57 protein-coding genes, 1 tRNA gene and 1 pseudogene (2 of these 59 only partly in view) are annotated in these 56,335 nt (G+C 69.1%); 35 read left to right on the top strand and 24 right to left on the bottom strand.

All coding sequences use genetic code 11. The features are described 5' to 3' along the window. On the bottom strand, positions 1-1,657 hold the 5' portion of the coding sequence (gene pabB / locus ABZ803_RS15605; protein WP_357037753.1) for an aminodeoxychorismate synthase component I. Its footprint begins 560 nt before the window's first position; the window shows 1,657 of its 2,217 coding nt (coding positions 1-1,657); it begins with the start codon at positions 1,655-1,657; the stop codon falls past the left edge of the window. A gap of 80 nt (positions 1,658-1,737) precedes the next feature. On the opposite strand from pabB, the gene ABZ803_RS15610 reads away from it, so the two are divergent. The 3 genes from ABZ803_RS15610 (at position 1,738) to ABZ803_RS15620 (ending at position 4,549) form a co-directional block, all read left to right on the top strand. Beyond that, positions 1,738-2,802, top strand: coding sequence for a phosphotransferase family protein (locus ABZ803_RS15610; protein ID WP_357037756.1), 1,065 nt, complete (start codon positions 1,738-1,740; stop codon positions 2,800-2,802). A 37-nt stretch (positions 2,803-2,839) separates the two neighbouring features. Beyond that, positions 2,840-3,274, top strand: coding sequence for a DinB family protein (locus ABZ803_RS15615; protein WP_357037759.1), 435 nt, complete (start codon positions 2,840-2,842; stop codon positions 3,272-3,274). Positions 3,275-3,418: 144 nt separating this feature from the next. Further along, the gene (locus ABZ803_RS15620; RefSeq protein WP_062969657.1) at positions 3,419-4,549 is read left to right on the top strand and encodes an NDMA-dependent alcohol dehydrogenase; all 1,131 of its coding nucleotides are present in this window, start codon (positions 3,419-3,421) and stop codon (positions 4,547-4,549) included. A gap of 156 nt (positions 4,550-4,705) precedes the next feature. Here ABZ803_RS15620 and ABZ803_RS15625 read toward each other — a convergent pair whose 3' ends face one another. The 4 genes from ABZ803_RS15625 to ABZ803_RS15640 all read right to left on the bottom strand — a co-directional run bounded on the left by ABZ803_RS15625 (position 4,706) and on the right by ABZ803_RS15640 (position 7,461). After that, positions 4,706-5,374, bottom strand: a complete 669-nt coding sequence (locus tag ABZ803_RS15625; RefSeq protein WP_357037762.1) for a GPP34 family phosphoprotein — start codon at positions 5,372-5,374, stop codon at positions 4,706-4,708. Then, positions 5,374-5,910, bottom strand: coding sequence for a hypothetical protein (locus ABZ803_RS15630; RefSeq protein ID WP_357037765.1), 537 nt, complete (start codon positions 5,908-5,910; stop codon positions 5,374-5,376). The genes ABZ803_RS15625 and ABZ803_RS15630 overlap by 1 nt, the downstream gene beginning before the upstream one ends. Next, positions 5,907-6,185 (bottom strand): helix-turn-helix transcriptional regulator, encoded by a 279-nt coding sequence (locus tag ABZ803_RS15635; RefSeq protein WP_357037768.1) that lies wholly within the window; start codon positions 6,183-6,185, stop codon positions 5,907-5,909. The genes ABZ803_RS15630 and ABZ803_RS15635 overlap by 4 nt, the downstream gene beginning before the upstream one ends. 82 nt (positions 6,186-6,267) lie before the next feature. Next, the gene (locus ABZ803_RS15640) at positions 6,268-7,461 is read right to left on the bottom strand and encodes a serine hydrolase domain-containing protein (protein WP_357037771.1); all 1,194 of its coding nucleotides are present in this window, start codon (positions 7,459-7,461) and stop codon (positions 6,268-6,270) included. A 42-nt stretch (positions 7,462-7,503) separates the two neighbouring features. On the opposite strand from ABZ803_RS15640, the gene ABZ803_RS15645 reads away from it, so the two are divergent. The 3 genes from ABZ803_RS15645 (at position 7,504) to ABZ803_RS15655 (ending at position 9,288) form a co-directional block, all read left to right on the top strand. Further along, positions 7,504-8,337 carry a serine hydrolase domain-containing protein gene (locus ABZ803_RS15645; RefSeq protein ID WP_357037774.1) on the top strand — a complete coding sequence of 278 codons (834 nt, stop codon included), beginning with the start codon at positions 7,504-7,506 and terminating at the stop codon, positions 8,335-8,337. Between the two features lie 95 nt (positions 8,338-8,432). Next, a complete protein-coding gene (locus ABZ803_RS15650; RefSeq protein WP_040865831.1) occupies positions 8,433-8,966 on the top strand; it encodes a DUF3145 domain-containing protein in 534 nt (177 codons plus the stop codon). Between the two features lie 97 nt (positions 8,967-9,063). Beyond that, the gene (locus tag ABZ803_RS15655) at positions 9,064-9,288 is read left to right on the top strand and encodes a hypothetical protein (RefSeq protein ID WP_357037777.1); all 225 of its coding nucleotides are present in this window, start codon (positions 9,064-9,066) and stop codon (positions 9,286-9,288) included. A gap of 47 nt (positions 9,289-9,335) precedes the next feature. Here the strand turns inward: ABZ803_RS15655 and ABZ803_RS15660 are convergent, their stop codons facing one another. Continuing rightward, positions 9,336-10,538: a helix-turn-helix transcriptional regulator gene (locus tag ABZ803_RS15660; protein WP_357037780.1), complete on the bottom strand. Its 1,203-nt coding sequence runs from the start codon at positions 10,536-10,538 to the stop codon at positions 9,336-9,338. Between the two features lie 383 nt (positions 10,539-10,921). Between ABZ803_RS15660 and ABZ803_RS15665 the strand changes: the two genes are divergently transcribed. Together ABZ803_RS15665 and ABZ803_RS15670 are read left to right on the top strand one after the other, a co-directional pair. Next, positions 10,922-11,158: a hypothetical protein gene (locus ABZ803_RS15665; RefSeq protein WP_357037783.1), complete on the top strand. Its 237-nt coding sequence runs from the start codon at positions 10,922-10,924 to the stop codon at positions 11,156-11,158. Next, positions 11,155-11,496: a hypothetical protein gene (locus ABZ803_RS15670; RefSeq protein WP_357037786.1), complete on the top strand. Its 342-nt coding sequence runs from the start codon at positions 11,155-11,157 to the stop codon at positions 11,494-11,496. Before ABZ803_RS15665 ends, ABZ803_RS15670 begins: the two co-directional genes overlap by 4 nt. A 12-nt stretch (positions 11,497-11,508) precedes the next feature. Here ABZ803_RS15670 and ABZ803_RS15675 read toward each other — a convergent pair whose 3' ends face one another. Continuing rightward, a complete protein-coding gene (locus tag ABZ803_RS15675; protein ID WP_357037789.1) occupies positions 11,509-12,351 on the bottom strand; it encodes a methyltransferase domain-containing protein in 843 nt (280 codons plus the stop codon). A 337-nt stretch (positions 12,352-12,688) separates the two neighbouring features. Between ABZ803_RS15675 and ABZ803_RS15680 the strand changes: the two genes are divergently transcribed. Further along, a complete protein-coding gene (locus ABZ803_RS15680) occupies positions 12,689-13,507 on the top strand; it encodes a methyltransferase domain-containing protein (RefSeq protein ID WP_357037792.1) in 819 nt (272 codons plus the stop codon). A 113-nt stretch (positions 13,508-13,620) separates the two neighbouring features. On the opposite strand, the gene ABZ803_RS15685 is transcribed toward ABZ803_RS15680, so the two are convergent. Further along, positions 13,621-14,343, bottom strand: a complete 723-nt coding sequence (locus tag ABZ803_RS15685) for a hypothetical protein (RefSeq protein ID WP_357037795.1) — start codon at positions 14,341-14,343, stop codon at positions 13,621-13,623. Between the two features lie 33 nt (positions 14,344-14,376). Beyond that, the gene (locus ABZ803_RS15690; RefSeq protein WP_357037798.1) at positions 14,377-14,994 is read right to left on the bottom strand and encodes a GNAT family N-acetyltransferase; all 618 of its coding nucleotides are present in this window, start codon (positions 14,992-14,994) and stop codon (positions 14,377-14,379) included. Between the two features lie 116 nt (positions 14,995-15,110). Here ABZ803_RS15690 and ABZ803_RS15695 point away from each other — a divergent pair, with 116 nt between their 5' ends. Both ABZ803_RS15695 and ABZ803_RS15700 read left to right on the top strand, forming a co-directional pair. Continuing rightward, entirely contained in the window at positions 15,111-15,587 is a 477-nt protein-coding gene (locus ABZ803_RS15695; RefSeq protein ID WP_357037801.1) for a hypothetical protein, read from the top strand. A 165-nt stretch (positions 15,588-15,752) separates the two neighbouring features. Next, positions 15,753-16,220 (top strand): hypothetical protein, encoded by a 468-nt coding sequence (locus ABZ803_RS15700; protein WP_357037804.1) that lies wholly within the window; start codon positions 15,753-15,755, stop codon positions 16,218-16,220. A 94-nt stretch (positions 16,221-16,314) separates the two neighbouring features. On the opposite strand, the gene ABZ803_RS15705 is transcribed toward ABZ803_RS15700, so the two are convergent. After that, a complete protein-coding gene (locus tag ABZ803_RS15705) occupies positions 16,315-16,842 on the bottom strand; it encodes a CAP family protein (protein WP_357037807.1) in 528 nt (175 codons plus the stop codon). A 388-nt stretch (positions 16,843-17,230) separates the two neighbouring features. Between ABZ803_RS15705 and ABZ803_RS15710 the strand changes: the two genes are divergently transcribed. Together ABZ803_RS15710 and ABZ803_RS15715 are read left to right on the top strand one after the other, a co-directional pair. Next, positions 17,231-17,692: a hypothetical protein gene (locus tag ABZ803_RS15710; protein ID WP_357037809.1), complete on the top strand. Its 462-nt coding sequence runs from the start codon at positions 17,231-17,233 to the stop codon at positions 17,690-17,692. A 24-nt stretch (positions 17,693-17,716) separates the two neighbouring features. Continuing rightward, positions 17,717-18,175 carry a hypothetical protein gene (locus tag ABZ803_RS15715; RefSeq protein ID WP_357037812.1) on the top strand — a complete coding sequence of 153 codons (459 nt, stop codon included), beginning with the start codon at positions 17,717-17,719 and terminating at the stop codon, positions 18,173-18,175. Between the two features lie 132 nt (positions 18,176-18,307). On the opposite strand, the gene ABZ803_RS15720 is transcribed toward ABZ803_RS15715, so the two are convergent. After that, positions 18,308-19,504, bottom strand: a complete 1,197-nt coding sequence (locus tag ABZ803_RS15720) for a tetratricopeptide repeat protein (RefSeq protein ID WP_357038130.1) — start codon at positions 19,502-19,504, stop codon at positions 18,308-18,310. A gap of 117 nt (positions 19,505-19,621) precedes the next feature. Between ABZ803_RS15720 and ABZ803_RS15725 the strand changes: the two genes are divergently transcribed. After that, positions 19,622-19,921 (top strand): hypothetical protein, encoded by a 300-nt coding sequence (locus tag ABZ803_RS15725; RefSeq protein WP_357037815.1) that lies wholly within the window; start codon positions 19,622-19,624, stop codon positions 19,919-19,921. A 629-nt stretch (positions 19,922-20,550) separates the two neighbouring features. On the opposite strand, the gene ABZ803_RS15730 is transcribed toward ABZ803_RS15725, so the two are convergent. The 5 genes from ABZ803_RS15730 to ABZ803_RS15750 form a co-directional block, all read right to left on the bottom strand. After that, on the bottom strand, positions 20,551-21,471 hold the full coding sequence (locus ABZ803_RS15730) for a DUF6615 family protein (RefSeq protein WP_357037818.1): 921 nt from the start codon (positions 21,469-21,471) through the stop codon (positions 20,551-20,553). Positions 21,472-21,594: 123 nt separating this feature from the next. Then, positions 21,595-21,666, bottom strand: a tRNA-Val gene (locus tag ABZ803_RS15735). A gap of 17 nt (positions 21,667-21,683) precedes the next feature. Further along, a complete protein-coding gene (locus ABZ803_RS15740; protein WP_040865836.1) occupies positions 21,684-22,148 on the bottom strand; it encodes a peroxiredoxin in 465 nt (154 codons plus the stop codon). 77 nt (positions 22,149-22,225) lie between these two features. Then, positions 22,226-22,648: a DUF3052 domain-containing protein gene (locus ABZ803_RS15745; RefSeq protein ID WP_357038134.1), complete on the bottom strand. Its 423-nt coding sequence runs from the start codon at positions 22,646-22,648 to the stop codon at positions 22,226-22,228. 126 nt (positions 22,649-22,774) lie between these two features. Continuing rightward, a complete protein-coding gene (locus tag ABZ803_RS15750) occupies positions 22,775-23,332 on the bottom strand; it encodes a hypothetical protein (protein ID WP_357037821.1) in 558 nt (185 codons plus the stop codon). A 336-nt stretch (positions 23,333-23,668) separates the two neighbouring features. On the opposite strand from ABZ803_RS15750, the gene aceE reads away from it, so the two are divergent. From aceE to ABZ803_RS15785, 7 genes are all read left to right on the top strand, one after another. After that, entirely contained in the window at positions 23,669-26,461 is a 2,793-nt protein-coding gene (gene aceE / locus ABZ803_RS15755) for a pyruvate dehydrogenase (acetyl-transferring), homodimeric type (protein ID WP_168434116.1), read from the top strand. An 11-nt stretch (positions 26,462-26,472) separates the two neighbouring features. Beyond that, positions 26,473-27,807 (top strand): helix-turn-helix domain-containing protein, encoded by a 1,335-nt coding sequence (locus tag ABZ803_RS15760; protein WP_357037824.1) that lies wholly within the window; start codon positions 26,473-26,475, stop codon positions 27,805-27,807. A gap of 128 nt (positions 27,808-27,935) precedes the next feature. Beyond that, the gene (locus tag ABZ803_RS15765; protein WP_357037828.1) at positions 27,936-28,850 is read left to right on the top strand and encodes an ACP S-malonyltransferase; all 915 of its coding nucleotides are present in this window, start codon (positions 27,936-27,938) and stop codon (positions 28,848-28,850) included. Between the two features lie 120 nt (positions 28,851-28,970). Continuing rightward, a complete protein-coding gene (acpM, locus tag ABZ803_RS15770; RefSeq protein ID WP_040865735.1) occupies positions 28,971-29,270 on the top strand; it encodes a meromycolate extension acyl carrier protein AcpM in 300 nt (99 codons plus the stop codon). A gap of 10 nt (positions 29,271-29,280) precedes the next feature. Further along, positions 29,281-30,531 (top strand): KasA/KasB family beta-ketoacyl-ACP synthase, encoded by a 1,251-nt coding sequence (locus ABZ803_RS15775; RefSeq protein ID WP_062969630.1) that lies wholly within the window; start codon positions 29,281-29,283, stop codon positions 30,529-30,531. A gap of 122 nt (positions 30,532-30,653) precedes the next feature. Then, a complete protein-coding gene (locus ABZ803_RS15780) occupies positions 30,654-32,087 on the top strand; it encodes a carboxyl transferase domain-containing protein (RefSeq protein ID WP_357037832.1) in 1,434 nt (477 codons plus the stop codon). A 188-nt stretch (positions 32,088-32,275) separates the two neighbouring features. Beyond that, positions 32,276-32,761 (top strand): helix-turn-helix domain-containing protein, encoded by a 486-nt coding sequence (locus ABZ803_RS15785; protein ID WP_357037835.1) that lies wholly within the window; start codon positions 32,276-32,278, stop codon positions 32,759-32,761. 81 nt (positions 32,762-32,842) lie between these two features. Here the strand turns inward: ABZ803_RS15785 and ABZ803_RS15790 are convergent, their stop codons facing one another. Further along, positions 32,843-33,529, bottom strand: a complete 687-nt coding sequence (locus ABZ803_RS15790) for a nitroreductase (protein WP_357037838.1) — start codon at positions 33,527-33,529, stop codon at positions 32,843-32,845. 174 nt (positions 33,530-33,703) lie between these two features. On the opposite strand from ABZ803_RS15790, the pseudogene ABZ803_RS15795 reads away from it, so the two are divergent. After that, a pseudogene (locus ABZ803_RS15795) lies at positions 33,704-34,342 on the top strand (N-6 DNA methylase); the annotation flags it as partial. A 1,146-nt stretch (positions 34,343-35,488) separates the two neighbouring features. Here the strand turns inward: ABZ803_RS15795 and ABZ803_RS15800 are convergent. Continuing rightward, complete coding sequence (locus tag ABZ803_RS15800; protein ID WP_062969627.1) at positions 35,489-36,112, bottom strand: TetR/AcrR family transcriptional regulator; 624 nt, start codon at positions 36,110-36,112, stop codon at positions 35,489-35,491. Between the two features lie 224 nt (positions 36,113-36,336). Here ABZ803_RS15800 and ABZ803_RS15805 point away from each other — a divergent pair, with 224 nt between their 5' ends. Both ABZ803_RS15805 and ABZ803_RS15810 read left to right on the top strand, forming a co-directional pair. Beyond that, positions 36,337-37,149, top strand: coding sequence for an SDR family NAD(P)-dependent oxidoreductase (locus ABZ803_RS15805; RefSeq protein ID WP_357037842.1), 813 nt, complete (start codon positions 36,337-36,339; stop codon positions 37,147-37,149). 56 nt (positions 37,150-37,205) lie between these two features. Then, positions 37,206-38,252 (top strand): GAF domain-containing protein, encoded by a 1,047-nt coding sequence (locus ABZ803_RS15810; RefSeq protein ID WP_357037845.1) that lies wholly within the window; start codon positions 37,206-37,208, stop codon positions 38,250-38,252. Positions 38,253-38,276: 24 nt separating this feature from the next. Here the strand turns inward: ABZ803_RS15810 and ABZ803_RS15815 are convergent, their stop codons facing one another. The 3 genes from ABZ803_RS15815 to ABZ803_RS15825 all read right to left on the bottom strand — a co-directional run bounded on the left by ABZ803_RS15815 (position 38,277) and on the right by ABZ803_RS15825 (position 40,115). Beyond that, complete coding sequence (locus ABZ803_RS15815) at positions 38,277-38,462, bottom strand: hypothetical protein (protein ID WP_040865840.1); 186 nt, start codon at positions 38,460-38,462, stop codon at positions 38,277-38,279. Positions 38,463-38,628: 166 nt separating this feature from the next. Next, complete coding sequence (locus tag ABZ803_RS15820) at positions 38,629-39,144, bottom strand: gamma carbonic anhydrase family protein (protein ID WP_357037848.1); 516 nt, start codon at positions 39,142-39,144, stop codon at positions 38,629-38,631. Positions 39,145-39,146: 2 nt separating this feature from the next. Beyond that, complete coding sequence (locus ABZ803_RS15825; protein ID WP_357037851.1) at positions 39,147-40,115, bottom strand: helix-turn-helix domain-containing protein; 969 nt, start codon at positions 40,113-40,115, stop codon at positions 39,147-39,149. 71 nt (positions 40,116-40,186) lie between these two features. Between ABZ803_RS15825 and ABZ803_RS15830 the strand changes: the two genes are divergently transcribed. Both ABZ803_RS15830 and ald read left to right on the top strand, forming a co-directional pair. Continuing rightward, positions 40,187-40,954: an MBL fold metallo-hydrolase gene (locus ABZ803_RS15830; protein WP_357037854.1), complete on the top strand. Its 768-nt coding sequence runs from the start codon at positions 40,187-40,189 to the stop codon at positions 40,952-40,954. A 129-nt stretch (positions 40,955-41,083) separates the two neighbouring features. Continuing rightward, entirely contained in the window at positions 41,084-42,193 is a 1,110-nt protein-coding gene (ald, locus tag ABZ803_RS15835; protein ID WP_357037857.1) for an alanine dehydrogenase, read from the top strand. On the opposite strand, the gene sigJ is transcribed toward ald, so the two are convergent. Next, positions 42,194-43,147, bottom strand: a complete 954-nt coding sequence (sigJ, locus tag ABZ803_RS15840) for an RNA polymerase sigma factor SigJ (RefSeq protein ID WP_357037860.1) — start codon at positions 43,145-43,147, stop codon at positions 42,194-42,196. Between the two features lie 148 nt (positions 43,148-43,295). Between sigJ and ABZ803_RS15845 the strand changes: the two genes are divergently transcribed. Beyond that, positions 43,296-44,213: a cobalamin biosynthesis protein gene (locus ABZ803_RS15845; protein WP_357037863.1), complete on the top strand. Its 918-nt coding sequence runs from the start codon at positions 43,296-43,298 to the stop codon at positions 44,211-44,213. Between the two features lie 101 nt (positions 44,214-44,314). Continuing rightward, on the top strand, positions 44,315-44,713 hold the full coding sequence (locus ABZ803_RS15850; RefSeq protein ID WP_357037866.1) for a VOC family protein: 399 nt from the start codon (positions 44,315-44,317) through the stop codon (positions 44,711-44,713). Between the two features lie 57 nt (positions 44,714-44,770). Here the strand turns inward: ABZ803_RS15850 and ABZ803_RS15855 are convergent, their stop codons facing one another. Both ABZ803_RS15855 and ABZ803_RS15860 read right to left on the bottom strand, forming a co-directional pair. After that, positions 44,771-45,664 (bottom strand): SURF1 family protein, encoded by an 894-nt coding sequence (locus tag ABZ803_RS15855; RefSeq protein WP_357037869.1) that lies wholly within the window; start codon positions 45,662-45,664, stop codon positions 44,771-44,773. Next, positions 45,664-46,182, bottom strand: a complete 519-nt coding sequence (locus ABZ803_RS15860; protein WP_051175021.1) for a low molecular weight protein-tyrosine-phosphatase — start codon at positions 46,180-46,182, stop codon at positions 45,664-45,666. The genes ABZ803_RS15855 and ABZ803_RS15860 overlap by 1 nt, the downstream gene beginning before the upstream one ends. Here ABZ803_RS15860 and cobC point away from each other — a divergent pair. From cobC to ABZ803_RS15895, 7 genes are all read left to right on the top strand, one after another. Next, positions 46,176-47,267, top strand: coding sequence for an Rv2231c family pyridoxal phosphate-dependent protein CobC (gene cobC / locus ABZ803_RS15865; RefSeq protein WP_357038139.1), 1,092 nt, complete (start codon positions 46,176-46,178; stop codon positions 47,265-47,267). The two genes, ABZ803_RS15860 and cobC, sit on opposite strands and share 7 nt — an antisense overlap. A 107-nt stretch (positions 47,268-47,374) precedes the next feature. After that, positions 47,375-48,484 (top strand): Nif3-like dinuclear metal center hexameric protein, encoded by a 1,110-nt coding sequence (locus ABZ803_RS15870; RefSeq protein WP_357037873.1) that lies wholly within the window; start codon positions 47,375-47,377, stop codon positions 48,482-48,484. A 137-nt stretch (positions 48,485-48,621) separates the two neighbouring features. Further along, positions 48,622-49,266 (top strand): hypothetical protein, encoded by a 645-nt coding sequence (locus ABZ803_RS15875; RefSeq protein WP_357037876.1) that lies wholly within the window; start codon positions 48,622-48,624, stop codon positions 49,264-49,266. Between the two features lie 72 nt (positions 49,267-49,338). Next, positions 49,339-50,076 (top strand): C4-type zinc ribbon domain-containing protein, encoded by a 738-nt coding sequence (locus tag ABZ803_RS15880; protein WP_357037879.1) that lies wholly within the window; start codon positions 49,339-49,341, stop codon positions 50,074-50,076. Positions 50,077-50,107: 31 nt separating this feature from the next. Then, positions 50,108-51,295, top strand: a complete 1,188-nt coding sequence (locus tag ABZ803_RS15885) for a bifunctional RNase H/acid phosphatase (protein ID WP_357037883.1) — start codon at positions 50,108-50,110, stop codon at positions 51,293-51,295. A 306-nt stretch (positions 51,296-51,601) separates the two neighbouring features. Then, on the top strand, positions 51,602-54,073 hold the full coding sequence (locus ABZ803_RS15890; protein WP_357037885.1) for an FAD-dependent monooxygenase: 2,472 nt from the start codon (positions 51,602-51,604) through the stop codon (positions 54,071-54,073). A gap of 179 nt (positions 54,074-54,252) precedes the next feature. Then, positions 54,253-56,335 carry the beginning of an amino acid adenylation domain-containing protein gene (locus ABZ803_RS15895; RefSeq protein WP_357037888.1) on the top strand. The gene runs 5,153 nt beyond the window's last position, so 2,083 of the gene's 7,236 nt are visible here — the first part of the coding sequence; its start codon is at positions 54,253-54,255; its stop codon lies off the right edge, out of view.

Below are 56,335 nucleotides of genomic sequence, written 5' to 3' on the forward strand. Positions count from 1 at the left end.
GCTTGCTCTCCACGATGCGGCGGCGGTCGACCTTCAAGAAGCGCTCCGGCGACGAGCAGGCGATGTCGAGGTCGTCGAAGCGCAGGTAGGCGGCGTACGGGGCGGGGTTGCACCGGCGCAGCGTGCGGTAGAAATCGAGGCCGTCGGCCGCGGTGGCGGGGATCGTGGCGCTGTCGGTCAAGTTGATCTCGTAGGACTCGCCGGCGTGCAACCGCTCCTGGCAGACCGCGATGTCGGCGAGATAGCGCTCCCGGCCGCGGGTGAGCAGTGGCTCGACGGCGTCATCGTCCGGCGGCACTTCGAGCGGCGGCGGATTCGTCCAGGTCGGGAGGGTGTTCAGGGTTTCGCGGGTGTCGCGCAGCCAGTCGGCGGCGGATCGGGCGGTCTCCACGTCGTCGCTCAGCGCCAGCAGGTGCGTGCGCCCGCCGACATGGTCGACCACCACCATCCGGTCGGCGAAGATCCACTGGGCGTCCGGGGTCGTGGCGCGGTGAACCGCGTTCCCGCCGCAGTCGGCTTTCACCTCGTAACCGAGATAACCGACGTAGCCGCCGACGAAATCGAAGGGCAGATCGGGCAATTCGAGCCGGCGCGTGCGCAACTCGGCGGCCAGGAAATCGAGGATGCCGCCCGGCGCGGTGCGCCGATGCCCGTCGGAGGACTCGACGGTCACCTCGCCGTCGCCCACGCGATAGCGCAGCACCTCGGCCAGTGGACCGCTCGCGTCGCCCAGGAAGGAGAACCGGTCGGCTCCGGGCTCCACATGCTCGCTGTCCAGCCAGAACGCCGTCGGGGAGTTGCCGTACAACTGCACGAACGCGCGCTCGGTATCGATCGGCCGTTCGAGCACGGCCCGCTGCAGCCGGTAGGTCCGCGGCACGGAACGCATCGGGCCGGTGCGCCCAGCGGATGACGCGCGATCGAGTTCGACGGCCGCGGCGGGGAACTGCTCGGCCGCGAGCGGCACGGGCGAGGCCGCGTCGGGGAGGGGGAATCGTGCCGGGACCGGCTCCGCCACGCGATCGCGCGCCGGGGCGATCGACGGGTTCCCCACCGTGGAGGCACGCCTGCTTCGATGCGCGGCGGTGAGCTTCGCGAAGTTGCGCAGCAGCGCCGCGCCGAACTCGCTCGCGATCGATTCCGGATGGAACTGCACGCCCCACTGCGGGCGCGCGCGATGCCGCACGCCCATCACGACGCCGTCACCGGACAGCGCGGTGACCTCCAGATCGTCCGGCAGCGGTCGCAGCGCGCACAGCGAGTGATAGCGCACCGCGGTGAAGCCCTGCGGAATCCCGGCGAACAGGTCGCGGTCGTCGTGCTGGATGCGGTCGAGATACCCGTGCCTGGCGGCGGGCGCCTCGGTGACCACGCCGCCCGCCGCGACCACGATGCCCTGGTGGCCCAGGCACACCCCGAGCAACGGCAGGTCGCTCTCGACGATCACCGCCGTGGAGATTCCCATGTCGCGTGCCACGCCGGGCCGACCGGGTCCGGGCGAGACCACGACGTTGTCGAAGCGGCCCAGATCGAGTTCGGCGACCGTGCGCGCCTCGTCGTTGCGCACGACCGCCGGCTCGACGCCGTTCACCTCGCTGATCAGCTGGTAGAGGTTGTAGGTGAACGAGTCGTAGTTGTCGATCAACAGCGTGTGCATGGTTCTGGAAACCCTACGCCGCACCGGTCGGAGCTAACTGTTGTCGTCTGCCTTCAGTTCGGGTCGGCGGGTGGTGCACAATGTGGGGCATGTCTGTTGCGCAACCGGTCGATGTGGATCCCGCCGTTGTCGACTTCGCCGTCGTCGGAAAGTGGATGGATGAGCAGGGTCTGCCCGGGGGTGAATTCGAGGATGTGATCGCGCTCGGTGGCGGAACGCAGAACATCATGCTCCGCTTCACGCGCGGCGGCCGCACGTACGTGCTGCGCCGTGGCCCGAAGCACCTGCGCGTCAAGAGCAACGACGTGATCCGGCGCGAGGCCAGGCTGCTCGGCGCGCTGGGCGGCACCGAGGTCCGCGCGCCGAGGGTGATCGCGGCCTGCGCCGACGAGTCGGTGCTCGGCGCGGTCTTCTACCTGATGGAGCCGATCCACGGTTTCAATCCGCAGAACGAACTGCCCGAGTTGCACGCGGGCGATCCGGAAGTTCGCAGGCAGATGGGCCTGTCGGCGGTCGAAGCCATCGCGCGGCTCGGTGCGCTGGACTACCAGGCGCTCGGCTTGGCCGACTACGGCAAGCCGGAGGGCTTTCTGGAGCGCCAGGTGCCGCGCTGGCTCGGTGAGCTGGAGTCGTATTCGGCCAACGAGGGCTACCCCGGTCCGGAGATCCCCGGCGTGGCGGCGGTGGGCGAGTGGCTGGACCGCAATCGCCCCGCGCGGTGGACGCCCGGCATCCTGCACGGTGACTGCCACCTGGCGAACATGATGTTCGAGTTCGACGGCCCGCAGGTGGCGGCGATGGTCGACTGGGAGATGTCCACCATCGGCGATCCGCTGCTGGACCTGGGTTGGCAGATCGCCACCCGCCCCGAACCCGGTACCACCGGCGCGGCGCTGGTCGGCAAGCTCGGCGCGGTGGGCGGTCTGCCGACGGCCGAGGAGATGATCGCGCACTACGGGCAGTTCTCCGATCGCGACCTGAGCGCGATGCCCTGGTACACCGTGCTTGCCTGCTTCAAGCTCGGCATCGTCCTGGAGGGCACGCACGCCCGCGCCTTCGCGGGCAAGGCCCCCAAGCAGGTCGGCGACTTCCTGCACGCGATCACGCTGGAACTCTTCGAGCGGGCGCGGCGGCTGATGGAGTGACTGCGGTTTCGACGCCGCCGCGACCGCCTACGAAGCCGTGCCCGCGCTGATCCGGGAGACGGCCGTCCGTTTCGCCGCGGTGCTCGACCGCCCCGGCGTGCGCGCGCGGCCGGACGAATCGACTTGGTCGGCACTGGAATACGGCGCGCACGTGCGCGACGTGTGCCGCATGTCCGACACTCGCCTCGGCCTGATGCTGACCGACGACTCCGAGGGGGAGCCGCCGCGTTTCCCGAACTGGGATCAGGACGCGTCCGCGGTCACCGACCGCTACAACGAGCAGGATCCGGCCGTGGTGGCCGGGGAGTTGGCCGAGGCCGCCGAGCGGGCGGCGCTGGCTTTCGAATCGGTGCCACCCGAGCGGCGCGGTCTGCGCGGTGCGCGCAGTGACGGAGCGGAGTTCACGGTGGAGTCGTTCGCCCGGTACATCCTCCATGATGTCCTGCACCACGTGCACGACGTTCGTGGGTGAACGCCTCGCCGAACTGTAACGCGTTCGGCGTCGATGTCACGCTTTGCCGACGAATTTTCCGACCGGTACTAGAACGCGTTACATTTTTCTCGTACTGTGGGTGCAGTCACATGAAAGCACGTGCATGCGAGAGGGTCGACAGGAATGAAGACGAAGGGCGCGATCCTGTGGGGGATCGACCAGCCGTGGTCGGTGGAGGAGATCGAGGTCGGTGACCCGGTCGCCGGCGAGGTGCAGATCCGGATGGAAACCGCCGGTATGTGCCACTCCGACCACCACATCGTGACCGGCGCGACCCCGATGCCGTCCTTCCCCGTCATGGGCGGGCACGAGGGCGCGGGTGTGATCACCAAGCTCGGCCCGAACTGCCCGGCAGATCTCCAGGTCGGCGACCACGTGATCCTGTCGTTCATCCCCGCCTGCGGCCGCTGTCCGGCCTGCGTGGCAGGACACATGGCGCTGTGCGACCTCGGCGCAGGCCTGCTGATGGGGCAGGCGATCAGCGACGGCACCTACCGCATCCAGGCCCGCGGCGAGAACGTCATCCCGATGTGCCTGCTGGGCACCTTCGCGCCGTACATGACGGTGCACCACACCTCCGTGGTGAAGATCGATCCGAGCATTCCGTTCGAGGTGGCCTGCCTGGTCGGCTGCGGCGTCCCCACCGGTTTCGGCTCCTCCACCCACGTGGCGCAGGTGGCGCCGGGCGAGACCGTGGTGATCGCGGGCATCGGCGGCGTCGGCATGAGCGCGTTGCAGGGCGCGGTGCTGTCGGGCGCCTCGAAGGTGGTGGCGATCGACCCGAACCCGTGGAAGCGCGAGCAAGCGCAGAAGTTCGGCGCCACGCACACCTACGAGAGCATGGCCGCCGCGATCATGCCGCTGCTGGAGGCCACCGAGGGCCGGATGGCCGAGAAGGTCATCCTGACCATGGGCGAGATGCACGGCGAGTACATCGAGGAGGGCCTGATCCTCACCTCGAAGGCGGGCACCCTGGTGGTCACCTCGATGGGCCGGATGGACGAGAACGACGTCAAGCTGAACAGCTTCCTGCTCTCGATGTTGCAGAAGACGGTGAAGGGCTGCATCTTCGGCGGTGGCAACGCCCGCCAGGACGCGCCGCGCCTGCTGTCGCTGTACAAGGCCGGCCAGCTCAACCTGGACGACATGGTCACCCGCAGCTACTCCCTGGAAGAGATCAACCAGGGCTACCAGGACATGCTGGACGGCAAGAACATCCGCGGGATCATCAAGTACACCGAGGCCGACTGGTGATTCGAGCCCCGTGGACGACGGCCGCCGGGATGCGGTGTCCGTCGTCGCGGCGCGAGGTTCGGCACTGATCCCGCTCGGGAACTCGCCGGCGATCCATGCGATCAAGTCGTAGGGATCGGCTGCCGAGCGGGAATCGGCATTCCCTTGCTCGGCGACCTACGCGGAGCCCGTTGCCGCGGCACTCAACACGACGGCGGCGGTGAGCGCCGCGTCGACCGCCTGCACCGCTTCCCTGGCCGCCTTCGCTGCCCAGTCCCCGGCGGCGATCTCCTTGGCGCGCTGCCGCACCACTCGGCGGTCACGGTCGGGGAAGACCTTCGGTGCCGCGTCGGCCGCCGACAGCAGGGAGATCAAGGCGGCGGCGCGCGGCTCGACCGAGAGGTCGGGGTGTGCGAACGGCGGTGTCAGCCGGTCGCGGAGTTCCTCGCGGTATCCGCTCGGCACCCAGGCGGTCCGGGGGAAGACGCCCAAGACCCGGTGGTGTTCGACACGCACCAGACCTTCGTCCGCCAGCCGGTGCAACACCTTCGGTTGCAGCCCCTTGGACAGTTTCTCGATCGCGGCCCGGGCTTTCATCGGACCTGCCACCTCGATCCTGGCGAGCGCGTCGCCCAGTATCGGATCGGCACTCCTGTTCGCGCTCACCACGATCCGGCCCGGTTTCGCCGCGTCGCCCGGCCCGGTCAGCCGGACCGCCCCGGCGTCGATCAGGTCCAGCAGCACTGCTCCGGCGAGAACCCTCGGGGTGCGTGTGCTGTCGGTCAAGGAGTGCCCGGTGCGTTCGTCGAGAAGCAGCAGCATCAGATCTCCGGTGAGCAGGTTCATCACTCGTCCTCCGGTTCCGTGTCGGGTCGGATCCAGGCCAGGATCATCGTCGGGCTACAGCCGCCGACGAGCAGCGCGGTCAGCAGCATCAGCCCGCCCGCGTAGGCCGCTCGGACATTGTCGAGGTCGGTGAATCCGCCCACGACGACCAGCCAGACCGCTGGAATCATCGCCAGCGTCTGTGTGAGGGTGAGCCCCACCGAGCGAGCCGCGTTACGCTGCTCGAGTTCCCATTCGTCCAGGGCGCCGACGGGCGCGTCGGCCTGGCGTCCCGAGACGATCTGGAGCGAAATCCACAGCGGGAAGAACACCAGGCAGGCCGCCACCCACAGCAGGGGTCCCCGCTCCAGGCCGCACGCGATCAGCACCGCGACGACCGCCATGGCCAGGAATATCGTCGCGAGGGCCAGCACCAGCAGCCGGCGGCGGCGTCGCGTCCGCCACCGCGGCAACAGGGCGGCCCAGCGCTCGGCGAACAGCTCGAACCGTCGTGTCCGGCGAGCCTGGTAGCGCTCCAGCAGATTCGGGCGCGTCATCGAACATCCCCTTTGTCGTTTCGGTAGACCGCCGTGGACAGCGGCGCGAATTCATCCCGCGAGAACACGGCCTCGACCGGCAGCCCGAACACATCGCAGATCCGCAGCGCCAGATCGAGACTCGGATAGTGATCGCCCCGTTCCAGCGCACCCACCGTCTGCGGATTCACCTCGATCGCCTCGGCGAGCTGGGCCCGGCTCATTCTCCGCTCGGCGCGTAACACCCCGATACGGTTGTAGATGGGAAGATTTTTCCCACGTCTCACCGGACTCATACAACAAACTGTTGCATAAACCCAACAGTGCGTCAACAGAGGTTTGCGGCCGCTGGAGCTGTGCGGTCGCGAAGCTCGGTACTCAGATCCGGCAGCGCAGCAGGGCTTCGCGCAGGTTGCGGCTGCGGATGTCGTCGAGAACGGCAAGGCCCAGCCGGTTCATCGTGTAACCGAAGCCCAGGCCGGTGGCCGGGTCGGCGAAGCCGAACGAACCGCCCAGGCCCGTGGTGCCGTAGGCGCGTTTGTCGGAGCCGAAGCGGAAGCTACCGCGCGACTTGCGGAAGCCGAGGTGGTAGCGGCTCTTGGTGTGCAGCACCAAGTCCTCGGCGGGGACGTCGTCGGCGGTGCGGTCGGTGGCGAGCCGGTCCAGCAGCGCGTCGTCGATCGGGAGCACGCCGGTACGACCGGCGGCCGCGCCGTAGACCTCGGCCAGCGCGCGGGCGTTGCCCACCCCGTTGGACCCCGGCAGCTCCACTTCGAGGAACTCGCGCCGGGTCGCCCGCGCCGGAGCCCCGCAGCGCGGGTTGGTCAGCGCCGCGTAGGACAGCCCGCGTTTGGCGTAGATCTCCGCACCGATCCGCAGCGGCACATCGCGTTCGTAGCGCAGCACATCCAGCCCCTGCGTGGCCGACAATGTCGCGATGCGGTCCATGCTCTGCTCGGCGGGCAGGCCGATGAAGAAGTCCACGCCGAGCGGTGCCGCGATGTCCTCGGCGAAGATCCGGCCGAGCGTGCGGCGGTTCGGGTCGACGCGGCGCAGCAGCTCGCCCTGGTACAGGCCGAGGGTGATCGCGTGATAGCCGTGCTTGGTGCCGGGCCGCCAGGCCGGTTTCTGCGCGGCGAGAACGGGTGCGAGGCCGTCCAGGTCGGCGATCTGGGCCAGGCGCACGGTCTCGCTGAGGCCGGACAGCCCGGCCTGGTGGTCGATCAACTGGCGAACCGTGATCGCGTCCTTGCCGTGGTCGGCGAACTCCGGCCAGTACTTCGCCACCGGCTGCTCGTAGTCGAGCAGACCCTTGGTTACCGCGGTGGCGACGGTGAACGCCGCCATGCCCTTGGTCGAGGAGAACACCGGAACGATCGTGTCGCGCTCCCAGGGCAGCGTGCGCCTGCGGTCACGGAAGCCTGCCCACAGGTCCACCACGGGGCGTTCACCGGCGTAGACCGCTACGGCGGCGCCGATTTCGCCGTGGCGCTCGAAGTTGCGGCGGAAGGCGTCGGCGACCGGTTCGAAACCCGATGCGACCTCGCCGTGAACAGTGGGCTTTTCACTCATGGCGAGTCGATGGTAGCTACCAGGTTCTCGTAGGCTCGCAGGGTGCGTTCACTCGAGCAGATTCGGGAATGGCCGGTTCGGCACGCGGCGGCCGCGGTGGTCACCGCCGACGGCGGCGTCGCGAGCGAAGGCGATGTCGAGCGGGTGTTCCCGCTCGCGTCGGTGACCAAGCCGCTGGTCGCCTACGCCGTGCTCGTCGCGGTGGAGGAGGGCGCGGTCGACCTCGACCAGCCCGCCGGACCGCCCGGCGCCACGGTGCGTCATCTGCTGGCGCACGCCTCCGGACTCGCGTTCGACACCACCGACACCCAGGCGTCGCCCGGCTCCCGGCGGATCTACTCCAGCGCGGGTTTCGAAGTGCTCGCCGAATTCCTCACCGCGCAGACCGGGATCGCGTTCGACGAGTACCTGCGCGACGCCGTGTTCGAGCCGCTGGGCATGACCGCTTCGGTCCTGGCCGGCCCGGCCGGGCATGCGGGACGGTCGAGCGCGACGGATCTGGCCCGCTTCGCCGCCGAATTGCTGAACCCCCGGTTGATCTCGGCGCAGACGCACGCGCAGGCCACCTCCGTCCAGTTCCCCGGCCTGAACGGCGTGCTGCCCGGCTACGGTTCGCAGCGCCCCAACGACTGGGGACTCGGCTTCGAAATCCGCGACGGCAAGTCTCCGCACTGGACCGGTGGCACGAATTCGCCACAAACCTATGGACATTTCGGCCAATCCGGGACATTTTTATGGGTTGACCCGAAAACGGGGTTGGCGTGTCTCGCCTTGAGCGACGAGAATTTCGGCGACTGGGCGCGGGCGGCCTGGCCACCACTGAGCGACGCCGTGATCGCGGAGGCGACAGCCGGAAGCAACACGGTCGCGAAGTAACACGTGTAACTTCGGGCACTCCAGTACACTCAGGCAACGCCAGTCCGACGAATCGTTGGGGAAGACGGTCCTCGTCGAAGCTGGAGGTATTGGTGGTGCGCGCATCGAGTCAGTTCGCGGACGCGACGGCGGGTGTGGTCTACATCCACTCGTCGCCTGCCGCGCTGTGCCCGCATGTCGAGTGGGCACTCACCTCGGCCCTGGGGGCCCCGGCGAAGCTGCGCTGGACCGCCCAACCGGCCGACGGCCAACTGCGCGCCACCAGTGAGTGGATCGGTCCGGTCGGCACCGCCTCGAAGATCGCCCAATCGTTGCGCTCCTGGCCCGTTCTGCGCTTCGAGGTGACCGAGGATCCCAGCGACGGCGTGGACGGCGAACGCTACAGCTTCGTCCCCGGACTCGGTCTGTGGCACGGCTCCACGAGCGCCAACGGTGACGTCATGGTCGGCGAGATGCGCCTGCGCGCCATGCTCCAGGCCACCCGCGAACTCGGCAAGTACTCCGCCTACGACCTGGCCGCCGAAATCGACCGCGCCCTCGGCACCGCATGGGACGAGGACCTCGAAATCTACCGCTACGGAACGGAAACCGGCGCCGAGGTCACTTGGCTGCGCCGGGACGTGGGGTAGGTATCACCGCTGTAGCCACCGGAATTGGCGTCTGTCCCGGTTTCGCCGACGGGGATAGGGTCGTCACACGGTCGGGGCCGAGCACGAGGAGTCGACCATGAAGCATGCCGGTATGCGCATCATCGCCGCCGCAGCGATCACCCTGACGGCCGCGACCGCCGCCCCCGCGACGGCAACCGCCGAACCGGTCGCGGCGGCCGTGGAAGTGCCCCCGGGCGTCGTCGACGCGGTCCGAGGCGCGATCGCGAGCGTCCTGTTCTTCGGCATCGTCGGCCTGTGCGTGGTGCGCGTCCTGCCGCCCGACCAGTGTCATCTGTTCTGAGGAGAGCAAAAGCGGCACCGCTCCCGGCCGAGGACGAGAGGCTCCTTTCAGTGTGCTGCGACGCCGACGCGGTCGCACAGAGCTCGAACGTCCTCGCCCATCCCGGACGGCGGTCGTCGCCGTAGCGCGTGCAGCATGTCGCGCGCGTAGCCGTTGTATCGGATCGTCTCGGGTGCGGTGCGTTCGGATTTGTCGAGCATCGCGAGGGCGGCTACGAGTTCGTCACGCTGGTAGTGGGCACGGGCCACCTCGATGAAATGACGGCTGCGGCGTGGGACGGAAGCTATCCGGTCGGCGTCCAGCGCGTGGGCCGCACGGAGCCCTTCACCCGCTCGTCGCAGTTCGACTCCGAGTGTCGTTGCGTGGGCTTGTATCACCGGGATGGAGAACGATGTCTGGACGTGCCGGTAGGTAGGCCCGAGGCGCTGGGCGATCCGATCGGCCGATTCCCAGTACGCCCACGCTTCGCCGTAGCGGCCGCGACGAGCGTGTACATAGGCGATTTCGGCCTGTAGAGCCCCCGCGATCCCGTGCCAGTCGTCCGGCGTGCCCTCCCGGTCCAGGTACGGTTCCAGCTGCGCGATAGCCGTGCGGGCCAGAGCGATTCCTTCCTCCCACCGGCCGGAGTCCCGCAGCGCCTGAACCATCGACCACGCACCGCTCGCGATCAGGTACGGGTCGTCTGCCTCGTACCCCTCGTTCAGAGCGCGATCGGCGACGAGCCAGACGAGTTCCGGAGCAGGCTGGTACGCCACGAAGAAATCCGCGAGCTGGTACACCCCGGCCAGAACACGCCGGGCCGCCCGGCGATCATCGCGGCGAAGGCGCACGGCGTTCTGCGCGTCCCTGATCAGTCCAGGTAGTAGCGAACCGAGTTGCGTCCGGTGATCGGGGCTCGCGTGTCGCACCTGCCACGCCTGTGCCAGCCGCAAAGCCAAGTGCTCGGTGCGCGCCGAGTCATCCGCAGCCGCCAGGCGATAGTCCGTCAGCGCCGACTGCACATCGGTCAGCGCCGCATGGCGTTCTCCGGCGAATACCGCGACCGGAACCGCATGCCCATCTCCGGTCAACTCGGCGAGATCGTCCAGCTCCAGGGCGCGGGCGATCCGAAGCAACATCGGCAGGCGCGGACTCTGCAGTCGACCGTTCTCGACGGCCTTCAACCACTCGGCGGAACGGCCGACCAACCCCGCGAGAACCGGGCGCGACATACCCGCCCGCTCACGGTGCCGCCGAATCCGCGCGCCCACCGGGGCATCATCAGAGCTGTACACGGCTGTCCCCTCTCGCCGCTGGTTCGATGAATCAAGCGTAGCCGGACGATCTCGGCCGCAGAGGGGTGAATCCGATGTCCACTGGACAGTATCGGGTACGAACCGTACCCGGTGACATCTCCATAGCTACCTAGCGTGCTGCGCAGTCCACCGCCGGGTTGATGCTCTCTTGCGCCCCTGGCGGCTGGTGCCCACCGATAGGTCGAGCAGGGGAGTCAGGGATGTATGGAGAGAAGTGCTGTGGCACAGAGTCTTTGGGGCCGAACGCGCTGGGCTTCATTCGGCGCGAGGTTTCCGGTGCGGACGAGCCACGCGATGAGTGGCTGGTCCGTGAAATAGCGGCTGCGCGTGGGTATTTCGTGGTGGAGCTGATCGTCTTCGCTACGGCGGTCCGGACGACGGCTCTGCTGGCGGTCGAGCATATCCGGGTGGCGGATGCGGTCGCGGTGATCGTGCCGGGGCTGGCTCATGTCGAGCCGTTCGCTCGTGCGGTCACCGAACTATGCGACTTGATCACTCCCGAGCAGACGTATCCGCGCGGGTATCGGTGGCCGTCGCTGCTGCCCCTCGATCACCCGTACCGGAGGTTGCCGTGACCGGGTGGCAATTCTTTGCGGTCGCGATCGGTGCGGTGCTGCTCACCTTGCTGGTCGGCATGACCTTGTGGCTGTGGCCTGTTCGGTTGCCGGAGGGGCGCAGCGTGGACGAGATCACCCGGCGAGTGGAACGGGAGCGCGGAGACATGGACACGACGGTTTGGCCGATGGGTTTCCCGCATGACGCTCCGGATCACGCGATGGGCGTGGGGGAGGCGCAGATGACCATGCAGCGGCACCGCGCTTGTCGCGTGGGGGAATGCCCGCGCAAGACGGCTGCGTGGCGGGCGCTCGTGGAGGCCGGGCGTATCCGGCCGGATGCGGGGCGGCAACGGTGAGAGCCGGGCGGCTCACTCTCCTCGGTGGCCGAGCACGGCGAACATGGTGACGGAGAGGTGGTAGTCGCCTCTGGCGATGCCCGCCTCCATGGTGGCGGCCAGGTCGTCGCGTTCCTGCTCGGTGATCACGCCGTCGGCGCGGGCGCGCTCGGTCATCTGGGCGAAGAGGGGGCGGATGGTCTGCGGATCCCAGATCACCGCCTCCGATCCGATGTCGTCGATCGCGAAACCGGCGGCGGTGAGCAGGCCGCGCAGGCTTCGGCCCGACTTCGGATTCGGGGTGGTCGCGAGCAGCGACGTGGACAGGCGGGCCATCACATCGTCGTCGCCGGGATGCGCGATGGCCGTGTGCCAGTCGCTGTCGATGAGCAGCACGCGCCCGCCCGGCCGCAGGACTCGGGCGATCTCGGTGGTGGCGGCGACCGGGTCGTCCAGGTGCTGGTAGACGCGCTCGCAGCGCACCGCGTCGAAGGAATCGTCGGGGAACGGCAGATGGTAGGCGGTGCCTTCGACGAAGCGGGCCCGAGAGTCCGCCGTCTCGGCGCGCCCACGGGCGATCGCGAGCATCGCGGGATTCGGGTCGACGCCGACCGCTTCACCGCCCGGCTCGACTCGGCGGGCCAGTTCGATCACCTCGGTGCCTGTTCCGGCGCCGATATCCAGCGCGCGCTCGCCGGGTTGGACGGCCAGAACCTCGTGCGCCCACGCGCGCATGCGCCGAATACCCGGCAGCGCCGCCTGGAGATCCAGGATGCCGACCAGCACGGCCATCGGGTCGTCGGTGGTAGGGCGCGAAGCGTCGGGGATCGCGTTCACATGGAATGAGGGGATGGACGGCGCGGGCTCGCTCGGCATATCCCCGACAGTAATCCGGGCACCCCGGCAGATGGCAACACGTCCTTCGCGTCGCCCGGCGGCTGCCGTGGTCTGGACCGGGCCGGATATCTTCCAACGGCCGCACGAACTCTGCCGACAGCGACGCGACGGGCAGGAGCTGACCTGTCGCGGCAGGTGGCTCCGTTTGTCGCGACCTCTACCGGGTAACACTCGCTCGGGTCACGGTTTCGATGAGCCGCGCCGATTGGTGAGAATGCACTCGCCCACAGTCAGCGGGAGCGATCGTGGTCGGCGGGGAAGGTTCCGATGGCCATTTCGGCAGTGTTCACGAGCCCGACGACAAAGGGAGCGTCAGATGACCGAATCCGGCTCCGCTGATCTCAAGCGGCGACATCGCGCGATGTGGGCCCTGGGCGACTATTCGTCCATCGCCGCCGAAGTCATCCCCGGGCTGGGCCGTCGTCTCGTCGAGGTCTGCCGTATCGGACCTGGTCAACGGGTGCTCGACGTCGCGGCCGGGTCCGGGAACGCCGCGATCCCCGCTGCCGAGGCCGGTGCGGATGTGGTGGCGAGCGACCTCACGCCGGAACTGTTCGAGGCGGGCCGGCGCATCGCCGCCGACCGGGGCGTCGAGCTCCAGTGGCGGGAAGCCGATGCCGAGGCCTTGCCCTTCTCCGATGCCGAGTTCGACGCGGTGATCTCCTGCGTCGGTGTCATGTTCGCGCCGTTCCACCAGGCGGCCGCGGACGAACTCGTGCGCGTGGCCAAACCGGGCGGCACGATCGGGCTGATCAACTGGACGCCCTCCGGATTCATCGGGCAGATGTTCGCCACGATGAAACCGTTCGCTCCGCCGCCCCCGCCCGGCGCGCAGCCGCCCCCGCTGTGGGGCGACGAAGCGCATGTCCGGTCGCTGCTCGGCGATCGCGTCGCCGACCTGGAGCTACGCCGGGAGAACGCGGTCATCGACCGTTTCGCCGACGCCGCCGAGTTCCGCGACTTCTTCAAGACGTACTACGGACCGACAGTCGCGGTGTACAAGGCCATTGCGGGAGATCCCGACAAGATCGCGCAGTTGGACCGGGCTCTCGCGGAACTCGCGTCCCAGCACGACCTGGGCGGTGGGCGGATGGAGTGGGAGTACCTGTTGGTCACCGGACGCCGAGCGGGCTGACTGCTCCAGGGGCTATTCGTTCGGCGTCCGCGCTGAGGTCTACCCGGGCATGGGCGCGATGCGCCGACCGCAGGTGTCCGGTGAGACATTGAGCAGCGGAACCGGCGCGACCGTCATGCACCGGGACGGGCGGGGTGATGGCGCGTCGGATCGTACTGTTCGAAATAGGACTCGCCCACGGCGAACATTCCGCGTTGCGGCAGCCAGAAGTCACCGAGTTTGGCCTGCTCGGCCAGCGGTCCCGGAGGACCGATATCTATTCCGTCGATCCGGGCAGTGCTGTTTTCGACGGTCCACAGCATCCGGGGGTTGGCCCGGAACAATTGACCATTCGGCGAAGTACCGCTGAGTTGTACCCGCCCCACGCCGAGCGCCGGTCCCGCCGCCCGCGACATGAGCGACAAGACGGCAGGACGTCGCCACAGAGCGGCGGGCATCATGCGCCCGAGACCCGTCATCGCGACTGTCGCCACCGATCGTCCCAGCTGGAGATCCCACACGATCTTCTCGCCCACCCGCACTGTGAAGGTGGCGGGGCCGGTCCAATCGACCGAGATGTCTTCGGTTCGCGCGTCTTCGAGTGCTGCTCCGAAATAGCGGGCGCAGCTGGTGGCCGGGGAGACACTGCTGTGGATCACCCATTTGCCGTCGGGGTCCCGATGCCACACCGCGTCGTACCCCGCGCCGACCGAGCTGGCGGGAAAGTGCCGCAGCGCCAGGTAGTGACCGCTGGCGAACGGCATTCCCATCACTCCGTAGCCGGAGAATCGCTCCTCATCCGTACCCGAAGGGAGCGCCTTGTCGGTCGCGGCAATCGATCGCGGGCTGTCGGTCATCGCCGACCTCCTCGAGGAGTGGACTCGTGCCGACTATTTTACGTCCGCAGGAGGGAAGGCCGGTAAGACAGGGAGCCGCGAGGTGGCCGTGGTTTCCTGTCGGCCGCAGCGGTCGGGCCGCTGGTCATCGACACCGGTCTCGACCCAGTAACGCCGTGCAGGACCGAGCCGGGTGTCCACGATGCGCTCGAGGACGCCGCCTCGGCGCTCGATGGTCTTCGCCGAGGCGATGTTGTCGGCCGCGCAGACGATCAGCACTCGAGCCATGCCGAGTCTCCGCGCCTCGTCCAGCATCCGGCCCAGAGCCCAGCCGGCCAGCCCGCGCCGGCGCGCGGACGGTCGGACGCCGTAGCCGATGTGGCCGGCCCACCGCACGAAGTCGTCGAACCCGTGTCGCAGAGCGATTCCGCCGAGCACTCGGTCACCCTCGACGATCCATCGATAGGTGCACTGCGCCCGGCCCGTCTCGGCCACCGCCCGACCCGATTCGTGATCCAGCCGAGCCACCCAGGCCGCGAAACCCGCGGGCGATTTCACGTCATCGGACGGCCGCAGTCCGAAGCCGTCCTCGTGTGGGCCGGGCCCCCACTCCGCATGCGCCTCGAGCCAGGCCGTATGCAGACGTGTCGTCGGAGCGATCAACGTGGGCATATCGCGACGATACCGACCCCGCTGCCTGCGATCATGGCAATGGACGCGCCGAACGAGCCGCGAACGCGCGGCGCGCCTGACCCGTGTCGCCGCCTGCCTTTGGAAGTATTCGGTGCGTGTCGGGCTGGGTGGAAGTGCTCCTCGATCGTGGGTCGCTGAACGCCGGCGACGACGCGCTCCCGCACGGCCAACGCTGGATGTTCCCGGCCACGTCCACGATCTCCGACCTGGTGGTCTGGATCGCTTCGCACTATGTGCCGCGGCTGCCCGGCGTTCACCACTGGGAACTCTTCATCGATTCGGACGACACCCACGCTGGCTGGATCTCGGCAGGTACCGAGGGTTGGCCGCACTGGGGATGCCCGCTCGGCATCCTCTACACGCATACCCACGATGTGGGGCCCGTCGAGGAGTTGGAAGACCGGGTCGCTCTCTACTTGCCGGGGCATCGGCAGTTGGGTGGGCTCGCCCGCTCCTCGCGCCTGAAAGTGACCGCCGGGCACACCTATGGAGATCCTGCGAAGCCGATCGGGATCCGTGAAATCCACTACGGCTCGTCCTTCGAGGGTGGCAGCCCCATCAGGGTGGACTGAGACGGCGGCGGACGCACCCGCCGATCCTGCCGCGCGGCGGTCTCCGCGAGGCCGGGTGAGACAAGAAACGCCGTCACATGCCGCGGTGGCGGCCCGGGGCGGCGCGTGCCGGATATCTTGTGCGGCTGTACCGCTTCAAACCGAACCGCACCGGGAGGTCTGCGAGTGGCGAACAGGATTCAGGGCGGGGCGATCGCCGTGGTCGCGGCCGCGGTGGTCACCGGCCCGGCGGCGGCCTCCGCGGCCGCCGAGGTGATCGAGTTGACCGCGATCGAGACGAGTTCCTCGTTTTTCGACCGGGATGGCGATAAGCGACTCGGTCCAGGCGACCAGGTGACCTACGTCGACGACCTTCAGCGCGACGAGGCCGGGTTCGGCCGCGGCTCCGGAGTTTGCACGGTCGTGTCTGTCGCCGAAAACGCTTCGGCGCAGATGCGGTGCAACGGCGCGCTGTCGCTGCCCGAGGGCCGGATCACCACCAAGGGCGCTGTGACCGATCCCCGCACGCCGGGCGCGAGCGCCTACGACATCGCGATCACCGGGGGCACCGGCAAGTACACGGCGGCCCGGGGTTACATCCATGTCGAGGTCGTCGCCGCGGACCGAACCCAACTGACCCTCCACCTCACCTGACATCGACCGTGTTCCCGGCCGTGTCTGAGGGGTGCGGGAACATCCACGGGAGCAGTCACGCTATGGCGGAGGGGATCGCCGTGGACAGGACCGCTCAGCGGGGGCGTGCCACGTTCTGGGGGAACTGTCCCTCCACGTTGCCGGCTGGGTTGTAGAGACCGACGACGACAGTCCAGCCGCCCTCCGAGGCGTACCCGATACCGAGTCGAGTGCTGGCCTTCCACACCACCTGCGTGAAATGCCCGGTTGACATGCTGAACCCGGGGTTGTCGAAGTCGTAGTTCTTGATCTCGTCGTACCACATCTGCGTGCCCGTCTGGACAAAGGAGACAGCGTCCCAGCTGCCCTGTCCCCCGACGAGGTTCTCCCCGGCCCCGTTCTTGTAGGGGCAGCTGTGATCGATCGTGCGTTTTTGGGCGTAGTACTTCGCGCATTGGTCGGCCAGGTTGTTCAGGTTCTGGCTCGAGGTCATGGCCGGGGAACCGTGCTTGGCCCGGTACTGGTTGTGCAGAGTGAGCCCGGTCTGCGCGTAATCGCTCTGTCCGGCGGCGGGGCCTCCGCCGGCGACGAGCGCGGCGAGCATCACCGCGGCAACAACCGATATCAACCGACCAACACGCACGACGACCTCCCGAGGCAGAGCAGGACACAACAGAAGCGAACCACGCAAACCCTGGAACCCCCACAGGCCGTGAGGGTTTCGGGATACGGCGAGCCTACCGGGTCATGGTGAGCATGATTTCTCGTGGATGTTTCCGGACCCCGTCTACAGCCGGTCTACAACTCGGCTGTCCATCCCCTGGGCCCTTCGGCCGCAGGCACGCCTATCTTGGGGCGGCAATCGATCTCGACGGGAGTGCGCATCTGCGGTGGTATCCCGATGTGCTGGGGCGGGTTCGGGCGATGGCGGAGGGCGGATGAAAAGAATTCGCTGAACGATGGAACCGATCGGGGTGCTTCGACGTCCAACCAGATGAAGAACCGAAGATTCCATCACTGGGGGTAAGCGAATGACGAAGTACGCGAGGAACCTCGGGGCGGTCGCGGGTGGCGTGCTGGCTGTCTTGATGACCACGTGTGTGGTATTGCCCGCCGCCGACGCGGCGCCCGGGCCGGGCGACGCGAACTGCCACGTGGACGCCGTGAAGGCCATGAATCCGCACAATTCCAAGGGCACGCCGACCGATATCGTCGGGAAGGGCAGTATCAAGTGCACGGCGGAAATCGACTCGCTGTACATCGATGTCGAACTCCAGCGCAAGGAGGGTGGGAGCTGGAAGCGGGTCGACGGCGGCCACAACGAGGCCATCAAACCCAAAGCGGGCACTAAACTCGTTGCCCAAGGCGCTACCACCTGCGCGGACGGGGAGTACCGGACGGCTGCTCGCGGGGGCGGCGTGTACGGGGGAGTACCCTCGCAATCCTCGGCGTGGAAGTACTCGGACACGGTGGTGAATCCGTGCGGTAAGTAGTGTCGAAGCGAGGCAAGATTGCGAGTGGGCTGGGAGGCCGGGGTGAGCGGGACGGAATGGGAGATGTTCTGCTCGGAGGTGTTTGCCATCGCCGAGCGTTACGCCGTCCAGACGTTTTCGAATCCCGGCACCCTGGTGCTCTCCAGCGGATCCTCGTCCACGGAAGCCGAAGCGCGCGGGGTCAATCCACACATCAAACTAGTGGATATGGGCGACGCCGCGGTGCGCATCGAAACGGGCTGGTGCGTCCGCGCCATCGCCGACTACGAAATCCAATTCGAGGACAAGCCGTCCCAGGCGGCCGCGGCGGTCGAGGCGATCATTCTCGGGGGCGCCGAAGAGTATGTGATCACCGATGACGACGACCGGTGGGTGGCGTTCGGGTGGTGTATTCGGGGCAAGGATTCCCTGATGTCGCGACCCCCGCACATCACCTCGGGACGAAAGGCGGTTCGTCGGCTCCTGCCGTGGCGGTCGGCGTGACCGCGCGGACAGGAACTCGACCAAGCCAACCCAGCTGCCGTCGGTGCAGCGTGCTCAGCCGTGGAGTCGGCCGGGCCCGGTGGCGGGTCAACGCCTGACCTGCCGTTTATTCGGCACTTCAGCCGCTGCCCTTCAGACGCGGCGCTGGGTGAGGGTGGCTTCAACCTCAGCTACCCGCTGTTTCAGCCGCACCGAGCCCAGCGCGGCCGCATCGGCCCGCACGCGGTCCAACGTCCGGCGCGCGGCATCGTCTTGCCCGTTGCGGGCGTACGCCTCGGCCAGCCACGACCGGTAGAGCGCCGCCTCTCGCTGTCTGTCGGCGGGGTACCGCTCGATCACGGGCGACAACAGCGTCTCGGCCTCGGCGATGTCGCCGAGTTGCACGGCACAGCGGGCGCGCATCACGTCGATTTCGTCGCGGTCGAGCCAATATGTCCAGTCCGGCTCACGGTCCCCCGGTCGCCGACGGTCGTAGTCGTCGTCCACCGCATCGAGCGCGCGACGCGCGTTGTCGGCGTCCCCGGCCTTCGCTGACGCCCACGCGACGCGCTCACCGAGTAGCGCCCGCACGATGGGGGGCGCATCGGTGGCACCGCGCAGCGCCGTACGGGCGAGAAGGGCGGCGTCGTTCGGGGCGCCGACGTTGGCGAGTTGGTAGCTCAGCGTCGAAAGCAGTTGCCCTGCAAGTGGTCTGTCTCCGGCCTCGGTCGCTGCCGTCACACCGTCTAGGTAAACGCGTTGCGCCTGCCGGTAATGCCCGGCGTCGGCGTAGACCCACCCGCCCAGCTGTGACAGCTCGCCGACCACCCGCAACAACCGGCGCCGCGTGTTGGGTGCGTGTGAGCCTTCGCGCACCACGACCCGCGCGGCGTCCAGATCGCACCGCACGACCGGGTGCAATGTCGTCCCGCCCACCACGTCATCCAGTCGGCGCAGCTCCACCACGCGCCGCTCCATCTCGTCCGCCAGGCCCGACCCGACCCGCCTCCCAGACGCCATGTGCTCAACCGGGGGCGGGTCGCTCACCAGCCACTCATGCGCGATGCGCAACGGATCACCTGGCAGCGGCATCAATGCCTCGGGGTCGGTGCCCAGCGCCGCCGCGTACGCCTGCCGTATCGCGTCGCTGACCGGCCGTAGCCCTCGCTCGACTTGGCTCAAGTAGGCAGCGCTCCAGTGCGTTCGCCGGGCAAACTCCCGCAACCCGACGCCTCCCGAGCAGCGCGCAGCGCGGGGCCGAGCATGGGCGCAACGTTCATTCCGCACACCGTTCCCTACCGCCGCGACCGATTGCGCATTGCGAACAACTTGCAGACACCCTGCAACCACCGTAAGCGTTCCAGGCCCCAAAATGCCCGCCTACCGTCCATTTTCATGCCCCGCCGCCGGGTCGACTTCGGTCCTCGGCGGCGGGTGCACACCATCCACCGGAGTAGCAGGGGAGGCATGGCGTTGGACGCGATCGGCTGGATAGACCCGTGTTCGCCGACACCGGAATGGGACGCGGCCCAGGTGCGGCGCCTGGCGCGGCGATTGGGCTACACACTGCACTGGGCCGACACCGGTTCGCTACTGGGACTGGTCGAACAGGTCACGGCCTGCGGTACCGACGTGGTGTTGCTGCCGTCTTCGGCGCACGTCGACGCGGTGACCTTGGATCGGCTCATGGCCGTAGTCGATGTCGAATGCGCCACGCCCCGGGCATCCTTCGGCCGGTGGGCGGTCGTCGGCGGGGTGCGCCGATGAGCTGGGCTCAGATCGGCCTGGTGTTTGTGATCGCCGTCCCCTTGGCGGTGGTGGTCGCCATGATCTTCTGGCCATCCGACTACGACGACTAACTGCCTGCGGTGGTCGACGTAGATGGCCCGCCGGTCAGCGACGTTGTGTTGTCTTCCTGACCTTTCCCTGGACCTTCCTCCGCAGGCACAACCAGCCCGGAGCGGTGGTTGCTCTAGGGTGGCCGTCAGGCCACCGGCGAAGCCGACGCGATACAGGAGCGCCCTGAACAACCACCGAGCCGGGGCCACGCTATCCGGCCGAAGAAGGACTTTGCCTTGCCGTGGATCCGGCCGTTTCGGCAGTCGATCTTGGTTCCGGTAGTGGTGGTCGGAGGCGCGAGAACCCCAGCACAAAAGTAGCCAATAAGTAGCACACGCGTGTGCTACTTATTGGCGCTCTCAACCACCACCCCAACCCTCCCGTGCACTCGGCAATTCCAGGAAGCTAGGTTCGTGTTCCTTCAGACATACATCGTGTTGGGACCGGTCTGTACCACGTTGGATCCGGATTGCCTAAGGCACTAGATGCGCTCAAAGGTGGTGGGAACTACTCGGGTGAATGGGCTTCGATCGCTGGGCGCGAACACGACGCGCCACTCAATCCTGATTGCGTGCGGGGTTGTGGTCGAGAGGTGCGACCACGACCCGCTTGGCAGGTACGAATCCGAAGTCGACGAACTGACCGATGTCGGTCTGATCGGCATCGCCTGCGATGACGGCCTGTACGTAGGACGGTAACCGCTCTCGGCGCCGATCAGGGTTAGCGGCAAGCTCGGTGGCAGTGCCCGACATGAGCGTTGCTGGGGGAGTGGTGGCCGTGGCGAGATTCTGCTGGAGAAGGTCGAGCTCCGTTTTGCGGTCTTTCGACTCTCGAGCGGGCGCGATCGTGAACAACTCCGACCACGGCACTGAATGCTCCAGATATCGCGGAACGCTCGACCGAGTAGGGCCGCCAACGGAGTGGAGGCTAGCCACACGGTAGGTCGATAGGGCAGCGCAGCCCCACGCCCTCGGCCCATAGTGCGGCCCGTAGCGCGGCCAGAAATCGTTCATTTCCAGCGCCACGATGTCGAGCCTCGTGCCGCCTTGACGGGCGAACCGACTGGCTTCCCAGCCGTTGTAGAAGACGTGAAACGGGAAGAGATAGCCCGCCAGCTTGCAGCTGCTTATGAGGGTGTCATATTGGTGCCTGCCCTGGTGCCTGCCCCTCTTGGTGCCGGGGTGGTCGAGTTGCTTATAAGTAGTAGCGAAGACCCGTTTCGCCTGGATCCGCAAGCACAGCCAGCCTTCGCTGTCGGACCCAACCCACCACTCCCAGTCAGCCCCAACTGTGTGTTCTCGCTGTCGGGTGAACTTGTGAACATGCAGGTCCGGGAACGAGCGTCGCAGCTCGAGCAGGTTGCGGTCTGTGGTTGTTTCCTCGTCCAGGGAGAGCCTGTACAGGGAACTGTCTGCGTAGTCCTTCCAGGTCCGCACCGCAAGCCAGTTCATCGTGGAACGCAGATCCACAAGATTCACTTGGCCCCCCTCGGGCGGTCGATAGTCCATCTCGCAGACGTCTGCCCCATGTTTGCCCCACGCTACTAACGTGGGGCAAGTATCTATGGCGGGTCGTCTGCCATCTACCTGCAACTTCTTCGGTGGGCGCAGAGGGGATCGAACCCCCGACCGCTGGTGTGTAAAACCAGTGCTCTACCGCTGAGCTATACGCCCGGACCGTTACCGGCGGCTTATGAATCTAGCGCGGCGAGCGCTTTCTCCCAAGCCGCCTGGTCACGGGGCTCCCCGGGGCCGTTCATCTCGGCGAAGCGGATGAAGCCCTCGCGGTCGACGACGAACGTGCCGCGGTTGGGGTAGCCGGACTTCTCGTTGAAAACGCCGTAGGCCTGGGCCACCGCGCCGTGCGGCCAGAAATCCGACAGCAGCGGGAAGGTGTAGCCCTGTTCGGCGGCCCAGATCTTGTGCGTGGGCGGCGGGCCGACCGAGATCGCCACGATCTCCGCGTTGTCGTTCTGGAACTTGGGCAGCTCGTCGCGGACCTTGCACAACTCGCCCTGGCAGATCCCGGTGAAGGCGAGCGGGTAGAAGACGATCAGGACGTTCTTCTTCCCGCGGAAGTCCGAGAGGCTGACTTCCTGGTTGTTCTGGTCCTTCAGCGTGAAGTCCGGCGCGACAGTGCCAACCTCGAGCGGCATAGCGAATCCTCCATCGTGTCGGGTCTCCACCGGGCGGGCGTGCGACACCGCCCTGGTGGAAACCATAGCGCGGTGGCTCAGCGCTGCTTCGAGGGCGCCTTGGGCTGTACCAGCCTGCTACCCGTCCATGAGCCGAGGCTGATCGCCGAGGTCTGGGTCAGACCCGCGGTCGGTGCGGATTCGGCGATTTCGCTCGGCTCGACGTGGCCCGGCTGTCCGGTCTTGGGGGTGAGCACCCACACGAAACCCTCGTCGGCGAGGGGGGCGATGGCGTCCATCAAGGCATCGACCAGATCCCCGTCCCCGTCGCGCCACCACAGCAGCACGACGTCGATCACCTCGTCGGAGTCCTCGTCGACGAGCTCGCCGCCGATCGCTTCCTCTACGTCGGCTCTCAGGTCGTCGTCGACGTCCTCGTCCCAGCCCAATTCCTGGACAACCAAGCCGTGTGTAATGCCAAGCTTCTGAGCGTAGTTCTGCGCGTCCGCCGCGGCGACCACGGTGGTGTCCTCCTCAACTCCCGACAATGGATAGTTGCAAGCGAACATGGTTATGGGCTTCAGCGCAAGCCGATCCGGCGAAATAGCTACCGAATGTCGCGTTGCGATGGTGTGTCAAGGGCTTTCTCAGCGCTTCGGACACGAGTCGCGGACGGCGTTGCGCGCGTCGTTGACCCGCTTGCTGGCGTCGTTGAGCGCCGCGACGGGGGCGGTGTAGGTCATCTTGCGCGTCTCGGCGGCCAGCGCGCGTGCCGCGTTCACGTACTCGGTGAACAGACCGGCCAAGTCCACGGGCAGCGCGTCCCTGGCGGAGTTCACGCCGCTTTCCACCTTGTTGGCGGCGTCCTCCAGGGTCTGCACCGCCGAGTCGCGCTTGGCGTCGTAGTCGGGCGCGTTCGAATCGTGCGCGTCGACGAAGTCGTTGTACTTGCTTACGCCCGCTCCGGTGGTGGTGGGGAACTGCCCGCAGTTGTCGGCGATGGCCTTGCCCTGGGCCGCCGCGCGCCGGGAGGATGTCGCCGCCGCCGACGAGGACGCCGCCTCGGTCTTGTACGCCGCCAGATCGCTCGCGTTCGGACCGGCCACGCCGTCCACCCGGTTGGCGCATCCCGCGACGACCACCCCGATAGCGACCGCGCCGCTGGCGCACACCATTCCGAACCCGCGTGGGTTCAGCAGCTTCATCGTCCTCCCGCTCCTCAGGGCTGCCACGCTCTCATGCTCACCTTGCCTGTCGAACGGTACTGGATTTCCGGCTGACATGATGATTTGGGACGCGCCATCGGCAAGGATGGATGGTGCGCCCGAACCTTTCGTAAACGGGCGGTCCGCCAACCAGCGAACCCGCCCGGGGATACCGACGCCATCAGCATGTCCACCCCTGTACGAGGAGCAGATTTGACCGACCTGATCCACTCTTCCGCACCGGCGAAATCCGCCGGAAACAGCTCCGCCCCCGCGCCCGCCGCGAGCAGCGATCCCAGCGGGTCGCACGCGCCGCAGCCGGGCGGACGGGTGCGGGTGATCCGCGAAGGGGTGGCGTCCTACCTACCGGACATCGACCCGGAGGAAACCAGCGAATGGCTCGAGTCGTTCGATGAGATGCTCGACCGGGAGGGCCCCGGCCGGGCGCGTTACCTCATGCTCCGCTTGCTGGAGCGGGCCGGTGAACGCCGTGTCGCCATCCCGTCGTTGACCTCCACCGATTACGTCAACACCATTCCCACCGAGAACGAGCCGTGGTTCCCCGGCGACGAGGAGGTGGAGCGGCGCTTCCGCGCCTGGATCCGCTGGAACGCCGCGATCATGGTGCATCGCGCCCAGCGCCCCGGCATCGGCGTCGGCGGCCACATCTCGACCTACGCGTCCTCGGCGGCGCTCTACGAGGTCGGCTTCAACCACTTCTTCCGCGGTAAGGACCATCCCAGCGGTGGTGACTCGATCTTCATCCAGGGTCACGCCTCGCCGGGCATCTACGCCCGCGCGTTCCTGGAGGGCAGGCTGTCGGCCGATCAGCTCGACGGGTTCCGGCAGGAGTACAGCCACGGCGGTCCCGGCCACGGGCTGCCGTCCTATCCGCACCCGCGGCTGCTGAACAACTTCTGGGAGTTCCCGACGGTGTCCATGGGCCTGGGCCCGATGAACGCCATCTACCAGGCGCGCTTCAATCACTACCTGAACGATCGCGGGATCAAGGACACCTCCGACCAGCACGTATGGGCGTTCCTCGGCGACGGTGAGATGGACGAGCCGGAGTCGCGCGGTCTCGCGCACGTCGCGGCCATGGAGGGTCTGGACAACCTGACCTTCGTCGTCAACTGCAACCTGCAGCGCCTGGACGGGCCGGTGCGCGGCAACGGCAAGATCATCCAGGAGCTGGAGTCGTTCTTCCGCGGCGCGGGCTGGAACGTCATCAAGGTGATCTGGGGCCGCGAGTGGGACGCGCTGCTCGGCGCCGACCGCGACGGGGCGCTGGTGAACCTGATGAACAGCACCCCCGACGGCGACTACCAGACGTACAAGGCCAACGACGGCGCGTACGTGCGCGACCACTTCTTCGGCCGCGACCCGCGCACCAAGGCGCTGGTGCAGGACCTGTCCGACCAGGAGATCTGGAACCTCAAGCGCGGTGGCCACGACTACCGCAAGGTGTACGCGGCCTACGCGGCCGCGATGGCGCACAAGGGCCAGCCGACGGTGATCCTGGCCAAGACCATCAAGGGCTACACCCTCGGCAAGCACTTCGAGGGCCGCAACGCCACGCACCAGATGAAGAAGCTGACCCTGCAGGACCTCAAGGACTTCCGCGACCTGCAGCGGATCCCGATCAGCGATGCCGAGCTGGAGAAGGATCCGTATCTGCCCCCGTACTACCACCCCGGTATGGAGGCCCGCGAGGTCCAGTACATGCTCGACCGGCGCAAGGCGCTCGGCGGGTTCCTGCCCGAGCGGCGCGCCGCGGCCAAGCCGCTGAAGCTGCCCGGTGACGAGGCCTACCGCTCGGTGCGCAAGGGTTCGGGCAAGCAGAATGTCGCCACCACGATGGCCCTGGTGCGGCTGATGAAGGAGCTGCTGCGGGACAAGGAGATCGGCAAGCGGATCGTGCCGATCATCCCCGACGAGGCCAGGACCTTCGGGATGGACTCGTGGTTCCCTTCGTTGAAGATCTACAACCGCAACGGCCAGTTGTACACATCGGTCGACGCGGAATTGATGCTTGCCTACAAAGAGAGCACCGTCGGGCAGATCCTGCACGAGGGCATCAACGAGGCGGGGTCGACGGCCTCGTTCACCGCGGCGGGCACCTCGTACGCCACGCACGGCGAGCCGATGATCCCGCTGTACATCTTCTACTCGATGTTCGGCTTCCAGCGCACCGGCGACGGCCTGTGGGCTGCGGCCGACCAGCTCGCCCGCGGCTTCGTGCTCGGGGCGACCGCCGGGCGCACCACGCTGACCGGTGAGGGCCTCCAGCACAACGACGGGCACTCGCTGCTGCTCGCCTCGACCAACCCGGCCGTGGTGACCTACGACCCGGCGTTCGCGTTCGAGATCGCCCACATCGTGCGCGACGGCCTGCGCCGGATGTACGGCGGTGGCGCCGCGCCGAAGGGCGCCGCGCCGCTGCCCGGCACCCATCCGCACGGCAGCGCGGGCGAGTTCGGCGGTGAGGACATCTTCTACTACATCACCCTCTACAACGAGCCGTACCCGCAGCCTGCCGAGCCGGAAGGGCTCGACGTCGAAGGTCTGCTCAAGGGCGTCTACCTGTACAAGCGCGGAGGCGAGGGCCAGGTGCGCGCCCAGATCCTGGTCTCCGGCGTCACCGTGCCGGACGGCTTGCGCGCGCAGGCGCTGCTCGCGCAGGAGTGGGGCGTACAGGCGGACGTATGGTCGGTGACCTCGTGGGGCGAACTCCGCAAGGATGCGCTCGACAAGGAGATCGCCGCACTGCGCGATCCGGGCAGCGATCCCGGCCTCCCGTACGTCACCGAGGCGCTCTCGCGCGCCGAGGGCCCGTACGTCGCGGCCACCGACTGGATGCGCGCGGTGCCCGACCAGGTTCGCAAGTGGGTGCCCGGCGACTTCACCACGCTCGGCACGGACGGGTTCGGCTTCTCCGACACCCGCCCGGCCGCGCGACGGGTGTTCAACGTCGACGCGCAGTCCATCGTGGTCGCGGCGCTGGCCGGGCTCGGCCGCACCGGCAAGCTCGACCCGGCCAAGGCCGTGGAAGCGGCGGCGAAGTACGGGATCGCCGACGTGGACGCCGCGCCGAAGGCAGCGGTGAGTTCGGACGAAGACCTCGCGTAGCGGAATATTGGATGGTGGACCGTAAACCGCCGCGGCCGCGACGGATCTCCGAAGGCTCTTCCGAGCACGAGGTGTATCTGCCGACGGGCGCGCTCTCCCCGAACCGGCAGACCCGCGACCCCCTTCCGGACACGCTGCTCAAACGCGTGAAGCAGTTCTCCGGCCGCCTCTCCACCGAGGCGGTGGGGTCGATGCAGGATCGGTTGCCGTTCTTCGCCGATCTGGACGCCGCGCAGCGGGCCGGCGTGCAGATGCTGGTGCAGACCGCGGTGGTGAACTTCCTGGAATGGCTCCAGGACCCGGACAGCGACATCCGGTTCAGCCTGGACGCCTTCCAGGTCATTCCGCAGGATCTCGCGCGGCGGTTGACGCTGCGCCAGACCGTGGACATGGTGCGCGTCGCCATGGAGTTCTTCGAACAGTGGCTGCCCGCGCTCGCGCGCAACGACCGGCAGCTGGTCGCCTTGACCGAGGCGGTGCTGCGGTACGGGCGCGAACTCGGGTTCGCCGCCGCCTCGGTGTACGCCAGCGCCGCCGAGTCGCGCGGCGCGTGGGACACCCGGCTGGAGGCGCTCGTCGTCGACGCCGTGGTGCGCGGGGACACCGGTCCGGACATGCTCTCCCGGGCCGCGACGCTGAACTGGGACGCCACCGCACCGGCGACGGTGCTGGTGGGCACCCCGCCCGGCGAGCAGGGCGTGTCGTCGGTGGGGGCGGTGCATTCCATCGCGGCGCGGCACGGCCGTGCCGCGCTCGCGGTGGTGCAGGGCGCGCGGCTGGTGATGGTCGTCTCCGGGCACCTGGGGGAGACCTCGCATGTCTCCCCGTTCCTGGCCGATCTGCTCGCCGAGGTGTTCTCCGACGGCCCGGTGGTGATCGGGCCGACCACCCGCACCCTCGGCGCGGCGCACGCCAGCGCGGTGGAAGCGCTGGCCGGGATGGAGGCCGTGGTGGGCTGGCGCGGGGCTCCCCGGCCGGTGCACGCGGCGGAATTGCTGCCGGAACGCGCTTTGTTGGGTGATCGAGCTGCGATCGACGCGCTGAACGAGTACCTTGTCCTACCGTTGGCCGCGGCGGGGTCGTCGCTGGCGGACACTCTCGACGCCTATCTGGATTGCGGCGGTGCGGTCGAGACGTGTGCGCGTCAGCTGTACGTCCATCCAAATACGGTCCGGTATCGCCTCAAGCGCATCGGCGAGATCACGGGCCGTGATCCGCTGAATCCGAGAGACGCGTATGTGCTCCGGATCGCCGCCACAGTGGGTCGTTTGACACGAACCCGTAACGAATCGTCGTCTCCTGCCCCAGAGGTAACTCCAGTCGCGTTCGGCCCCGAGGGCTTGTAACGCATCCGTGGAATCGGTCGATTCGGACAGCCCACTTGGTCTTTTGTGGAACCCCCACAAAAGCGCTTCCGAACCTTCATTCGCGTCGACATCTCGTGCGGCCCGCCTCACAGTGTTTTCTTAGAGGCGTGATCGCGTTGTTCGCCCCTGGACAGGGCTCTCAGACACCCGGCATGCTCGCGCCTTGGCTCGACCTTCCCGGCGCGGCTGAGCGCCTGACGCTGTGGTCCAAGGCCTCCGGCCTGGACCTGGTCCGTCTCGGTACCACCGCGACGGCCGAAGAGATCACCGACACGGCCGTTACCCAGCCCCTGGTGGTCGCCGCGGCGCTGCTCGCGTTCGCGGAGATCTCGCCCGACGAGCTTCCCGCCGCTACCATCGTGGCCGGGCACTCGGTCGGTGAACTCGCCGCCGCCGCGGTCGCCGGAGTCATCTCCGCCGACGACGCGGTCCGGCTGGCCGCCCTCCGCGGAGCGGAGATGGCCAAGGCGTGCGCACTGGAGCCGACCGGGATGTCCGCGGTGCTCGGCGGCGACGAAGCCGCCGTGCTGGAACGGCTCACCGAACTCGACCTCGTCCCGGCCAACCGCAACGCGGTGGGTCAGATCGTGGCCGCGGGTCGGTTGGACGCTCTCGCCGAACTCGCCGCGAACCCCCCGGAGAAGGCCAGGGTTCGCGCGCTGCCCGTCGCGGGCGCGTTCCACACGGCGTTCATGGCCTCGGCGCAGGATGCTGTGACCGATGCCATAACGAAGATCACGCCGAACGAGCCGACCAGGACCTTGCTCTCGAATTTCGACGGCAAGCCTGTCGCCTCCGGACGTGACGCGATAGATAAGCTCGCCGCGCAGGTCACTCGGCCAGTTCGCTGGGACCTGTGCACCGAGACCGTCCGGCAAGCCGGCGTCTCGGCAGTGGCGGAGCTGCCGCCGGCGGGCACCCTCGTCGGCATCGCGAAACGGGAGCTGAAGGGCACGCCCACGCTGGCCCTGAAGACCCCGCAAGACCTCCCCGCGTTGGCTGAGCTGACCGTATCCGGCTAGCTTTCCTCCGCGACCATGCATTCAGATGCGAGGTCGTGACCGAGAGGCGGTAACCATTTCCGCGCTCGATCCGAAAAAAACCAGTAGAGCCCTACAAAGTATCAAGAAGGGAGCCACGAAGTGGCCGCTCTGACCCAGGAACAAATCGTCGAGGAACTCGGCAAGATCATCGAAGAGGTGACCGGCATCGAGCCCTCCGAGGTGACGGTCGAGAAGTCCTTCGTCGACGACCTGGACATCGACTCGCTGTCCATGGTCGAGATCGCGGTGCAGACCGAGGACAAGTACGGCGTCAAGATCCCCGACGAGGATCTTGCCAGCCTGAAGACGGTCGGCGACGCCGTCGCCTACATCCAGAAGCTCGAGGCCGAGAACGCTGACGCGGCGGCCGAGCTCAAGGCCAAGTTCGACGCCGAGTAGGGCCGAAACAGTGACCACTCCTTCCACCTTGAACGGGAATTTCCCCAACGTCGTCGTAACCAGCCTTGCGGCGACCACGTCGATCGCGGGTGACGTCGATGCGACGTGGAAGGGACTCCTCAACGGCGAGAGCGGCATCGACGTTCTCGAGGATTCCTTCGTCGAGGAATACGATCTTCCGGTCCGCATCGGCGGCCACCTGAAGGTCCGGCCCGACACCCTGCTGTCTCGTGTCGAATGCCGGCGCATGGCCTATGTCGAGCAGCTCGCGACCGTGCTCGGTCGCGAGGTCTGGCGGAACGCGGGCAGCCCGGAAGTCGACCCGGAGCGGCTGGGTGTGGCCATCGGCACCGGATTGGGAGGCGGCGACGCCCTCATCGATTCGGTGGACAAGCTGAAGAACGGCGGCTATCGCAAGATCTCGCCGTTGGCTGTGCAGATGGTCATGCCGAACGGCCCTTCGGCCGTTGTCGGTCTCGAATTGAAGGCCAGGGCAGGAGTGGTCACTCCGGTCTCGGCATGCTCGTCCGGCTCCGAGGCCATCGCCAACGCCTGGCGCATGATCGTCATGGGTGACGCGGACATCGTCGTCACCGGTGGCGTCGAAGGCTTCATCGACGCGGTGCCGATCGCGGCGTTCACCATGATGCGCGCCATGAGTACCCGCAACGACGATCCGAAGGGCGCGTCGCGTCCCTTCGACAAGGATCGCGACGGCTTCGTCTTCGGCGAAGCGGGCGCGCTGATGGTCATCGAGACCGAAGAGCACGCGAAGGCCCGTGGCGCGACCATCCACGCGCGCCTGCTCGGCGCGGGCATCACCTCCGACGGCTTCCACCTCGTCGCCCCCGATCCCACGGGTGACGGCGCCGCGCGGGCGATGACCAGGGCGATGCAGTCCGCGGGTTTGACCAAGAAGGACATCACGCACATCAACGCGCACGCGACCGCGACGCCGATCGGCGACACCGCCGAGGCGAACGCGATCAACAAGGCCGTGGGCAGCCACGCCTCGGTGTACGCGCCCAAGTCGGCGCTCGGCCACTCGATCGGCGCCGTCGGCGCCCTCGAGTCGGTGCTGACCGTGATGAGCATCCGCGACGGCATCGTTCCGCCGACGCTGAACCTGGAGAACCAGGATCCGGAGATCGACCTCGATGTGGTGAGGGGCGAAGCCCGTCGTCAGGAGATCGAGTACGCGATCAACAACTCCTTCGGATTCGGTGGGCACAATGTGGCGCTCGCCTTCGGTCGGGCATAGCCGCGCGATCGACTGCACAACGATCCCGGCGGGGTCGGCCAGCTGAACTGGCCCGGCCCCGCCGTGGTTCGACATACGCAGCCGCAGCAGCGGCACGCTCATCGAGGTGAGGAGACCACGCGATGACAATCATCGCTCCCGCGTTGCATCAAGAGACTGCGACCGACCCGCGTGATCCGCTCGGTCGACTCCAGCGCTTCTTCGATCCCGGCACCATTCTTCCGCTCCACCCGCGCGACAAGTCCGGCGTGCTCGCCGCCATCGGCGAGGTGGACGGCGTCCGCACCGTGGCCTACTGCTCCGACGCGACCGTCATGGGCGGCGCGATGGGCGTGGAGGGTTGCAAGCACATCGTCGACGCCATCGACACCGCCATCGACTCCGGTGCCCCCGTGGTCGGCCTGTGGCACTCCGGCGGCGCTCGCCTGGCCGAGGGCGTCGAGGCGCTGCACGCGGTCGGCCTGGTCTTCGAGGCCATGGTCCGCGCGTCCGGCCTGGTTCCGCAGATCTCCGTGGTGCTCGGCTTCGCCGCCGGTGGCGCCGCTTATGGTCCCGCGCTGACCGACATCGTGATCATGGCTCCGGAAGGCCGCGTCTTCGTGACCGGCCCGGACGTGGTGCGCAGCGTGACCGGCGAGCAGGTGGACATGGCCACCCTGGGCGGCCCGGAGACGCACGGCAAGAAGTCCGGCGTCACCCACATCGTGGCCGACGACGAGTCCGACGCGCTGCATCGCGCGCGCCGCCTGGTGTCGATGTTCGCCGAGCAGGGCGAGTTCGACCTGGTCGCGGCCGAGCACGGCGACGTGGACCTGAAGGCGATGCTGCCGGAATCGGCCAAGCGCGCCTACGACGTGAAGCCGATCATCCACGAGCTGCTCGACAACGTCGACGGCGAGTCGTCGTTCGAGGAGTTGCAGGGGCTGTACGCCCGCAGCATCGTCACCGGTATCGGCCGTCTCGGCGGACGCACCGTCGGCGTGCTGGCGAACAACCCGATCCGCCTCGGCGGCTGCCTGAACTCCGAAAGCGCGGAGAAGGCTGCGCGTTTCGTGCGGCTGTGCGACGCGTTCGGCATCCCGCTGATCGTGGTCACCGACGTTCCGGGTTACCTGCCCGGTGTCGGCCAGGAATGGGAAGGCGTCGTGCGGCGCGGTGCGAAGCTGCTGCACGCGTTCGCCGAGGCGCGCGTACCGCGGGTCACCCTGGTCACCCGCAAGATCTACGGCGGCGCCTACATCGCGATGAACGCCCGTTCGCTCGGCGCGACGGCGGTCTACGCGTGGCCCGGTTCCGAGGTGGCCGTCATGGGTGCCAAGGCCGCGGTAGGCATCCTGCACAAGAAGGCCCTGGCGGCCGCGCCGGAGGAGGAGCGCGAAGCGCTGCACGAGCGGCTCACCGCCGAACACGAGCGCATCGCGGGCGGCGTGGAGCGCGCCATCGCGATCGGTGTGGTCGACCAGGTCATCGACCCGGCGAAGACCCGCAGCGTCATCGCCGCGGCTCTCGCGGCGGCCCCGGCCCGCGCCAGCCACCACAAGAACATCCCGCTCTGATCCATCCACCGAAGCGGGCCCCGGTACTCTCCGGGGCCCGCTTCGCGTTTCAGGCGGCCCGCGAGGGGTCGGCGAACCGGCGGTGGCGTGCGCCGATTCGGTGGCTTGGAAGGCGCACGTGCCAGGGCAGGCGGAGGTCGTGAAGTTTCACGGGGCGAGGGTGGCTCGGTGGTCGGTAGCATCGGGAGGTGCGCTACGAAGAACTGGCCGACGTGCCGTGCTCGATCACGCGCCCGCTCGTGATCTTCGGTGATCGCTGGACTCTGCTGATCCTCAAGTCCTGCTTCTCCGGCATCCGGCGGTTCAACGCTTTCCAGAGCGCACTGGGAATCTCACGCAGCAGGCTGCAGGATCGGCTGGACCGGTTGATCGACAACGGCATCCTCGTCAAACAGAAGGCCGCCGTGGGCGCGCACGAGGAGTACCGCCTCACCCCCAAAGGCCACGACATCTACCCGATCCTGCTGGCCATCCGCGATTGGGGCGATACCTACATGGCGCCCGAAGGGCCTCCGGTGCGCTACGCCCATCGCGATTGCGCGGGCGAGGCGCACGTCAAGCTCGAATGCGATTCGTGTGGAACCGAACTCACCGCGCGGGAGGTCACCCCGGAACCGGGACCCGGTTTGCTGGGCGTCACCGGTAGCCAGGCCGCCGCGGGTCGCGCGCGCTAGCGGAAGCGCGGTGATCGACGGCGGGCGCAGCGGAATACTCCATCGGCGCGACCTCGCCGGGCGAGGCCGCGCACGGCGGCATCAGTCGGCGAACCAGGTGGCGACTTCGTCGGGCTCGGCCCGGGTGGTGCGGAAGCCGTTGACGGGATGGTCGAGGTCGGGGTATCCGAACGAGATTCCGGCGACGACCTTGCGCTGCTGCGGGATACCGAAGTACTCCCGGATGAAGGGGGAGTAGGTGGCCAGCGCGGCCTGCGGCGCCGCGCCGAGGCCGAGGCTCTGGGCGCCCAAGAGGAAACTGCCGATGTAGAGACCGCAGTCCACCGCTCCGTAGATGCCCAGATCGGCTTCGCTGGTCACGATCGCCACATGCGGCGCGTCGAAGAGTTCGAAATTGCGCACGGCCTGGCGCATGGTCTTCTCGTGATCGCCTTTGGCGATGCCGACGCTTTCGTAGAGTTGCTTTCCGCATTCTCGCCTGCGGTCCCGGTACGCCCCGGTGTATTGCGCGGGGAACTCGAAATCCGGTGCGGGCGTGGCGGTCGCGATGTGCTCGACGAGTTCCTTTCGGAAACGATCCGTGCCGGCCCCCTCCGTCACCACGACCTGCCAGGGTTGGGTGTTGCACCACGACGGCGTCCGCTGGGCCAGCCGCAACAGGGCATGGATGGTGTCGCGCTCGACCGGCTGCGGATGGAATTGCCTGCAGGTCCACCGTTCGTCGAGCACCCGACTCAGCGCCGTGAAGTCGTCTGTCGCCACTGCCATTCCCCCGCCTCCTTTGTCAGTCTTATTTCGAGACCAGACGCTAGCATCGAACACCCCGCCGCGAAAGCCCGGCGGTCGGCCTGGGCGGGCGAGTCGGCCGCGACGCGCGCGGTCCCGCGATCCTGTTGTCCGAGTTACGGCGATCGGCACCGCGCGACGAGGCAGAATCCCGATATGGCGTCCGAAGCTCCCGCCGCGCGGGACCGCAAACGGCACGGCAGGCATTACACGCCCCCTGTGCTGGCCCGGTTCCTGGCGCAACGGCTGCTCCGCCATGTCGAACTCTCAAACGCCGGCGTCCTGCGTGTGCTCGATCCGGCCTGCGGCGACGGCGAATTGCTGTTCGCCGTGCACCACGAGGTCGCAGCCCGGTTTCCCGGCCTCCGCCTGGTGCTGGTCGGCTACGACCTGGATGCCCGAGCACTCGCGGTCGCCCGCGAGCGCGCACGGGCGGCCGGGATCGCCGCGCAATGGCGCAGGGCCGACTTCCTCGCGGTGGAGGCCCAGCTCGCGGACGGCTCGTTCGACGCGGTGATCACCAACCCGCCGTATGTGCGCACCCAGCAGCTGGGCGGATCGACGGCGCAGCTGCTGAGCAAGCGGTTCGGCCTGCGCGGCCGGATCGACCTCACCCATCCGTTCGTCGCGACGCTGCCGCGGCTGCTGGCCGCGGGAGGCGTGCTCGGCCTGTTGTGCGCCAACCGGTTCCTGACCACCAAGGCGGGAGCGAACATCCGGCGGCTGCTGGTGACCGACCTGGTTCCGGTCGAGCTGTACGACCTGGGGGACACCAAACTGTTCACCGCCGCCGTGCTCCCCGCGATCGCCATCGCGCGCCGCGCCGGGCACGATGACGGCTGCCGCTACGTCTCCGCCTACGAGGCCACCGACGAAACACCCGGCGAGAAGACGCTTTTCGAGGCGCTGGTCGACCCGGGCGGCTCGATCGTCGAGTACAACGGCCGGACCTTCGTCATCGAGGTCGGTGAGCTGGCGACCGAACCCCGGGAGTCGACGTCCCCGGACTCCGCCGGAGCCGATCGCGGACGCGACGGCGGTTCGACCGGCGCGGCGACGGGGGAGGGGGGACCAGAGCGGACGGCGGAACGAAGGACTCGCCGGGGTGCGGCGCGGGAACCGGAGGTCGCGTGGCGGATGTCGCACGACGCGATCGATTCCTGGCTGGCGCGGATAGCGGAGACGACTTGGCGCAGTTTCGGCGATGTGGCGCGCATCCGAGTGGGCATCAAGACGACCGCCGACCGCGTGTTCATCTCCGACCGCTGGGATAAGGCCGAGCCGTGTCCGGAGTCCGAACTGCTGCTCGACCTGATCACCCACCACGATCTCGCGCCGTGGCGGACCACCCGCGTCCGCGAGGTTCGCGTGCTGTATCCCTACGATCTGGCCAGTGCGCGCCGCACGCCGATAGATCTCGACGAATATCCCGCCGCGGCCGCGTATCTGCGGTCCCATCGGGAGACGCTGGCCGGTCGCCGCTACGTCACCGAGAGCGGTCGCGCCTGGTACGAGATCTGGGTCCCGCAGCGGCCGCACCTGTGGCGCGAGCCGAAGCTGGTCTTCCCCGACATCAGCGACCGGCCGCGTTTCGCGCTGGACGGCTCGGGCGCGGTGGTCAACGGCGACTGTTACTGGATCTCGCTGCCCGATCTGGCCGATCTGCCCGCCGAGGCGACACGCTTGGCGTATCTGCTGATGGGGGTGGCCAATTCGGCCCTCGGGTTGCGGTTCTACGACGTGGTGTGCGGCAATCGCCTGTACTCGGGCAGGCGGCGGTGGATCACCCAGTACGTGTCGCGGCTGCCGGTGCCCGATCCGTCGGCCACCCGGTCGGCGGGTGTGATCGATCTGGTCCGTGAGTTCGTGGAGGGCCGGGTGCCGGATCTCGCGGCGCGGGCGGAGCTGGACGAGCGGGTGGCCGCCGCGTTCGGCGTCGGACTACGCGCTGACCCGGACGCCGACCATCGGCAGCAGGGTGCGGCGGGCGAATTCGCGCGCCGCGCCGCGATCGCTGACCGGGATCAGGCCGTCGGGGGTGAGAGCGAGCGACAGCGCCAGCCGGGCCATGATCTCGGCGACCAGATCGGCGTCGAAGTCGTGCGTGCCACCGGCATCCCGTAGCTCGCGCAGCTTCTCGGCCAGGTAGTCGCGGCCGACGGCGAGGATCGGTCCCGCCTCGGTGGTCAGCCGGGGCAGGATCAGGTCGGGCTCGGTCCGCAGCAGCCTGCGCAGCAGTTCGTTGCCCGCGATGGCTCCGATGAACGCCACGAAGATCTCCACCAGCTGATCGTCGTTGCCCGAGACCGTGCGCACCTGCTTCTCGATCGAGGCGACGAAGCGCTGCGCCTCCCGCACGCTGACCGCCTCGACCAGATCGTTCTTGGACTCGTAGCGCCGGTACAGCGTGGCCGGGCTGATACCCGCGCGGCGGGCGATCTCGCCCATGCTGGTCCGCTTGATGCCGAAATCCAGGAACGCCGAGAGCGCGCTTTCCAGGAGCTTCTCGCCGTCGGCGACGGGTTTCTCGAGGATGCGTTGCAGCATGGGCGAGATGGTTGGCATCGGATCTCCAGTGGGTTCGGCGCGGCGGCCGGGCCGTGGCCGGTGGGCGCGGCGTCGCGACGGTGCGGACGGGAACGTCCATTATTTCATCGAGTGGGCCGAGCGTGAGCGGGCATCGCCGGACGGGGTGGTCCCGCCGAGTGGGTCGCGCGTCCATGTTCGACTGGCCAGCCTGTGCTCGGCGTCGGCCATGGCACTCGGCCGGTGTGGAAAGGGGTTGAGCCATGGGGTATTTCGCGGATCGAGTCGTGGCGATCACCGGCGCGGGTTCCGGTATCGGCCGGGAATTGGCCGTGGCATTGGCCGGTGCGGGGGCATGGCTGGCACTGTCGGACAAGTCGGGGGAGGCCGTTGCCGAGACGGGGGCGTTGTGCGCGGCCACCGGACGGGAGCCGGAGGTGAGCACGGTGGACGTCACCGACCGCGCGGCCGTGCTCGCGTACGCGGAGCGGACCGTCGCGCGCTTCGGCCGGGTGGAGGCGCTGTTCAACAACGCGGGCATCCTGCACGTCGGCAGCGTGCTCGAGTCGCCGTTCAGCGACTTCGAACAAGTGATGGCCGTCGACTTCTGGGGTGTGGTCAACGGGACGAAGGCCTTCCTGCCGCATCTGCTGGCCGCCGATCGCGCGCATATCGTCAACATGTCCTCGGCCTTCGGGTTGGTGGCCGTGGCACGGCACGCGCCGTACAACGCGGCGAAGTTCGCCGTGCGCGGTTTCACCGACTCGCTGCGCCAGGACATGCGGGCGGCGGGCGGCTCGGTGCGGGTCACCGGGGTGTACCCCGGTGGCGTGCTCACCGGGATCGCCCGGTCGGCGAGCGTCGCGCCGGGGATCGACGCGGAGGAGGTGGTGCGCCGATTCGAAGGGCACGTGGCGCGGACCAGTCCCGCCGCCGCGGCGCGGACGATCCTGCGTGGCGCCGCGCGGGGCGAGGCCAAGGTTCTGGTCGGACTGGACGCCATCGCTGTGGATCTGGTCACAAGAATCGCCGGGTCGTACCACGAGAAGGTGCTGGACATGGTATTCCGTTCCTGATCGCGGTCAGGGATGGGGAATGACGAAATGACAACCAGCCGAACATATTTCACTCTATGGGGGAAGCCGGACGGGTCACGCGGCGGTTGGGCGCGGGGATTCGAGTGGTGACGAAATGGGTTCTCGTCGAATGTTTCTCGGGTTCTCCGGGACGGGTGATCGCGGTGGGGTCCGCGCCGAAGTCGTTCGTACCGCTGACCAACATCGTGCGCAATCCGCTGTCGCTGGCCGACGCGGAGGCGGCACTCGGGCGGGCATGCGCGACCGGTGCGCCGGTGGCGGAAGTCTCCGCCGACGGGCGGCGCACGGTGCTGGCCGAGCCGCTGCTCATCGCGCCGCGGCGGGCGCATGCCGTCCGGCTGTGGGTCGGCCCGCGGCGGGAGCCGGTCACGGCGGCCGACCCGATGGGGGCGTGGCACTTCGATCTCACGACCAACCGCTCGGTGCGCAGTACCGACCTGCTGGATCTGTACGGCGTCGCGCCGGAGAACCGTGCCGCCGAGGTGGCCATCGCGGGCGCGTTCACCCGGTTGGTGACCAACCGGGACGAGAGCGAAGCGCTGGCCAAGATCGTCAACTCCGCGCCGGGCACCGAGCACCAGGCGGTATGGACCGTCCGGCGGGACGACGACGCGCTGCGCGCCGCCCATTTCGCCTGCCGGATCGTCGCCGAGCCCGATGACCGCGGCGACTGTCACGTGCTGATGTGCGGCGTGACCCAGGACATCGGCGCGGCCACCGCGGTCTCCGCGGCGCCGCCGCCGGCGATCCTGGAGTACACGCTGCTGGAAGCAGCCACCGAACCCGGCGAGTACCGCGCGATCGTCAATCTGCGCTCGTTGCGGCTGATCCGGTGGATCGGCGCGCCCATGCCGGATATCGCCTGGGAGGACCGGCCGGGGCAGCCGAGACCGCAGATCCATCCGGACGATCTGGCCACCGCGAAGACCATGTCAGGGGAGCTGGCGCGGCATCGCACCGAGGGAACGGTGCGTCTGCGCAGGCTCGACGGTGGTTGGCAACCGGTACGGATACGGGCCGCGTTGATGGCGCTGGATCAGCACACCACGGCCGGACTGGCCACGGTCACCGCGGAATCGTGAACCGCGGTGACCGTGGTAACGGAGTCATCGGCACGGCAGGTCCAGCTCGGCCATCTCCTTCTCGATCGCGTTCGCGGCGAAATCCACACCGCGGGAACGCAATTCATGAACCCGGCGCTGGAGTGCCTCGACTCCGCCGGGTTGGGCCGCGATGTCGGCGACGCTGATCCGGCCCTTGGGCCCGTGCACACCCGACTGCACGTACGACACCGTGATACCTCCTGCCTCACGCTCGCCCACCCACCGACCCGGGTGGGTTAACCACTGCGCTACAAGTCGCACGACAACCGTGTCGACAGGAGAGCCCGGGTCGCCGGGCACGCTGGCTGAATGCTATCAGCGATCTTGACAGGACACTTGATCAATGTGTCCTGTTTCACACCTGATTTCCCGTGCGATGTTGAGCTGTATTTGCTAGGTAGACAGTCGCATTCAGGCGAATGCGATCTTGCTCCTCGGGGCCGAGCTCCCGGCGCACCTTGCCGGGGACTCCCGCCACGAGGGAACCGGGCGGAATCCGCGCCCCTTCCGGGATCAGCGCGTTGGCCGCGATCAGGCTGCCGGACCCGACGACGGCGCCGTTGAGGATGGTGGCGCCCATGCCCACCAGCACGTCGTCGCCGATGGTGCAGCCGTGCAGGATCGCGTTGTGGCCCACCGAGACCCCCGCGCCGACGGTGAGCGGGAAGCCGGGGTCGGCGTGCAGCACGCAGCCGTCCTGGATATTGCTGCGCGCGCCGACCTCGATCGTCTCCAGGTCGCCGCGCAGCACCGCGCTGTACCAGACGCTCACCTCGGCGCCGAGCCGCACGCGGCCGATCACGGTGGCGTTCGGCGCGATCCACGCGCTCTCCTCGATCTCCGGCGCATGCTCGCCCAGCTGAATCCGCATGGTCACGAATCTAGTGCAACCGCTCGGTTCTGCCCTTGGAAGCTGGTGCGGTGGGCGGCGGGGCTGGTGCCGAGGATGCGGTGGAAGTGGTGGCGCAGGCTCACCGCCGTGCCGAAGCCGGTGTCGACGGCGATGCGTTCCACGGTGTCGGTGGTGGACTCGAGTAGTAGTCGGGCCCGGTCGGTGCGCTGGAGCAGCAGCCACTGCTGCGGGCTGGTGCCGGTGCGGTCGCGGAAGCGGCGGGTGAAGGTGCGCCGCGACATGAGCGCGACGCGGGCCCAGCTGTCCAGGTCGACCGGGTCGCCGAGATGGGCTCGCGCCCAGACCATGGCGCGCTCGATCGGATCGTCGTCGGCGGCGTCGGGGACCGCGACCGGGATGTACTGCGCCTGGGAGCCGCTGCGATGCGGAGCGGTGACCAGCGCTCTGGCCAGTTCGGTGGCCGCTTTGCTGCCGAGATCACCGCGCACCAGGTGCAGGCAGCAGTCCAGCGCCGCGGCCACGCCCGCCGAGGTGACGACGTCGCCCAGATCCGACCACAGCGTGTCGGCGCGGACCCGGACGGCCGGAAACGCGCGGGCCAGTTCTGCGGCAGAGGCCCAGTGCGTGGTCACTTCCCGACCGTCGGCCAGTCCGCTGGCGGCCACCGCCCATGAGCCGAGGCACAACCCGACGATCCTGGCGCCGCCCGCGTGAGCGGCGCGCAGGGCGGCGCTCAGTTCGCCGGACAGCGGTTCGCCTGCTCGCCAGCTCGGGATCACGACGGTGTCGGCGCGCCTCAGCGTGTCGAGGCCGTGCTTGACCCGGATGTCGAATCCGGCCGGGGTTGCCAGGCTCCCGGGCTGCTCGGCGCACACGTCCACCCGATAGGGCGGGGGTCCTTCGATGCCGACCCGGCCGAAGACGAGGCTGGGCACCGACAGGTGAAACGGGCTGATTCCGTCGAACGCCAAGACGGCCACCGTATGCATGGCCCGATCTTAACGGTAAGCGGCTCACGGGCCACTGGTTATCGGTACGCGGACAGGACAAGATCAACGGCATGAGCGACACGATCGAACGCACCGGCCTGGAAGTCCTGCACATCGGCGGTCCGACACTGCGGTTCCGCTACGCGGGCCGCACCTGGCTGACCGACCCCACCTTCGACGAGCCGGGCGACTACCCGGGCGCCGTCACACTGCACAAACTCACCGGCCCCGCGGTGTCGGCCGAGGAGGTGGGTCCCGTGGACGTGGTGCTGCTCTCGCACGACGAACACGCCGACAACCTGGACGACTCCGGCCGGAAACTGCTGACCACGGTGCCGACCGTGCTGTCCACGCCCGGCGCCGCGACCCGGATCGATGGCGTGCGCGGGCTGGAGAACTGGGAGACCGTCACGGTGCACGGCGTCCGGGTGACCGGCGTGCCCGCCCTGCACGGTCCGGAGGGATGCGAGCCGTTCAGCGGGATCGTCACCGGCTTCGTGCTGCGCGCCGAGGGCGAGCCGACGGTATATGTCTCGGGTGACAACGCCTCCGTCGACGTGGTGCGCGAGATCGTCGAGCGGATCGGCCGTATCGACATCGCCGTGCTCAACATCGGCGCGGCCAACATCGGCCGTTTCGGCGACGCCGACGTCACCTTGAACGCGCGCACCGCGCTGCGGGCGGCCGAGGTACTCGGCGACGCGGTGATCGTGCCGGTACATGCCGAAGGCTGGGCGCACTTCAGCGAGAACCTCGACTACCTGGGCCACGTCTTCCGTTACGGCGGCCGCGCCGAGCAGTTGCGGATACCGCCGCTGGGCCGCGCCGCGGTCGTGTGAGCAGTGCCGCCCGCGCTCAGCTGGGCAACGTGCCGAGAAACTCGCTCATGGCGCGGGCGCGGGTGGTCGCCGTGCGCGTTCGGCGCGTCGGTCGTGGCGCGGGCCCGGTGACGGGGCGACGATGACGGTATGAGGATCGGAGTACCACGGGAGGTCAAGGAGCAAGAGTTCCGGGTGGCCCTGACGCCGGCGGGCGCCGGGGAACTGACCGGGCACGGACACGAGGTGCTGGTGCAGGCGGGCGCGGGCGTCGGATCGGGCTTTCCCGATGCCGGATACGCCGCGGCGGGGGCCCGCCTTGTCCCGGACGCCGACCAGGTGTGGCGGGAAGCCGAGCTGGTGCTGAAGGTGAAGGAGCCGATCGCGCCGGAGTATCCGCGGATGCGCCGCGGGCAGGTGCTGTTCACCTTCCTGCACCTGGCCGCGTCGCGCGAGTGCACCGACGCCGTGCTGCGCTCGGGCATCACCGCGATCGCCTACGAGATGGTCCGCGCCGCCGACGGCTCGCTGCCGCTGCTGGCTCCGATGAGCGAGATCGCGGGCAAGCTCGGCGCCCAGGTGGGCGCATATCACCTGATGGCCCCGCTCGGCGGGGCGGGGCTGCTGCCCGGCGGCGTCCCCGGCGTGCGTCCCGCGGAAGTCGTCGTGCTCGGCGGCGGCGTCGCGGGATCGAACGCGGCCGCGGTCGCCATGGGCATGGGCGCGCGCGTCAGCGTGCTGGATACCAACCTGAACCGGTTGCGCGAGCTCGACGCCCGCTTCGACGGGCGGATCACCACCGTCGCGTCGAATGCCACGGAGATCCGGCGGGCGGTGCTGTCGGCCGACCTGGTGATCGGCGCGGTGCTGGTCCCCGGCGCGCGTGCGCCGGAACTCGTCTCCGACGACCTCGTCGCCGGGATGCGCCCCGGCGCGGTGCTGGTGGACATCTCGATCGACCAGGGTGGCTGCTTCGCCTCCGCGCACCCGACGACGCACGCGGCTCCCACCTTCCGGGTGGCGGATTCGCTGTTCTACTGCGTCGCCAACATGCCGGGCGCGGTGCCGCACACCTCGACGATCGCGCTCACCAACGCGACCCTGCCCTACGTACGGGCGATCGCCGGCCTCGGCTGGCAGGAGGCATGCGCCACGCACCCCGATCTGGCCTACGGGCTCACCGCGGACGCCGGGCGGCTTCTGTCGGCGGAAGTCGCCGCCGCGCACGGGTATTCGCGGCCGCTCGGCGTCGCGGGCTGACTACTCCTGCCCGGCGAGGCCCTCGCCCAGGTACCAGTCCGGCTCGCCGCTGGTGGGCAGGTCACGCAGCTTGTCCGGGTTGCGGACCACGTCGATCGACACGATGCGACCGTCGTCGACGGTGAAGGCGAAGACGCCCGTGTGGGTGCCGTCGAAGACCACCAGCCCGGGCCGGCCGTTGACCAGCACCGCGCGGCCCCATGCCCCCGCCGCGGAGGGCGCGTGGTACCAGCCGAGCAGCAGCTTGGCCACGATCTCGGCGCCGTGCACGGGCTGCCGGATCGCGGGCACCTTGCCGCCGCCGTCGGCGGTGAGGCTGACGTTCGCGTCGAGCACACCGAGCAGAGCGCTCAGATCGCCGGACCGCCAGGCCAGGGCGAAGGCCGACACCACCTTCTGCTGCTCGTCCGGAGAGGCCGGGAAGCGCGGAGTGCCCTGCTCGACGTGCTTGCGAGCACGGGAGGCGAGCTGACGGACGGCGGCCGGGGTGCGGCCGACCACCTCGGCGACCTCCGGGCCGCTCATGCCGAACACGTCCTGGAGCACGAACGCGGTGCGCTCGGCGGGCGACAGGGACTCGAGCACGACCAGCAGCGCGGTGGTGACCCGCTCGTCCTGGGTGATCCGGTCGGCCGGATCCTCCCAGCTGGTCACCTCCGGCTCCGGCAGCCATTCGCCGACGTACTGTTCGCGGCGCACACGGGCGGAGCCGAGGTGGTCGAGGGCGAGCCGGCCGGTCACGGTGGAAAGCCACGCGCGCAGGTTGTCGATCTCGCCCGCGGCGCCCGCCTCGTACTGGCGCTGCAACCGCAGCCACGCCTCCTGCACGACGTCGTCGGCGTCGCTGAGACTGCCCAGCGTGCTGTAGGCGAGCCTGCGCAGATACCCGCGGTGCTCCTCGAACTGCCGGGCCAGCTCGGCTTGGTCGAGGGGCTCACGCTGTTCGGAAGTCACTTCTGGTCGCCTGTTCGTCGTTCGGCCCCTGCCGGGGCGAGTCTATGGTGCGTCACCGGATCGACGACGCAGGGGAAGGGAGTGTGACATGGCTTCGAGCGGCGAGCCGTCTGCGCGGGGCCGGTCACCCGACCGATAGCCTCACCGAATGCAGAAGGGGACCTCCACCGCGATCGGGTTGCTGCTCGGATTCGCGCTCGACCGGGTGTTCGGCGATCCGCGGCGGTGGCATCCGGTGGCCGGATTCGGCTCGGCGGTGGCGGCTCTGGAATCGGTGACCTATGCCGACCGGCGCGCGGCGGGGCTGGTGCACGAGGCGCTGGCCGTCGGCACGGTGGTCGGGCTCGGCGTGGCCGTGCGGCGCGGCGGGGTGGCGTCGACCGCGGTCGCGACCTGGACCGTCCTGGGCGGACGCAGCCTGGCTCGGGCCGGCCACGCGATGGCCGATCGACTGGAGGGTGGCGACCTCGAGGGGGCTCGCGCGCTGCTGCCCTCGCTGTGCGGCCGCGATCCGCAGGCGCTCGACGCGGACGGGCTCGCCCGCGCGGCCCTGGAGTCCATCGCCGAGAACACCTCCGACGCGGCCGTGGCCCCGGTGGTCTGGGGCGCGGTCGCGGGCGTCCCGGGTCTGCTCGGGTATCGCGCGATCAACACGCTCGACGCGATGATCGGCTACCGCAATCAGCGCTACCGGCGCTTCGGCTGGGCGGCCGCGCGCGTCGACGACGCGGCCAATCTGATCCCGGCGCGGGTCACCGGTGTGCTCACCGCCGCGCTCGCCCCCTTGATCGGCGGGCGGCCCGCTGCCGTGTTGGCCGCATGGCGGCGTGACGCGGCCGGCCATCCCAGCCCCAACGCGGGAGTCGTGGAAGCGTCGATGGCCGGGGCGCTCGGCGTCCGGCTGGGCGGCCGCACCGAGTACCCGCACGGTGTGGAGCTGCGCCCGCTGCTCGGAGACGGCCCGGCTCCAACCGTGCACGACCTGCGCCGCGCCGTTCGCCTTTCCGAGGCCGTGCAACTCACCGCCACTCTGCTCGCCGCCGCCGTCGCCGCGACCAGGCGCTGAGTGATTCGCCGCGGGGCGCCGCCGTCGGGGCGCGAGCATCCGCGAGCCGAACTCGCGAGGACGGCGACGTCTTCAGGGCGGTCGACGGATAGGGTTTCACGGTGCGGATCGGACTCATCACCATCATCGTGGCGGAGTACGACCCCGCGATCGAATTCTTCGTCGACACCCTGGGATTCGAGCTCGTCGAGGACTCGGCGGCGCTCACGAACGACGGCCGCCCGAAACGCTGGGTGGTTGTGCGGCCGCCCGGTGCCGAGACGGGCATTCTGCTCGCCCGAGCCGACGGCAGGGCGCAAGCCGCGGTGATCGGGCAGCAGGTCGCGGGGCGGGTCGGGTTCTTCTTGCAGGTGGGGGACTTCCAGTCGGCGTACGACCGGATGGTTTCCCGCGGTGTCGAGTTCGTACGCGCGCCGCGCGTCGAGCCGTATGGGCGGGTCGCGGTCTTCCTGGACATCGCGGGGAACCGATGGGATCTGCTCGGGCCACATCAGCCCTGACGCGAACTCCGACGGCATCGAGCCGCGGCGCAGTGCCGAATGGCCGCTGCGCCGGGATCAACCGCGGCCGCGGCCGTAGCGGTCGGCCAGGCGGGCTTGCGTAGTCGGCGCGGCCGGAGCCGGCGAGGGAATCGACCCGGACCGGGCCGGCTCGGTGGGCGACGGCGAGCGGGGTGGCTCGGCGGAGGCCTTCTCTTTCCTTCTCTCCCGGATCTCGGCGTAGACGAAGTAGCCGAGGCCGAGGGGAGCCATGATGCCGAAGGCCAGCCATTGCAGGCCGTAGGACAGATACGGGCCCGCGTCGAGTTGGGGAAGCGGGGTGGGGGTGAACGCGCCCGGCTGGTTCTCGCCCAGCTGGAGGTAACCGCCGCGTTCGCCGCCGGCGGGCACGGGGGTGAGGGACTGCTGGAGGACCGTCGATTCCTGCGTGGTGTCGATGGAGTACACCTGGCGATAGCCGTCCTGGACGCTCGGATCCTTACCCGGCGTGACGCCCTCGGACATCCGGACCCTGGCCTCGATGCGCTGCGGCCCGGCGGGCGGCGCGGGGATCTGCGGCGGGCGCGTCCCGTCGACGGCGGAAACCAGCCCGCGGTCGACGAGCAGCAGGGGGCCGTCGGCCAGACGGAACGTCGCGAGCACCGCGTATCCCGGAGCGCCGTCGAGGTGGCGCAGCCGCACCAGCACCGTCGAGTCGGGCACGTAACTGCCGGTGGCGGTGACCCGCCGCCATTCGGTGTGCGCGCTGTTCCCGGTGTCGGAGAGCACGGTGGTGACGTCGACGGGATCGGCTCGCACCGAGTCGGCGATCAGCTGGTTGCGGTGCGAAGTGGCCGTGTTCTTGCCGAGTTGCCACGGCGCGAGCACGGTGAAGCACAGATAGGCGAACGCGGCGACCAGCACGGCCAGGATCATCCAGCTGGGGCGCAACAGGAACGCGAGTCTGCGCATCAGCGTCGCTCGTCCGGAACGGGTCGCAGGTCGGGCGGTTCGGCGGCCAGTTCGGCGCGCACCCAGTCGAGCAGGCCGGGGACGGCGGCCTCGATCTGGGCGCGCACGAGTTCGAAGTCCGCCGCGTCGCCGTAGTAGGGGTCGGCCACGTCGTGATCGTCGGCGTCGGGGTCGAAGGCGCGCAGCAACCGCAGCCGCTCGGCCGGGATGCCGAGGCGGACCAGGTCACGCTGATGGGAGCGGTCCAGGGCGACCACCAGGTCGGCGTCACTGTGCTCGGCGCCGAACACGGCGGCGACGTGCCCGGTCGGGTATCCGTATTTGCGCAGGGTGGCGCTGGTGCGGGGGTCCGCGTCGGCGCCCACGTGCCAGGAACCGGTGCCCGCGCTGCTCACCCGGACCCGGTTGGCCAACCCGGCCCGGTACAGGTGCGAGGCGAAGATCTTCTCCGCCATTGGAGAGCGGCAGATGTTGCCGGTACAGACGAACGAGACGTGCAGCTGACCCACGCCTGCCATTCTGGCCGGTTCCGCTCCGGGACCGCCACGTAGGGTGTGCTCTCGTGGCCGAGGACACCGTCGATCGCGCGAAACTGCGTCACCACGGCGACGTGGACGCGCGTGCGGGCATGCTCGATTTCGCGGTCAACGTCCAAGGGCTCGCGCCCCCGGAGTGGCTGCGGCGTCGTCTGGCCGAGCGGTTGTCCGATCTGGGCCGCTATCCGAGCGCCGAGGACGCCGACGCCGCCCGTCGCGCGGTCGCGGCCCGGCACGGCCGCGGTCCCGGCGAGGTATTGCTGCTGGCAGGCGCGGCGGAAGGGTTCGCGCTGCTGCCCCGCCTGGCGCCGCGTTCGGCCGCGGTGCTGCACCCGTCGTTCACCGAGCCGGAACTCGCGTTGCGGGAGGCGGGCGTCCCGGTCACCAGGGTGGTACTGGAAGCCCCTTACCGGCTGGATCCCGCCGCCGTGCCCGCCGAGGCCGACCTGGTGGTGCTCGGCAATCCGACCAACCCGACCTCGGTGCTGCACCCCGCCGCCACCATCCGCGCCCTGCGCAGGCCGGGACGCGTCATCGTGGTCGACGAAGCCTTCGCCGACGCGGTGGCGGGCGAGCCGGAATCCCTCGCAGCCGACTGCGCGCCCGACCTGCTCGTGCTGCGCAGCCTCACCAAGACGTGGGCGCTGGCGGGGCTGCGCTGCGGCTATTTCCTCGGCGCACCGGAAGTGCTCGCGCGCCTCGACCACGGGCGGGCGCACTGGCCGCTGGGCACTCTGCAACTGGAGGCGATCACCGCCACCGCGAGCCCGTCCGCCGTGGCCGAGTCCGAGCGCTGCGCGCGTGCGCTGGCCGTGCACCGTGCGGCGATGATCGAGCGTCTGGGCGGTCTCGGCATCGCCGTCCACACTCCGGCCGAGGGCCCGTTCCTGTTACTGCGTGTCCGGGACGGTGAATTGCTGCGCAAACACTTGGCGGAAGAAGGGATCGCGGTCCGGCGCGCGGATACCTTTCCCGGCCTCGGCCCCGATCATCTGCGCGTCGCGGTTCGCGGTGCGGCGGAGGTCGATCGGCTGGTCGCGGCGATCCGGTCGGCGGATGCCGGGTGAGCCCACGGCTCAGGCCGCGCAGTGCGAGGGAGCCGGACAGCGGCGCCCGGCCCGCGTGGAAAGAACCCAGTGAAGCAGTGCAGGACGGAAGCGAAGGAAGGTGGACGATGACCACGCTCGCGGATCTCATCGGGGTGCTCGACGCGGCGTACCCGCCGGCGCTGGCCGAGCCGTGGGACTCGGTCGGCCTGGTCTGCGGTGACCCGGCCGAGGAACTGACCCGGGTGCTGTTCGCGGTCGACGCCACCGCGGCGGTCGTCGACGAGGCGATCGACTGGCGCGCGCAGGCCCTGGTGGTGCACCATCCGCTGCTGCTGCGCGGCGTCGACACCGTCGCGGCGAGCACGCCGAAAGGCGCGCTGCTGCACCGGCTGATCCGCTCCGGTTGCGCGCTGTTCACCGCGCACACCAACGCCGACTCCGCCGACCCCGGCGTGTCCGACGCGCTCGCCGCGGCGCTCGGCCTCACGGTGACCGGCCCGCTGGAGGCGAAACCCGAATCCGCCGTGGACCACTGGGTGATACAGGTGCCACGCGCGCACACCGACGCGGTGCTCGCCGCGCTTTTCGCCGCCGGAGCGGGTAGGCGGGAACACGCTTGCGACTGTGCGCTGCGGGTGCCCGCGACAGGGCAGTTCCGGCCGACTCCGGAGCAGGGCTCCCTGACCGAACTCCGACACGTCGAGGAGGACCGGGTGGAGGTGACCGCATCGCCCGCGGCGCGTTCGGCCGTGCTCGCCGCGCTGCGCGCCGCCCATCCGAGCGCGGACCCGGCCTATCACATCAGTGAACGCGCCCAGCTGCCGTCGTCGCTCGGCATCGGCCGCGTCGGCACCCTGCCGGAACCGGAATCGTTGCGCGCCTTCACCGAACGCGTAGGCCGCGCTCTCCCGCCCACCGCGTGGGGTGTTCGCGCCGCGGGTGATCCCGACCGCACCGTCTACACCGTGGCGGTGTGCGGGGGAGCGGGTGACTCCTACCTGGGCAGGGCCGCGGGGCTCGGCGTCGACGTCTACCTCACCTCCGACCTGCGCCACCATCCGGTCGACGAGCACCTGCGCAAGGGCGGTCCCGCCGTGGTCGACGCCGCGCACTGGGCGACCGAATTCCCTTGGTGCGCGCAGGCCGAGACGGTGGTGCGAACCGCCCTGCCCGGCCTGGAGACCAGGGTGTCCACGCTGCGCACCGACCCGTGGACGGTGCGCGCGCCGGGCTGAGCGCCGCACCTGCGCGTCCGAAGCCGTTGTCGCGGCGACGAACCGGCAACCGGCGTGTCGGGGCGTATCCGCGCCGTGCCGGAAAAGGTTGGGCGGTTCGGGTGAATCGAGTAGTTCGTGCGGGGTACAACTACCGCATGAACTTCCCGGTTGATTTCGGGCTCGTGCAGATCGGGCTGATCCTGCTGCTGGTCGCCGGTGTGGCGCTGATCGTCTCCGGCCTGATCGCCGCACGCCGGGTCGGGATGCGGCCGCTGCTCGCGCGCGGGACCGGCGGGCTCGCGCTGCTGCTGGTCGCGGCGGTGCTGCTGTGGATCGCGACCCTGCTGCAGACGTACCTCGGCCTGACCGGGGAGATCAAGGCGGCCCACGTGGTGGCCAAGCCGGTGGCGGGGCAGGAACACCAGCTCGACGTCGATCTCATCCTGTACGGCGACGACGACCACCCCGAACAGCGCGAGACCTACCGCGTCGAGGGCGACATGTGGGTGCTGCAAGCGGGCATCGTCGAGCTGGAGCCGTGGGTCAACGCCCTGGGCTTCCACTCCGGCTACCGGATCAGCCGCCTGTACGGACAGCGCCTCGACGGCGTCGCGACCCAGCAGAACCAGATCTTCCTGAACGACGGCGACAAGGACTTCTTCGCCGACATGCGCGAGGGCCGCTGGTGGACCCAGCCGTTCGTGCGCTCGGCCTACGGCAACGCGGTGATCGCGGTACCCGGCGAGTACGACGTCTACATCTCCCGCGACGCCATCAAAACCCGCACCGTCGGCGGCTGACGCGGGTCCGCCGGTCCGGCGGGGTACGGTTGAACACCAGTCCCGTCCACCCCGTCCAGGAGTTTGCCCGCGTTGAATGTCGAACCCCCGCTCCAGGCCGAGTTGCTCCGGCTCGCCGCCGTCGACGCCGAGCTGACCCGGATCGCGCATCGCCGCACCGTGCTGCCCGAGCAGCAGGAGGTGGCGCGGCTGGAAGCCGAGCGCAACGCGCACTCCGACGCCGCGGTGGCCGTGCAGATCGCGCTGGACGATCTCGACCGCGACATCCGCAAGCTGGAGGGCGAGGTCGACGCGGTGCGCAAGCGCGAGGAGCGCGACAAGGCCATGCTCGCCGCGGGAACGGTGAACGCCAAACAGCTTTCGGAGATCCAGCACGAGCTGGGCAGCCTGGAGCGGCGCCGCTCGGTGCTGGAGGACGAACTGCTCGAGGTGATGGAGCGGCGCGAAGCCTCCGCCGCCGACTACGAGCACGCGGGCGCGCGGTTGAGCAAGACCGAGGAGGAACTCGCCGTCGCACTGCGTCAGCGCGACGAGGCGCTCGCGGATCTGGACGTGGCGCAGACGCGCTGCGAGACCGACCGCGGGGGCTCGGTGGCGAAGCTGCCCGGCGAACTGCTCGCTATCTACGACCGGCAGCGCGAACAGCACGGTGCTGGCGCCGCGCTGCTGCAGGCTCGCCGCTGCGGCGCGTGCCGCATCGAACTCGATCGCGGCGAGATCGCGCGGATCGCCAAGACCGCACCCGACGTGGTCGTGCGCTGCCCGGAGTGCGGTGCGATCCTGGTCCGGACCAAGGAATCGGGGCTGTGAGCTCGCCGCGACCGGTTGTCGGGGCACAGCGATGAGCTTGCCCGAGGTGATCGTCGAAGCCGACGGCGGATCGCGGGGCAATCCCGGTCCGGCCGGATACGGTGCGGTGGTCTACGACGCCGGCCGCGTCCGGGTGCTCGCCGAGCGCCGGGAATTCCTCGGCATCGCCACCAACAACGTCGCCGAATATCGCGGATTGATCGCCGGATTGGAGGCGGCCGCGGAACTGGGCGCCGAGTCGGTGCTGGTGCGCATGGATTCCAAGCTGGTCGTCGAGCAGATGTCCGGTCGCTGGAAGATCAAGCACGCGGCCTTGATCCCGCTCGCCGATCGAGCCCGCCGGATCGCCGCCGGATTGGGCCGGGTGACCTACAGCTGGATTCCGCGCGCGCAGAACTCGCACGCCGACCGGCTGGCGAACGAGGCCATGGACGAGGGCACCGGCCTCGCGGAGGCCACCGCGCAGGCCGCGGACGCGCGGGAGGCCGCGGACCCGGCCCTCGCGGTCACCGAGCGCGATCTGCCGAGCTGGATCGATGAAGCCAGGGACGCGAACGCCGAGCAGTCCGAATCCGCGCAGCACGGGCCGGGGTGGACGGGTGCCACCGGTCGTCCCACCCGGTTGCTGCTACTTCGCCACGGTCAAACCGAGTTGTCGGTGCAGCGCCGGTATTCCGGGCGCGGCAATCCGCCGCTCACCGCCTTGGGTCGGGAGCAGGCCGCGCGGGCCGCGAAAATGCTCGCCGCCAAAGGCGGTATCGCCGCGGTGATCAGTTCTCCGCTCGGCCGGGCCAGGGAGACCGCGGAGGCGGCCGCCGCCGCGCTCGGCGTCCCGGTGGAGGTCCACGACGGGTTGATCGAGACCGACTTCGGCGAGTGGGAGGGGCTGACCTTCGCGGAGGCCGCGCAGCGCGATCCCGGCCTGCACGCCCGCTGGATCGGCGATCCCGCCGTCGCGGCGCCCGGCGGGGAGAGCTTCGAGGAGGTCTTGCGGCGGGTGGAGGCCGCGCTGCGCGATCTGCTCGGACGCTACCCCGGCGCGAATGTGGTTGTGGTCAGCCACGTGACCCCGATCAAGACGTTGCTTCGGCTGGCCCTCGATGTCGGCCCCGCGTTGCTGTACCGGTTGCATCTGGATCTGGCGTCGCTATCGATAGCGGAGTTCTATCTCGACGGCGGGTCTTCGGTGCGTCTGGTGAACGATACGTCCTACCTCTGAGGCCGCCGCCGCGCCCGAATCGAGGGCGAATGTGGTGCGCGGAGGGCGAATTATGCCCCATTGCAACACATTTGCGTTTCACAATCGCGCGATGCGGTGAATCTCACTTCAACTCTGCCTTGCGCGGCGAGTAGCGGTAGGCTTCCGGTCGGTCAGGCACAGGCGTCCAGCTGCCTGGTCGGGGTCGCCGCAGTGGCCTCGATCAGTGCTGCTCGGTGGGACGGTTCGCGCGGGCAGTGTCGCTCGCGCCGCGTCTCGGTAGGAAGTCCCTGTGCCGTCGAGTGGTTCGATGAGAGTGCAGGTTCGATGAGCAGTCCGATCAAGGTTGTCGTTCTCGGGGCGGGGATCGGAGGACTCACCACCGCGGCTGCTCTGCGGCAGGCGGGTTTCGGCGTCGAACTATATGAAGCGGGTCCCGAGCTGCGCGCTCAGGGCTTCGGACTTTCCGTGCAGGCCAACGGAATCAACGCACTGCGCACCCTGGGCCTCGGGCTCGACGAGCAACTGCTCGAACGCGGCGGCCGGGTGGAGACCTTCCGCTTCTGCAACCCCGACGGCAGCCCGATCCGGGTGCTTCCGGTGCACCGACTCGACGCCCAGCTCGGCGCTCCCGCCGTCGCGCTGCACCGTACCGACCTGCACGACGTGCTGCTGCGCGAGATCGGTGACACACCGACGTTCGTCGGGGCGCAAGCCACCCGCTTCGTCGACGACGGCGAGCACGTGCGCGTCGAGTTCGCCGACGGCCGGGTCGCCGAGGGCGATCTGCTCGTCGGCGCCGACGGCATCCACTCGGTGGTGCGGGCCCAATTGCACGGCCGCGCCGAGCCGCGCCCCGGCAATTTCGTGTGCTGGCTGGCCTGCATCCCCTTCGAGCATCCCAACGTCGCCCGTGGCCTCTCGGCGCATTTCTGGGGCACCGGAATGCGTTTCGGCATCCACGACATCGGCCACGGCCGGGTGTACTGGTGGGGCACCAAGACGTTGCCCGCCGACGAGGCCGCGAACTGGCAGGGCGGTAAGGAAGAGCTGCTGCGCCTCTACGCCGACTGGGCGCCGGAGGTGCGCGCCTGCATCGAGCAGACCGACGAGGCGGCGATCCTGGCCGTGCCCGCGCAGGACCGTCCGCCGCTGGCGCAATGGGGCCGCGGCCGGGTGACGCTGCTCGGCGACGCGGCGCACCCGATGCTGCCCAGCCTCGGCCAGGGCGCCAACGCCGCCATCGAGGACGCGGTGGTGCTGGCCGCTGTGCTGCGCAACTCCCTGGATCCGATCGCGGGACTGCGCCGTTACGAGAAACTGCGCGCCGACCGCACCGCCATGTTCGTCAACGGCTCGGCTTCGCTGGCCAAGATCGAGCAGACCACCGACCCGCGCCTGGTGCGGGTGCGCGACACCTACTTCCGGCACGCGCCCACCGAATTCTTCCTGCGCGAACTCGGCAAGCCGATGTCCTTCCCGGCGCCGGACGGGCCGACCGCGCGGCTGCCGCGCCCGCTCTCGCCGGTCGAGCGCTGGCACTGGATCGCCGATCAGCTGGCGCCGCTGCACATCCTGTCGCGCGTGCGGATCCGGGGGCACGTCGAGGTCGAGCAGATCCGCGCGGGCCTGGACGAGGTGCAGCGCCGACATCCGCTCTTGCGGGTCGCCGTCGCCGCCGAACCCGACGGCACCGCACCGCGTTTCGTGCCGGTGCAGGCGCCGATTCCGCTGCGTGTGATCGAATCCGAGGACAGCACGAACTGGCTGACCGAGGCCGACGAGGTGGAACTGCGCGAGCCGTTCGACTGGCGCACCGGCCCGCTGGCCAGGGCGGTGCTGATCAAGGAGACCGATGGCACCAACGAGCTGATCGTCACGCTGCACTACGCCATCGCCGACGGCGAGAGCGCGCTGTCGGTGGCGAAGCAGGTGCTCCAAGTCGCCGCCGGGGAAGCGGCCGACTTCTCGCCCGCCCCGGTGCGGCCGGGCCCGGAGGAGCTGTTCCCGCCGCGCTTCCAGGGCGCGGGCGGTGCGCTGCGCACCGCGGGTTCGTTCCTGCGCGACCAGAAGTCGCAGCTGCGCAAGCCGCACAGGCTGGAGCCCACCACGCTGGCGCCGCCCGCGCAGCGGCGCAGCCGGGTGGTGCACCGCAGCCTCGACGCCGACCGGCTCGAGGCGCTCACCGCGGGCTGTGATCGCCACGGCGTCGGCCTGCAGGCCGCCCTCTCCGCCGCGCTGCTGATCGCGGCGGCCAGGGAGGCGGGCACCGAGAAGGCCACCTGGTACACCGTCGGCAGCTCGGTCAACTTCCGCGACCATCTCGACGGCGCCGCGGGCGACACCGAGGTCGGCACCTATCAGGGCATGATCGCCACCCCGGCGAAGTACGCGCCGTGGGCGTCGCTGTGGGAGATCGCCGCCGAGATCGAGCGGGAGTACGGTGCGCGGATGGATCGGCGCGACCATCTGTCCGCGTTGAACCTGCTGAAGGTGGCGGCGCCGAAGTCGGTGTCGGCCAGTGCGTCCACAGTGAAACTCATGGACACCCGCGGCCCGGGTCATCTCTGTATGACCTACCTGGGCGACTACCCCTTCCCGGACAAGATCGGCTCCTGGCAGCTGGAGGGCGCGCAGTTCGTCTCCGGCATGTCCGTCAGCGGTTTCATCATGGCCACCGCCAACGCGACGCACAACGAGCTGTCCCTCAATATCGGCTACGTCGAGCCCGCCGTATCACGCGAGCGGGCCGACCGTCTCGCCGACGAAAGCGTGCGCGCGCTGCTGTCGGCCTGCTGACCGGCCGCGCATACACCGCGATAACAACAGCAGAGTCGCGGCATCGGCAGAGCCGATGCCGTGATTCGCGATATCGATAACTTGATAAGCGTGGTAGCAGCTTTGCGTGACAGTGATCAGGGTGGGCTTGGGTAGATCTGCGCACGGCCGGTGCCGCGACTGTCGCGATAGGAGTGACTGTGCCATTCGAACCGAGTGCTACTTCCGAAAGACCCCCCGAAGCCTGGCCGGTCAGCGCCTATCAGCGCGATGTGTTGTCGGTTTCCTACCGGTATGCCCCGGCGCCGGTCACCCGAAACGCCTACTGCGCGTTCATGGACGAGCCTTTCGATATGGCCAGATTGCGCGCGGTGGTCCGCAGGGCGCTGCTCGGTGACGCCGCGCTGCGCCTGAGGTTCGAGTTCTCCGAAGGCCGCTTCTGGCAGTGGGTCTGCGACGAGCTACCCGAGGTCGAGCTGGTCGATCTCAGCTGGGCGTCGGATCCCGCCGCGGCGCGGCGCGACTGGGTGAACCGGGCGAACGTGACGCCCTCCCCGCCGCGCCAGCCGTTCCGGATCGCCGCGCTGGTCGACGGGCCCGAACATTTCCATCTCTACGTGGCGATGCACCACGCCATGATCGACGGCTGGGGCGTGAACGCGCTGTGGAGCGCCCTGGTGGACAACTACAGCCGCAAAGACCTGTCGCTCGAACAGCTCGCCGAGCCGGATCCGGTCACCGAGCAGACCGATCGCGGCGCCGCCACCTATCGCAAGATCGCCGCCGAGCACGAGGAATATCTGTCCTCGGCGCAGTGGGTGGCTGATCGGGACGCGCTGGTGCGCCGCTTCGAGGGCGTGGTCCCCGCGCTCTTCTCCGGCCGTGCGAGCACCCCCGACGTCAACCGGGGACGCCGGCGCGTAGTGGTGGAACCCGCGTTCCTCGACCGCATTCGGGCCACCGGCTTCTCCGTCTTCGCGTTCACCGTTTCGGCACTGGCCGCCTACTTGACCACCATTCACCGCTCCGAGGAGGTGGTGATCGGGGTCCCGATGCTCAACCGGCACAGCGCCGAGACCTTCCGCACCGCCGGGCACCGGACGAACGTGGTGCCCCTGCGCATCCGGGTCGACCCGGACCAGCCGCTGTCGTCGGTCGCCACCGAGGTGGCCGCGCAGATCCGGGAACTCAAGCGCTACGAGCGTTTTCCGTACGGCGACCTGGCGCGTGCGCTCAGCAGCGATCCGACGGCGCCGCCGCTGTTCGACGTGGCGTACTCCTACATCAAGATGCCGCCGTCGGATCACCTGGACAAGATCCTCGGCACCCTCGACATCGTCAATCCCGGCACGGTGCTCGAAGCGCTGAACATCCTCGGCGTCGAGCACGCCCGCGACGGCTCGCTGAACCTCCAGCTCTACTACGACAAGGACGTCTTCGACGAGAACTTCCCGTTCGAGTCGGTCGTGCGCGGCATCGGCGCGCTGCTGGTGGCGGCGCTGGACCGGCCCGGAGTGCCGATTTCGGCCTTGCCGCTGATGCCCGCGCGGGAGCAGGCCGCCGTCGCCGCGTTCGAAGCGGGCCCGCGCGAGGAGTTCCCGTACACGACCATCGACCGGCTGGTCGCCGACGTGGCCGCCCGGCATCCCGAGCGGATCGCGATCGAGCCGATAGCGGGCTCGGGGGAACAGCCGCTGCGCTACGCCGAATTATCCGCGCTCGCCAATGGATTCGCCGCCGGATTGCATGCGCTGGGCGCGACCGGCAACGAGTGCGTCGCCGTCGTGCTGCCCCGCTCGACCGAGATGCTCGTCGCGATCTTCGGCGTGTTGCGGGCCGGTTGCGCGTACGTGCCGCTCGACCCGGACTTCCCGGCCGCCCGCATCGCAACCGTGCTCGCCGACTGCGGGGCGCGCTTCGTGGTGGCGGGGCCGCGGCATCGAGCGGTCTTCGACGAGCTGGGCGTCACCAGCATCGCGGTGGCCGACACCGTCCCGGCGCGCGGCGTCGAAAGCGTCTCGCACCCGGCCGATCTCGGGTACCTCATCTACACGTCGGGCTCTACGGGCGTGCCCAAGGGCGTGATGATCGAGCATCGGTCGGTGGTCAACCGCCTGACCTGGATGCAGCGGCGCTACCCGCTGCACGCCGCCGACGTGATCCTCCAGAAGACGCCGGTCACCTTCGACGTGTCGGTTTGGGAACTGTTCTGGTGGGCGATCACCGGCGCCCGGGTGGCCTTGCTGGAACCCGGCGGGGAACGCGATCCGCGCCGTATCACCG

This window comes from Nocardia sp. NPDC047648 (genome assembly GCF_040642815.1).
Lineage (GTDB): Bacteria > Actinomycetota > Actinomycetes > Mycobacteriales > Mycobacteriaceae > Nocardia > Nocardia gamkensis.

Coding starts and splice junctions, on each gene's coding strand:
- ABZ803_RS15790 (WP_357037838.1), bottom strand. CDS start 33,529: ATGGCAGTGGCGACAGACGACTTCACGGCGCTGAGTCGGGTGCTCGAC.
- ABZ803_RS15630 (WP_357037765.1), bottom strand. CDS start 5,910: ATGACGCGCCCGAATCTGCTGGAGCGCTACCAGGCTCGCCGGACACGA.
- ABZ803_RS15620 (WP_062969657.1), top strand. CDS start 3,419: ATGAAGACGAAGGGCGCGATCCTGTGGGGGATCGACCAGCCGTGGTCG.
- ABZ803_RS15680 (WP_357037792.1), top strand. CDS start 12,689: ATGACCGAATCCGGCTCCGCTGATCTCAAGCGGCGACATCGCGCGATG.
- ABZ803_RS15890 (WP_357037885.1), top strand. CDS start 51,602: ATGAGCAGTCCGATCAAGGTTGTCGTTCTCGGGGCGGGGATCGGAGGA.
- ABZ803_RS15810 (WP_357037845.1), top strand. CDS start 37,206: ATGGGGGAAGCCGGACGGGTCACGCGGCGGTTGGGCGCGGGGATTCGA.
- ABZ803_RS15675 (WP_357037789.1), bottom strand. CDS start 12,351: ATGCCGAGCGAGCCCGCGCCGTCCATCCCCTCATTCCATGTGAACGCG.
- ABZ803_RS15805 (WP_357037842.1), top strand. CDS start 36,337: ATGGGGTATTTCGCGGATCGAGTCGTGGCGATCACCGGCGCGGGTTCC.
- ABZ803_RS15640 (WP_357037771.1), bottom strand. CDS start 7,461: ATGAGTGAAAAGCCCACTGTTCACGGCGAGGTCGCATCGGGTTTCGAA.
- ABZ803_RS15610 (WP_357037756.1), top strand. CDS start 1,738: ATGTGGGGCATGTCTGTTGCGCAACCGGTCGATGTGGATCCCGCCGTT.
- ABZ803_RS15725 (WP_357037815.1), top strand. CDS start 19,622: ATGGCGTTGGACGCGATCGGCTGGATAGACCCGTGTTCGCCGACACCG.
- ABZ803_RS15870 (WP_357037873.1), top strand. CDS start 47,375: ATGACCACGCTCGCGGATCTCATCGGGGTGCTCGACGCGGCGTACCCG.
- ABZ803_RS15800 (WP_062969627.1), bottom strand. CDS start 36,112: ATGCCAACCATCTCGCCCATGCTGCAACGCATCCTCGAGAAACCCGTC.
- ABZ803_RS15655 (WP_357037777.1), top strand. CDS start 9,064: ATGAAGCATGCCGGTATGCGCATCATCGCCGCCGCAGCGATCACCCTG.
- ABZ803_RS15845 (WP_357037863.1), top strand. CDS start 43,296: ATGCAGAAGGGGACCTCCACCGCGATCGGGTTGCTGCTCGGATTCGCG.
- ABZ803_RS15635 (WP_357037768.1), bottom strand. CDS start 6,185: ATGAGTCCGGTGAGACGTGGGAAAAATCTTCCCATCTACAACCGTATC.
- ald (WP_357037857.1), top strand. CDS start 41,084: ATGAGGATCGGAGTACCACGGGAGGTCAAGGAGCAAGAGTTCCGGGTG.
- ABZ803_RS15875 (WP_357037876.1), top strand. CDS start 48,622: ATGAACTTCCCGGTTGATTTCGGGCTCGTGCAGATCGGGCTGATCCTG.
- ABZ803_RS15820 (WP_357037848.1), bottom strand. CDS start 39,144: ATGCGGATTCAGCTGGGCGAGCATGCGCCGGAGATCGAGGAGAGCGCG.
- ABZ803_RS15830 (WP_357037854.1), top strand. CDS start 40,187: ATGAGCGACACGATCGAACGCACCGGCCTGGAAGTCCTGCACATCGGC.
- ABZ803_RS15710 (WP_357037809.1), top strand. CDS start 17,231: ATGACGAAGTACGCGAGGAACCTCGGGGCGGTCGCGGGTGGCGTGCTG.
- ABZ803_RS15885 (WP_357037883.1), top strand. CDS start 50,108: ATGAGCTTGCCCGAGGTGATCGTCGAAGCCGACGGCGGATCGCGGGGC.
- ABZ803_RS15625 (WP_357037762.1), bottom strand. CDS start 5,374: ATGAACCTGCTCACCGGAGATCTGATGCTGCTGCTTCTCGACGAACGC.
- ABZ803_RS15685 (WP_357037795.1), bottom strand. CDS start 14,343: ATGACCGACAGCCCGCGATCGATTGCCGCGACCGACAAGGCGCTCCCT.
- ABZ803_RS15860 (WP_051175021.1), bottom strand. CDS start 46,182: ATGGCAGGCGTGGGTCAGCTGCACGTCTCGTTCGTCTGTACCGGCAAC.
- ABZ803_RS15780 (WP_357037832.1), top strand. CDS start 30,654: ATGACAATCATCGCTCCCGCGTTGCATCAAGAGACTGCGACCGACCCG.
- ABZ803_RS15750 (WP_357037821.1), bottom strand. CDS start 23,332: ATGAAGCTGCTGAACCCACGCGGGTTCGGAATGGTGTGCGCCAGCGGC.
- ABZ803_RS15855 (WP_357037869.1), bottom strand. CDS start 45,664: ATGCGCAGACTCGCGTTCCTGTTGCGCCCCAGCTGGATGATCCTGGCC.
- ABZ803_RS15760 (WP_357037824.1), top strand. CDS start 26,473: ATGGTGGACCGTAAACCGCCGCGGCCGCGACGGATCTCCGAAGGCTCT.
- ABZ803_RS15690 (WP_357037798.1), bottom strand. CDS start 14,994: ATGCCCACGTTGATCGCTCCGACGACACGTCTGCATACGGCCTGGCTC.
- ABZ803_RS15740 (WP_040865836.1), bottom strand. CDS start 22,148: ATGCCGCTCGAGGTTGGCACTGTCGCGCCGGACTTCACGCTGAAGGAC.
- ABZ803_RS15825 (WP_357037851.1), bottom strand. CDS start 40,115: ATGCATACGGTGGCCGTCTTGGCGTTCGACGGAATCAGCCCGTTTCAC.